Annotated in this window: 53 protein-coding genes and 2 pseudogenes (2 of these 55 only partly in view); 17 read left to right on the forward strand and 38 right to left on the reverse strand. The window is 59.8% G+C overall.

Going from position 1 to position 56,593, the window contains the following annotated elements; genetic code table 11:
* A protein-coding gene (locus IB245_RS04045) for an RHS repeat-associated core domain-containing protein (protein WP_318652953.1) crosses the window boundary here: on the forward strand, positions 1-1,229 show its final stretch. 1,648 nt of this gene lie to the left of the window's left edge; the window shows 1,229 of its 2,877 coding nt (coding positions 1,649-2,877); its start codon lies off the left edge, out of view; its stop codon occupies positions 1,227-1,229.
* A gap of 46 nt (positions 1,230-1,275) precedes the next feature.
* Here IB245_RS04045 and IB245_RS04050 read toward each other — a convergent pair whose 3' ends face one another.
* From IB245_RS04050 to IB245_RS04100, 11 genes are all read right to left on the reverse strand, one after another.
* Complete coding sequence (locus IB245_RS04050) at positions 1,276-1,920, reverse strand: methionine ABC transporter permease (protein ID WP_192226712.1); 645 nt, start codon at positions 1,918-1,920, stop codon at positions 1,276-1,278.
* Positions 1,910-3,031, reverse strand: a complete 1,122-nt coding sequence (locus IB245_RS04055) for a methionine ABC transporter ATP-binding protein (RefSeq protein WP_192226714.1) — start codon at positions 3,029-3,031, stop codon at positions 1,910-1,912. Before IB245_RS04055 ends, IB245_RS04050 begins: the two co-directional genes overlap by 11 nt.
* A 2-nt stretch (positions 3,032-3,033) precedes the next feature.
* Positions 3,034-3,843 (reverse strand): MetQ/NlpA family ABC transporter substrate-binding protein, encoded by an 810-nt coding sequence (locus IB245_RS04060; protein ID WP_192226716.1) that lies wholly within the window; start codon positions 3,841-3,843, stop codon positions 3,034-3,036.
* Between the two features lie 120 nt (positions 3,844-3,963).
* Complete coding sequence (locus IB245_RS04065) at positions 3,964-5,322, reverse strand: LLM class flavin-dependent oxidoreductase (protein ID WP_192226718.1); 1,359 nt, start codon at positions 5,320-5,322, stop codon at positions 3,964-3,966.
* Positions 5,322-6,515, reverse strand: coding sequence for an SfnB family sulfur acquisition oxidoreductase (locus IB245_RS04070; RefSeq protein ID WP_192226720.1), 1,194 nt, complete (start codon positions 6,513-6,515; stop codon positions 5,322-5,324). Before IB245_RS04070 ends, IB245_RS04065 begins: the two co-directional genes overlap by 1 nt.
* A 23-nt stretch (positions 6,516-6,538) precedes the next feature.
* A complete protein-coding gene (locus IB245_RS04075) occupies positions 6,539-7,780 on the reverse strand; it encodes an SfnB family sulfur acquisition oxidoreductase (protein WP_192226721.1) in 1,242 nt (413 codons plus the stop codon).
* A gap of 389 nt (positions 7,781-8,169) precedes the next feature.
* Complete coding sequence (locus IB245_RS04080; protein ID WP_192226723.1) at positions 8,170-8,934, reverse strand: hypothetical protein; 765 nt, start codon at positions 8,932-8,934, stop codon at positions 8,170-8,172.
* 475 nt (positions 8,935-9,409) lie between these two features.
* Positions 9,410-10,165: an L-cystine ABC transporter ATP-binding protein TcyN gene (tcyN, locus tag IB245_RS04085; protein WP_192226725.1), complete on the reverse strand. Its 756-nt coding sequence runs from the start codon at positions 10,163-10,165 to the stop codon at positions 9,410-9,412.
* Between the two features lie 4 nt (positions 10,166-10,169).
* Positions 10,170-10,835, reverse strand: coding sequence for a cystine ABC transporter permease (tcyL, locus tag IB245_RS04090; RefSeq protein ID WP_008032482.1), 666 nt, complete (start codon positions 10,833-10,835; stop codon positions 10,170-10,172).
* Positions 10,835-11,635 carry a cystine ABC transporter substrate-binding protein gene (gene tcyJ / locus IB245_RS04095; RefSeq protein WP_008040169.1) on the reverse strand — a complete coding sequence of 267 codons (801 nt, stop codon included), beginning with the start codon at positions 11,633-11,635 and terminating at the stop codon, positions 10,835-10,837. Before tcyJ ends, tcyL begins: the two co-directional genes overlap by 1 nt.
* Positions 11,636-11,948: 313 nt before the next feature.
* Entirely contained in the window at positions 11,949-12,941 is a 993-nt protein-coding gene (locus tag IB245_RS04100; protein ID WP_192226727.1) for a D-cysteine desulfhydrase, read from the reverse strand.
* A 192-nt stretch (positions 12,942-13,133) separates the two neighbouring features.
* Here IB245_RS04100 and epsC point away from each other — a divergent pair, with 192 nt between their 5' ends.
* Together epsC and betT are read left to right on the forward strand one after the other, a co-directional pair.
* Positions 13,134-14,060, forward strand: a complete 927-nt coding sequence (gene epsC, locus IB245_RS04105) for a serine O-acetyltransferase EpsC (RefSeq protein ID WP_008032476.1) — start codon at positions 13,134-13,136, stop codon at positions 14,058-14,060.
* Positions 14,061-14,487: 427 nt separating this feature from the next.
* Entirely contained in the window at positions 14,488-16,443 is a 1,956-nt protein-coding gene (gene betT / locus IB245_RS04110) for a choline transporter BetT (protein WP_192227008.1), read from the forward strand.
* Between the two features lie 2 nt (positions 16,444-16,445).
* On the opposite strand, the gene IB245_RS04115 is transcribed toward betT, so the two are convergent.
* Both IB245_RS04115 and IB245_RS04120 read right to left on the reverse strand, forming a co-directional pair.
* Positions 16,446-16,706 (reverse strand): hypothetical protein, encoded by a 261-nt coding sequence (locus IB245_RS04115; protein ID WP_008032471.1) that lies wholly within the window; start codon positions 16,704-16,706, stop codon positions 16,446-16,448.
* A 149-nt stretch (positions 16,707-16,855) separates the two neighbouring features.
* Entirely contained in the window at positions 16,856-17,596 is a 741-nt protein-coding gene (locus IB245_RS04120) for an SDR family oxidoreductase (RefSeq protein ID WP_192226729.1), read from the reverse strand.
* Positions 17,597-17,723: 127 nt separating this feature from the next.
* Between IB245_RS04120 and IB245_RS04125 the strand changes: the two genes are divergently transcribed.
* Together IB245_RS04125 and mgrA are read left to right on the forward strand one after the other, a co-directional pair.
* On the forward strand, positions 17,724-18,614 hold the full coding sequence (locus tag IB245_RS04125) for a LysR family transcriptional regulator (protein ID WP_192226731.1): 891 nt from the start codon (positions 17,724-17,726) through the stop codon (positions 18,612-18,614).
* A gap of 134 nt (positions 18,615-18,748) precedes the next feature.
* A complete protein-coding gene (gene mgrA / locus IB245_RS04130) occupies positions 18,749-19,786 on the forward strand; it encodes an L-glyceraldehyde 3-phosphate reductase (RefSeq protein ID WP_192226733.1) in 1,038 nt (345 codons plus the stop codon).
* A 134-nt stretch (positions 19,787-19,920) separates the two neighbouring features.
* Here mgrA and tauD read toward each other — a convergent pair whose 3' ends face one another.
* The 7 genes from tauD to IB245_RS04165 form a co-directional block, all read right to left on the reverse strand.
* Complete coding sequence (tauD, locus tag IB245_RS04135) at positions 19,921-20,763, reverse strand: taurine dioxygenase (protein WP_192226735.1); 843 nt, start codon at positions 20,761-20,763, stop codon at positions 19,921-19,923.
* Between the two features lie 132 nt (positions 20,764-20,895).
* Positions 20,896-21,729, reverse strand: a complete 834-nt coding sequence (gene tauC / locus IB245_RS04140) for a taurine ABC transporter permease TauC (protein WP_008032267.1) — start codon at positions 21,727-21,729, stop codon at positions 20,896-20,898.
* The gene (gene tauB, locus IB245_RS04145) at positions 21,726-22,520 is read right to left on the reverse strand and encodes a taurine ABC transporter ATP-binding subunit (protein WP_008040159.1); all 795 of its coding nucleotides are present in this window, start codon (positions 22,518-22,520) and stop codon (positions 21,726-21,728) included. Before tauB ends, tauC begins: the two co-directional genes overlap by 4 nt.
* 16 nt (positions 22,521-22,536) lie before the next feature.
* Positions 22,537-23,514, reverse strand: a complete 978-nt coding sequence (tauA, locus tag IB245_RS04150; protein WP_008032265.1) for a taurine ABC transporter substrate-binding protein — start codon at positions 23,512-23,514, stop codon at positions 22,537-22,539.
* 245 nt (positions 23,515-23,759) lie between these two features.
* Positions 23,760-25,343 carry a glutamate--cysteine ligase gene (gene gshA / locus IB245_RS04155; protein WP_192226737.1) on the reverse strand — a complete coding sequence of 528 codons (1,584 nt, stop codon included), beginning with the start codon at positions 25,341-25,343 and terminating at the stop codon, positions 23,760-23,762.
* 281 nt (positions 25,344-25,624) lie between these two features.
* A complete protein-coding gene (locus IB245_RS04160) occupies positions 25,625-26,008 on the reverse strand; it encodes a PaaI family thioesterase (RefSeq protein WP_008019061.1) in 384 nt (127 codons plus the stop codon).
* Positions 26,008-28,332 (reverse strand): Tex family protein, encoded by a 2,325-nt coding sequence (locus tag IB245_RS04165; protein ID WP_008040150.1) that lies wholly within the window; start codon positions 28,330-28,332, stop codon positions 26,008-26,010. The genes IB245_RS04160 and IB245_RS04165 overlap by 1 nt, the downstream gene beginning before the upstream one ends.
* A 360-nt stretch (positions 28,333-28,692) precedes the next feature.
* Between IB245_RS04165 and ompR the strand changes: the two genes are divergently transcribed.
* Positions 28,693-29,433, forward strand: a complete 741-nt coding sequence (gene ompR / locus IB245_RS04170) for a two-component system response regulator OmpR (protein WP_008032260.1) — start codon at positions 28,693-28,695, stop codon at positions 29,431-29,433.
* Between the two features lie 103 nt (positions 29,434-29,536).
* Positions 29,537-30,850, forward strand: coding sequence for an ATP-binding protein (locus tag IB245_RS04175; RefSeq protein WP_192226739.1), 1,314 nt, complete (start codon positions 29,537-29,539; stop codon positions 30,848-30,850).
* Between the two features lie 142 nt (positions 30,851-30,992).
* On the opposite strand, the gene rimK is transcribed toward IB245_RS04175, so the two are convergent.
* Both rimK and IB245_RS04185 read right to left on the reverse strand, forming a co-directional pair.
* Entirely contained in the window at positions 30,993-31,898 is a 906-nt protein-coding gene (rimK, locus tag IB245_RS04180) for a 30S ribosomal protein S6--L-glutamate ligase (RefSeq protein ID WP_007949201.1), read from the reverse strand.
* Positions 31,895-32,341, reverse strand: coding sequence for an ATP-dependent zinc protease (locus IB245_RS04185; protein ID WP_177318178.1), 447 nt, complete (start codon positions 32,339-32,341; stop codon positions 31,895-31,897). Before IB245_RS04185 ends, rimK begins: the two co-directional genes overlap by 4 nt.
* Before the next feature lie 247 nt (positions 32,342-32,588).
* On the opposite strand from IB245_RS04185, the gene IB245_RS04190 reads away from it, so the two are divergent.
* Positions 32,589-32,996, forward strand: a complete 408-nt coding sequence (locus IB245_RS04190) for an RNA-binding S4 domain-containing protein (protein ID WP_008025063.1) — start codon at positions 32,589-32,591, stop codon at positions 32,994-32,996.
* Positions 32,997-33,157: 161 nt separating this feature from the next.
* On the opposite strand, the pseudogene IB245_RS29010 reads toward IB245_RS04190, so the two are convergent.
* Positions 33,158-33,398: pseudogene (locus IB245_RS29010) on the reverse strand (phosphoesterase); the annotation flags it as partial.
* Positions 33,399-33,501: 103 nt separating this feature from the next.
* On the opposite strand from IB245_RS29010, the gene hslO reads away from it, so the two are divergent.
* Positions 33,502-34,404 carry an Hsp33 family molecular chaperone HslO gene (gene hslO / locus IB245_RS04195; protein WP_192226741.1) on the forward strand — a complete coding sequence of 301 codons (903 nt, stop codon included), beginning with the start codon at positions 33,502-33,504 and terminating at the stop codon, positions 34,402-34,404.
* A 179-nt stretch (positions 34,405-34,583) separates the two neighbouring features.
* Positions 34,584-36,125, forward strand: a complete 1,542-nt coding sequence (locus IB245_RS04200; protein ID WP_008025058.1) for a phosphoenolpyruvate carboxykinase — start codon at positions 34,584-34,586, stop codon at positions 36,123-36,125.
* A 236-nt stretch (positions 36,126-36,361) separates the two neighbouring features.
* Here IB245_RS04200 and IB245_RS04205 read toward each other — a convergent pair whose 3' ends face one another.
* The 7 genes and pseudogenes from IB245_RS04205 to IB245_RS04235 form a co-directional block, all read right to left on the reverse strand.
* Entirely contained in the window at positions 36,362-37,216 is an 855-nt protein-coding gene (locus IB245_RS04205) for an EamA family transporter (protein WP_192227009.1), read from the reverse strand.
* A 95-nt stretch (positions 37,217-37,311) separates the two neighbouring features.
* The gene (locus tag IB245_RS04210) at positions 37,312-38,583 is read right to left on the reverse strand and encodes a type II toxin-antitoxin system HipA family toxin (RefSeq protein ID WP_192226743.1); all 1,272 of its coding nucleotides are present in this window, start codon (positions 38,581-38,583) and stop codon (positions 37,312-37,314) included.
* A complete protein-coding gene (locus IB245_RS04215; RefSeq protein ID WP_192226745.1) occupies positions 38,580-39,074 on the reverse strand; it encodes a helix-turn-helix domain-containing protein in 495 nt (164 codons plus the stop codon). The genes IB245_RS04210 and IB245_RS04215 overlap by 4 nt, the downstream gene beginning before the upstream one ends.
* Positions 39,075-39,278: 204 nt before the next feature.
* Positions 39,279-39,632 (reverse strand): DUF1493 family protein, encoded by a 354-nt coding sequence (locus IB245_RS04220; RefSeq protein ID WP_192226747.1) that lies wholly within the window; start codon positions 39,630-39,632, stop codon positions 39,279-39,281.
* A gap of 17 nt (positions 39,633-39,649) precedes the next feature.
* Positions 39,650-39,793 (reverse strand): annotated as a pseudogene (locus IB245_RS04225) (transcriptional regulator); the annotation flags it as partial.
* Positions 39,794-39,877: 84 nt separating this feature from the next.
* Positions 39,878-40,177 (reverse strand): hypothetical protein, encoded by a 300-nt coding sequence (locus tag IB245_RS04230; protein WP_412548035.1) that lies wholly within the window; start codon positions 40,175-40,177, stop codon positions 39,878-39,880.
* Between the two features lie 422 nt (positions 40,178-40,599).
* Positions 40,600-40,875 carry a hypothetical protein gene (locus IB245_RS04235; protein ID WP_008025051.1) on the reverse strand — a complete coding sequence of 92 codons (276 nt, stop codon included), beginning with the start codon at positions 40,873-40,875 and terminating at the stop codon, positions 40,600-40,602.
* A gap of 297 nt (positions 40,876-41,172) precedes the next feature.
* On the opposite strand from IB245_RS04235, the gene IB245_RS04240 reads away from it, so the two are divergent.
* The 4 genes from IB245_RS04240 to IB245_RS04255 all read left to right on the forward strand — a co-directional run bounded on the left by IB245_RS04240 (position 41,173) and on the right by IB245_RS04255 (position 46,001).
* Entirely contained in the window at positions 41,173-41,676 is a 504-nt protein-coding gene (locus IB245_RS04240; protein WP_008040133.1) for a hypothetical protein, read from the forward strand.
* Between the two features lie 313 nt (positions 41,677-41,989).
* Complete coding sequence (locus IB245_RS04245) at positions 41,990-43,924, forward strand: ATP-dependent DNA helicase RecQ (RefSeq protein ID WP_192226751.1); 1,935 nt, start codon at positions 41,990-41,992, stop codon at positions 43,922-43,924.
* Positions 43,925-44,162: 238 nt separating this feature from the next.
* Positions 44,163-45,389 (forward strand): 3-hydroxyacyl-CoA dehydrogenase, encoded by a 1,227-nt coding sequence (locus tag IB245_RS04250; RefSeq protein ID WP_192226753.1) that lies wholly within the window; start codon positions 44,163-44,165, stop codon positions 45,387-45,389.
* A 180-nt stretch (positions 45,390-45,569) separates the two neighbouring features.
* Positions 45,570-46,001 carry an acyl-CoA thioesterase gene (locus IB245_RS04255; RefSeq protein ID WP_192226755.1) on the forward strand — a complete coding sequence of 144 codons (432 nt, stop codon included), beginning with the start codon at positions 45,570-45,572 and terminating at the stop codon, positions 45,999-46,001.
* A 70-nt stretch (positions 46,002-46,071) separates the two neighbouring features.
* On the opposite strand, the gene IB245_RS04260 is transcribed toward IB245_RS04255, so the two are convergent.
* From IB245_RS04260 to IB245_RS04275, 4 genes are all read right to left on the reverse strand, one after another.
* Positions 46,072-46,557 carry a glycine zipper domain-containing protein gene (locus IB245_RS04260; RefSeq protein WP_008025043.1) on the reverse strand — a complete coding sequence of 162 codons (486 nt, stop codon included), beginning with the start codon at positions 46,555-46,557 and terminating at the stop codon, positions 46,072-46,074.
* A gap of 351 nt (positions 46,558-46,908) precedes the next feature.
* Complete coding sequence (locus tag IB245_RS04265; RefSeq protein ID WP_008025041.1) at positions 46,909-49,257, reverse strand: FdhF/YdeP family oxidoreductase; 2,349 nt, start codon at positions 49,255-49,257, stop codon at positions 46,909-46,911.
* Complete coding sequence (fdhD, locus tag IB245_RS04270; RefSeq protein WP_192226757.1) at positions 49,254-50,093, reverse strand: formate dehydrogenase accessory sulfurtransferase FdhD; 840 nt, start codon at positions 50,091-50,093, stop codon at positions 49,254-49,256. The genes IB245_RS04265 and fdhD overlap by 4 nt, the downstream gene beginning before the upstream one ends.
* 95 nt (positions 50,094-50,188) lie before the next feature.
* Positions 50,189-51,076, reverse strand: a complete 888-nt coding sequence (locus IB245_RS04275) for a LysR family transcriptional regulator (protein ID WP_008025038.1) — start codon at positions 51,074-51,076, stop codon at positions 50,189-50,191.
* 135 nt (positions 51,077-51,211) lie between these two features.
* Between IB245_RS04275 and lysM the strand changes: the two genes are divergently transcribed.
* Entirely contained in the window at positions 51,212-51,652 is a 441-nt protein-coding gene (gene lysM, locus IB245_RS04280) for a peptidoglycan-binding protein LysM (protein ID WP_192226759.1), read from the forward strand.
* 149 nt (positions 51,653-51,801) lie between these two features.
* Here lysM and yrfG read toward each other — a convergent pair whose 3' ends face one another.
* On the reverse strand, positions 51,802-52,464 hold the full coding sequence (yrfG, locus tag IB245_RS04285) for a GMP/IMP nucleotidase (RefSeq protein ID WP_008040118.1): 663 nt from the start codon (positions 52,462-52,464) through the stop codon (positions 51,802-51,804).
* Positions 52,465-52,554: 90 nt separating this feature from the next.
* Here yrfG and nudE point away from each other — a divergent pair, with 90 nt between their 5' ends.
* Both nudE and cysQ read left to right on the forward strand, forming a co-directional pair.
* A complete protein-coding gene (nudE, locus tag IB245_RS04290; RefSeq protein WP_008040117.1) occupies positions 52,555-53,121 on the forward strand; it encodes an ADP compounds hydrolase NudE in 567 nt (188 codons plus the stop codon).
* Positions 53,118-53,945 carry a 3'(2'),5'-bisphosphate nucleotidase CysQ gene (gene cysQ / locus IB245_RS04295; RefSeq protein WP_008040116.1) on the forward strand — a complete coding sequence of 276 codons (828 nt, stop codon included), beginning with the start codon at positions 53,118-53,120 and terminating at the stop codon, positions 53,943-53,945. The genes nudE and cysQ overlap by 4 nt, the downstream gene beginning before the upstream one ends.
* 119 nt (positions 53,946-54,064) lie before the next feature.
* Here the strand turns inward: cysQ and IB245_RS04300 are convergent, their stop codons facing one another.
* The 3 genes in view from IB245_RS04300 to IB245_RS04310 are tightly spaced (at most 31 nt apart) and all read right to left on the reverse strand, a layout consistent with a single transcriptional unit that may run on beyond the window.
* Positions 54,065-54,520 carry a thioesterase domain-containing protein gene (locus tag IB245_RS04300; RefSeq protein ID WP_192226761.1) on the reverse strand — a complete coding sequence of 152 codons (456 nt, stop codon included), beginning with the start codon at positions 54,518-54,520 and terminating at the stop codon, positions 54,065-54,067.
* A gap of 31 nt (positions 54,521-54,551) precedes the next feature.
* Positions 54,552-55,946 carry a sigma-54-dependent transcriptional regulator gene (locus tag IB245_RS04305; protein WP_192226763.1) on the reverse strand — a complete coding sequence of 465 codons (1,395 nt, stop codon included), beginning with the start codon at positions 55,944-55,946 and terminating at the stop codon, positions 54,552-54,554.
* Positions 55,943-56,593, reverse strand: the final stretch of a protein-coding gene (locus IB245_RS04310; RefSeq protein WP_192226765.1) for a sensor histidine kinase. 1,158 nt of this gene lie beyond the right edge of the window; only the last 651 of its 1,809 coding nucleotides appear in the window; its start codon lies off the right edge, out of view; the stop codon is at positions 55,943-55,945. The genes IB245_RS04305 and IB245_RS04310 overlap by 4 nt, the downstream gene beginning before the upstream one ends.

Consider the following 56,593-nt stretch of genomic DNA (forward strand, 5'->3'; position numbering starts at 1 on the left):
GCAACCACCTCGGTTCCAGCACGTTGGAGTTGGATCACGAAGCCGGCATGCTGACCCAGGAACACTATTATCCCTTCGGCGGCACCGCATGCTGGGCTGGTAAAAATACGTTGGTGGCGAAGTACAAAACGATTCGCTATTCCGGCAAAGAGCGGGATGCAACGGGGCTTTATTGCTACGGCTATCGATATTACGCGCCGTGGTTACAGCGGTGGACAAGTCCAGATCCCGCAGGTCATCTGGATGGGCCTAATCGTTACGCAATGGTGGGTAACAACCCGATCAACTTCATTGATAGATTCGGGTTGGAGGGAGAGCAGGTTCAGGGCACTCAAATGTTGGGAGGCGTCATCATTATGGTCTTGTTCGCCCTGATCGGAGCAGGATTGGGTGGGATAGACGGGAATGCTCAAATGGGGTCGTCAGTTGGAGCCTTGGTGGGCGGTGCGCTGTTTGCAATCATGCGTTGGCACGAACATCAGCAATCAAGACCGGAGGCTAGCGCTATAAAAGAAGAGGAGAAGGAGAGAAATTCAGGTGAAAGGTTTAGACGTTCCGTACGCGAGCTCGCAAAGAACGCAAATTTGACGGCGGGCGAAACCGGCAGGTTTGTGGATTTCGCATACGGGCGGCGAAATGTTTCAAACGACTTTAGTCTCATGCTTTTCGATAATCGTGCAGGGAAAATTTATGGATATGCAGGTCCCACAGCAACGGCTGATCAGGCTGATCAGGTCCTGAGATCGGATAACAATCCCGAACGTGGGTTAAGGAAAATTGGCCACAGCACGGTGTTACTTCGAGATAAGTCGAGAGAAAGCTCGTCAACCACATCGGCCCTTACCGACCCGAACCAATTTGATTCAGGCAGTTTTGTACCTGTTTCCGGTCGACGAAAGGGGCGCAGCACTTCGCAGTCTGGTTCAGGATTGGCCCAACTTCCAAATGCGGCGTCCGCACCCGACCAGCGATGGATAATTGATACAAAAGAGGTAGATAGGATCCTGAATGACGCATCTGATTCTGACAGGGAAATCGTCGAGTCGGCGATCAGTGATTTGCACGCAGGTCGTACGAAAGCGCTCCACTGGCACCGCCATCGCGGTGGTTTATGGTCTGCAGACTTGAGTGGATATCACGGCAGTAGGGGGCGTGGAGTCTACAGATTGATGCTCAGCCATCAGGGAGGTCCTAACTATAGAGTCGAGCGCGTGCAGAATCCTCACTAGGTTCATTGCGGTGATCAGGAAGTCGGCTTCCTTGCCTGGTCCCTGCTCAGCGCTTATTCAACCCCCGAGCCAACCGATCCCCACCCAACTGAATCACCGCCACCAACACCACCAGCAACACAATCACCGTCAACATGATCTGGCTATCAAACCGCTGATACCCATACCGATAAGCAATGTCCCCCAACCCACCCGCACCAATCGCCCCGGCCATGGCCGACGAGTTGATCATGGTCACCAAGGTGATCGTGAAACCACCGACAATCCCCGGCAGCGCTTCCGGCAACAACACATGCCAAACGATGTGCCAACGCCGGCACCCCATCGCCTGCGCAGCTTCGATCAAACCGTAATCCACCTCACGCAAACTGACTTCGGCGATACGCGCAAAGAACGGCGTGGCCGCAATCGTCAGCGGCACTACAGCGGCCCAGACACCGTAAGTGGTACCAACGATCAACCGCGTGAACGGAATCAACGCCACCATCAAAATCAAAAACGGAATCGAGCGGAACAGGTTCACGAACGCACCCAAGGCGCGGTTCAGCGCCGGTGCTTCATAGATCCCGCCCTTGGAGCTGGTGACCAGAATCACCGCCAGCGGAATCCCCGCCAGCAGCGCGATCAACGACGACACGCCAACCATCAAAAACGTGTCGATGAAGCCTTGCAGCAACCGATCAAACCACATAACCCAGCACCTCCACCTGTTGTGCCCAGTTGCCGGCGCGCTGGCGCAGTTCCTCTGCGCCGAGCGGCGAGCCGGTCACCGCCAGCAGCAATTGCCCCAGCGCATGGCCCTGAATCCGTTCCACGCCACCTTGCAGCAAACGCACGCGACCGCCGAGGACTGCAAACAACGCGGCCAGATCCGGTTCGTCGGTGGCGCTGCCGGTGAATTGCAAACGCAGGACTACGGCGGCGTCGGACGACTGTGGTTGCGTCTGGAGACGACTTTGCAGCTCCTGCGGCAACGCGTGTTGCAACGGCGCCAGTAAGGTTTTGCTGACCTCATGCTGCGGGTTGCCGAAGACTTCCCACACCGGGCCTTGCTCGACGATGCGGCCATGCTCCAACACCACGACGCGTTCGCAGATGTCGCGGATCACCGCCATCTCGTGAGTAATCAGCACGATGGTCAGGCCCAGACGCTGATTGATCTCGCGCAGCAGGCCGAGGATCGATTGCGTGGTCTCCGGGTCCAGCGCCGAGGTGGCCTCGTCGCACAACAGAATCTCCGGGTCGTGCACCAGCGCGCGGGCGATGCCGACGCGCTGTTTCTGCCCGCCGGAAAGCTGCGCCGGGTAGGCCTTGTGCTTCTCTTGCAGGCCGACCAGTTCCAACAGCTCACGAACTTTCTGCTCGCGTTTCTCCTTGGGCACGCCGGCGACTTTCAGCGGCAACTCGACGTTCTGCCAAACGGTCTTGGCCGACATCAGGTTGAAGTGCTGGAAGATCATGCCGATGCGCCGACGCAGCGCCACCAGGCGGTCTTCATCGAACTCGCCGATGTCCACCTGATCGATCAGCACGCGCCCGGTGCTCGGTTGTTCGAGACGGTTGATGGTGCGGATCAGTGACGACTTGCCGGCACCGCTGCGGCCGATGATGCCGAACACTTCACCGCGCTGGATGGCCAGGTCGATGCCGTGCAGCGCCGCCACCGGACCTTGCTGGCCGTTGTAGGTTTTACCCAGGCCGATGAAGCGTACGTGAGCACGATTCAGGTCCGGGTGCAGTTCGGTCTGTTTAGCTTGCTGAGGCTCTGGAATATCCAGTCGCCGTTGGATCGCGGCCGTCATTCTCAGCTTTCCCAACCGGCTTGATAGAGTTTGCCGTGGGCCTTATCCAGCGCTGCGCGAACGGCTGGCGAATGCTGGTAGATGTCGACGAATTTGATCAGGCGCGGGTCGGCTTTGTTTTTCGGCTGGATCACGAACTGGATCACGTATTCCTTGTGATCGAGGCCGTCGAACAGCAGCGCGGAACCTGCATCGAAGGTCTTCGCCAGGCGGATGTAGGCCGGGTAGCCCTGGACCAGATCGGCGTCGTCATAGGCGCGTACCAGTTGCACGGCTTCAACTTGCAGGATTTTGATTTTTTTCGGGTTGGCGATGATGTCTTCTTCGGTAGCCTTGTAGCCGACACCCGGCTTGAGCGTGATCAGGCCGGCCTTGGCCAGCAGTTGCAGGCCGCGACCGCTGTTGATCGGGTCGTTGGCGATGGCGACGCTGGCGCCTTCCGGCAGTTCGTCGAAGCTTTTGTATTTTTTCGAGTAGAGGCCGACGTTGTTGATGATGCCCGGCGCGAACGGCACCAGGTCAAAACCGGCGGCAGCCTTGGCGTTTTCCAGGAACGGCACGTGCTGGAAGTAGTTCACGTCGATGTCACCGGCGGCGAGGCTGACGTTGGGCGCGATCCAGTCGGTGAACTCGACGAGTTCGACTTTCAGGCCTTGTTTATTGGCTTCTTCGACGGCGGCTTCCAGCGGGATGGCGAAGGCGGCGGTGGTGCCGACTTTCAGCGGTGCGTCGGCGGCGAAGGTGATGGAGCTGAAGAGGCCGAGGGCCAGGGCCAGTGCTTTGACTGGGTGAGAGAAGTAGTTCTTGGTCATGATGTTTTTTCCAGTCAGTGCATAAATTTGGGGTGTTTGGTCGGGCCTCTTCGCGGGCAAGCCTCGCTCCTACAAAGGCACTGCGATCCCCTGTAGGAGCGAAGCTTGCTCGCGAAGCTTTTAACGGCGGAACGCGGAGCCGGTGTGTTGCTCAGGTAAATGCGCCTCTGCGTGAAACAGCTTCTCCCGCAGGCTGCCGTCGTCATAAGCGGTCTTGTACGACCCACGCCGCTGCAACTCGGGAATCACCAGTTCGATGAAATCCACATAGCTTTCCGGCGTGACAATTCGTGTCAGGTTGAAGCCATCCAGCCCGGTTTCGGCGATCCAGGATTCCAGCTCATCGGCCACTTGCTCAGGTGAACCGACCACCGTGATGTAGCGGCCACCGAGCGCGTGTTGCTCAAGCAATTTGCGCCGGGTCCAGTCGTTGTTTTGCAGGTTTTTGGTTGCCGATTGAATCGCGTTGCTCTTCACGTACTGGATCGGTTCGTCGATGGCGTACTCGGAAAAATCGATCCCGGTCGATGCCGAGAAATGCGCCACGCCGGCCTCGGCACTGGCGTAGCTCAGGTATTCGGCGTGCTTGGCCCAGGCCAGCTCTTCGGTGGCGCCGACGATCACGTTCAGCCCCATGAACACCTTGATGTCCTCAGGATTGCGCCCCGCTTCAACGGCGCTGGCGCGCACCTTGTCCACCTGAACCCTGGTCGACGGTTTGTTCTGGCCGCTGATGAACACACACTCGGCATGGCGCCCGGCGAACAGCAAACCGCGATCCGAACTGCCGGCCTGGAACAGCACCGGCGTGCGTTGCGGCGAAGGTTCGCAGAGGTGATAACCCTCGACCTGATAGAACTCGCCCTTGTGTTCGACCTTGTGCACTTTGTCGGGCTGCGCATAGATCCGTTGCTGCGGATCATTGAGCACCGCACCGTTTTCCCAACTGCCTTCCCAGAGTTTGTAGAGCACTTCGAGGTATTCGTCGGCCTGGTCGTAACGACGGTCGTGCTCGACTTGTTCGCTCAGGCCCATGGCTTTGGCGGCGCTGTCGAGGTAGCCGGTGACGATGTTCCAGCCGACCCGGCCGCGACTCAGGTGATCGAGCGTCGACATGCGTCGGGCGAACAGGTACGGCGGTTCATACGTCAGGTTGGCGGTCAGGCCGAAACCGAGGTTTTTCGTCACCGCCGCCATCGCCGAGACCAGCAGCAACGGATCGTTGACCGGCAGCTGGATCGATTCTTTCAGCGGCACGTCCACCGAGTTCTGGTAGACGTCGTACACGCCGACGATGTCGGCGATGAACAAGCCGTCGAACAATCCGCGCTCCAGCAATTGCGCCAGTTCAGTCCAATACTCGATGGTCTTGTATTGAGTCGAAGTGTCCCGTGGGTGCGTCCACAAGCCATGGTTGATGTGCCCGATGCAGTTCATGTTGAACGCGTTGAGCAGGATCTTTTTTTTCTCACCGGCCATCAGATGGTCCCTCGCAACGGAGGGTTTTCATCGTTGAGGTAGTAGTTGCCCACGGCGTGATACTTCCAGCGCACCGGGTCGTGCAGCGTGTGCACCCGAGCGTTGCGCCAATGGCGATCCAGTCCGTGTTCGATCAGGGTCGCCTGGCTGCCGGCCAGTTCAAACAGCGTGCTGCCGGCGGCAAGGGAGATTTCAGTGCTGATGGCGCGGGCTTCGGCGACGGCAATCGACGCGGCGGCAACGGTCTGTGCGTTGGTCTCGGCTTGAGCCTTGTCGAGGAATTCACCGGAGCGTTCCAGCAGGGCTTCGGCGGCGTGCAGACGAATGCTCAGGTGGCCGAAGCTCTTGATGGTCAACGGGTCGTCGATGGCTTTTTCGTGTGTGGCGTCGATCCATGGACGGGTTTTGGTCCGCACAAAATGCAGCGCGTCTTCATAGGCAGCGCGGGCGATGCCGGTGTCGATGGCGGCGTGAAGAATCTGCGCCAACGGGCCGACCGGAGTCGGGCGTTCGAAGGCGCTTTGAAACGGGATCACGTCTTCGGCGGCCACAAAGACGTCTTCGAACACCACCGAACCGCTGCCGGTGGTGCGCTGGCCGAAACCGCTCCAGTCGTCGATGACCGTCAGCCCTTTGCTGTCGCGCGGAACGAACGCCAGTTGCTGCACACCGTTTTCATCCACCACCGAGGTCGGGATGCGTTGCGCGTAGATCGCGCCCGTTGCGTAGAACTTGCGGCCGTTGATGCGATAGCCGTCACCGTCGCGGGTCAGACTGGTGACGCGGTCGTGGGCGGTTTTGGTGCCGAGTTCGGCGAGTGCATTGCCGAAACGCTGGCCGGCCAGCACTTCTGCATAGAGACGTTTTTTCTGCTCGGTGCTGCCGTTCACGCGCAGCACTTCGAGGGCGTAAAAATGGTTCTGCGGAATTTGTCCGAGGGAGCCGTCAGCCTGGGCGATCAAGGCGATCACCTTGGCCAGCGTGACGTTGGAAACCCCGGCGCCGCCGTACTCTTTTGGCACGCTGATGCCCCATAGGCCCGAGCGGGAAAACACTTCCAGTTCGGGGTGCGGCAAACGGCGTTCACGGTCGCGCAGGGCGCTGTCGCGTTTGAAGTCTTCGGCCAGGTCACTGGCGACGATCAGGGCTTGCTCATCGCTGGTTATGACCGCGACGTGGTGAGAAATTGTCATGTGTTTCTCCAGGTGTCTGGTCGTTAAATCCAGGAGTGGCGAGCGGGGAGCGTGCCGTTGAGGTGATAGGCGCCGACGGCGTGATACTTCCAGCGCACCGGATCGTGCAGCGTGTGCACACGGGCGTTGCGCCAGTGGCGGTCGAGGTTGAATTCGGCGAGGGTGGCGCGGCTGCCTGCCAGTTCGAAGAGCTTTTCGCTGGCCTGCAGCGAGATCTCGGTGGTCAGCACCTTGGCTTCGGCCACGGCAATCGAGGCACGGGCGGCGGACTCGGCAGTGAGCGGCGCGGCGTTGACCTGATCGAGTACCTGCCCGGCTTTGCGCAGCAGCGCTTCAGCGGCGTGCAGTTCGATTTTCAGTTTGCCGATGTCGGCGATCACATAAAGATCATCGCTGGCGCGTTCGACCTTGGCGTCGATCCATGGGCGGGCGCGGGTTTTCACGAACTCGATGGCGTCGTCGATGGCGCCGCGAGCGATGCCGGCGTCGATGGCCGCTTGAATCAGCTGCGAGACGGCGCCCTGGATGTTCGGCTTGTCGTTGATCTTCCAGTTATCCACCACCAGCTCGGCGTCGACCCGCACGTTGTTGAGCAAAATGGTGCCGCTGGCGGTAGTGCGCTGGCCGAAACCGGACCAGTCATCAACGATTCGCAAACCCGGTGTGCCGCGACGGACGAAGGCCAGCACTTGCTTGCCGTCGTCGTTCAGCGCCTTGACTGCCACCCAGTGGGCGAACAGGGCGCCGGTGGAGTAGAACTTCTGCCCGCTGATGACAAATCCGTCACCGTCGGCGGTGATCCGTGCCTTGAGTTCCAGGGTGTTTTTGGTGCCGCGCTCCGGCCCGGCATTACCGATGCGCCAACCTTCGAGCACGCTTTTGAACAGCTGTTTTTTCTGCGCTTCGGTCGCGCTGTCGAGCACCAGGTTGAGAATGCCGAACTGGTTCTGCGGGATCTGTCCCAATGCCGGGTCGGCTGCGGAAATGATCGCAAAAACATCGGCCAGGGTGACGAACGAAACCTGCGGGCCGCCGTATTCACGCGGGATGGCAATGCTGCCCAGGCCGCTGCGGGTGAACTGTTCGATTTCCGACCAGGGCAGCTTGCGCTGACGGTCGCGTTTAGCCGCTTGTTGGCGGGCGACCTGCGCCAGCTCATGGGCGGCCTTGATGGCTTGTGCGTCGTTGCGCAAAACCTGAGCGGGCAACAACAACGGGGCGATGTCCAGATCACTCTGGACGATTGCATCTGCCAGACTGGACATCAGTGCCGCTCCTTGGCTGCTGCACGCAATGCCCTGGCGATCTGCACTGGGGTGATTGTGTTCCGGACCATACCTACCTCACATCTCATGGAACGCCGCGATGGATGCGGCGAAGTAAAAACAAGAATGTCCGGTGGTCCGGTTTATATACCCTAAGCGTGTATAAAAATTAAATAAACTAACTTTTAGGAATATGGATAGAAGTGTGTCGTGAGCAACTGTACGCAGGGCAACACTTTGTTCTTGTAGCAACAGAAACACCCAGCGGTCGGCTTTTGTAGGAGCGAACGGTGCGGCGATCCGACTTGCTCGCGAAGGCGTCAGTTCTGACACGACGCGTTATCGTTTTTCGCGAGCAAGCTTCGCTCCTACAGGGGATGGTATGGATCTCAATTTTTTCGGGGTTCGGCGGCCATGAGCACTTCCCTCTGCGGGATTTTGAGATACGGATTGGCACAACCAATCTTCAACGTACGCGCCGGCGCCCAGCGAGAGTTATTACCCACGCGGTCGAGGATGCAGTAGGTCACTTCCAGCCGCAGGTCTTCGCCGGCTTCAAGAATGATCGCCGGCGGCACCCAGACCTGAATCGGCTGGCCCACATCGCCGGCCTTGAGCCGTGGCAGGTCCATGCGCACATCGCCCCAGCGCAGGGTGATTTCATCGTCGATGGCCATGTTCAGGTACGGCTCGATGGTCAAGGGAACGCCGCGCTTGATCTGGTTCGGGTTGACGCCCTGACGGCGGATGGTTTCGGGAATGCTCACCGGCGCCAGGCTCTGGATTTCATCGCCGTACAGGGCAGAGGGCTGGCCTCCCGGGCAGTCGAGCTTGACCTGCACGCAGGTTGTCGGTGACAGCGCTGGCCCATGGCCGACCTGCATCAGCCGGTAGTGAATGCGAGAGGAGCCGTTGGCGATGAAGCTTTGCGGCACGCGCAGGCTGACGGATTTGCCGACGTCCAGGGTGTTCAGCACTCTGGAGGCCACGTAGCAGTTGTCCCAGAACAGTTCGATCAAGTCGCCTTCGTCCATGCCGGGATAAGGCGCGACGGCGATCAGCAGGTGAGAAGCCGAGGTGATGTTGATGCCGCTCCGGTGGGATTGCTCCACGGTCGGTGCCGCAAGTTCGGGTTTTTTCGAAATATGTTTCATGGGTTTCTCCTTGAAGTCTTGCAGCGAAGTCCGTTTCTGAAAGAACTGATTGGCCGAGCCACAAACGACTCATTACTTGCGTATGAACAACGATTGAACGTGATGAGTTCGTTTGCCGGAGACTAGATAAGAGTGCGCTGGAATAAGTGTCAATAGAGTTGGTTAGTTAAGTAACGAATCTTTCGTTATTCAGAAAGTTCCTACGCTTTCAGGTCCGGAAGCCCCATCGACTTGTCGAACATACCCACCGAATCAGCGGTTTTTTGAGGCGGGAGGCGCCGGTTGTTCGTGTGGCAATGCGCAAGTGTTTTGTGGATTTTAGGCGAGGATAATCTGTCGCAGGACATATATATGTACCGCACGCGATTATTGAAAGAGGGATAAATTGTAAGAGTGGTTTGAGTGGCGGTTGAAGGGGGTATGAAGTTTCGATGTAACTTCCATCCGTGGAAGTTTATGTCGCTGTTATGGCTGCTCAGTGTTGAGCGTTGTTCAGGAACTTGCTGAGAAACTGTTTTGTCCGTTCTTCTTTCGGATGGGCAAACAATTCTTTTGCTTCGCCTTGCTCGACGATCACACCCTTGTCGAAAAACACCACGCGGTTGGCCACGTCGCGGGCAAAGCCCATTTCGTGGGTCACGATGACCATGGTGCGCTTCTCCTCGGCGAGGCTGCGGATGGTCGCCAGCACTTCACCCACCAGCTCCGGATCGAGTGCCGAGGTGGGTTCGTCGAACAGAATCACTTCCGGTTCCATCGCCAGCGCACGGGCAATCGCCACACGCTGTTGCTGTCCACCGGAAAGACGTCGCGGGTACGCGTCTTCCTTGCCTGCCAGGCCAACCCTGGCCAGCAGCTTTTTACCCAGGGCAACGGCTTCGGCGTGCGCGATCTTCTTGACGATGATCGGGCCTTCGATGACGTTTTCCAGGGCGGTGCGATGCGGGAACAGGTTGAAGTTCTGGAACACGAAGCCGACGTGCTGACGCAAGCGCCGCACCAGGCCCTGCTGCTGGTTCAACGGGCGGCTGCCATCGATCTCGATGTCACCGACCTTGATCCGGCCGCTGGAGGGTTCTTCGAGAAAGTTCAGGCAACGCAGGAACGTGGTTTTCCCCGAGCCGCTCGGCCCGATGATTGCCACTACCTCGCCTTCCTTCACTTCCAGATCAATGCCGTTAAGCACTACTTGACCCTTGAACTGCTTTGTCAGTTTTTCCACGACAATCATGGGGTCAGGACTCCTGGTCGTGCCGATTGACCCGCTCTTCCAGCTTGTTCTGCAGGTGCGAGAGCACCGTGGCCAGAACCCAGTAGATCAGCGCGGCGGCAAGATACATGGTGAAAATTTCGAAAGTCCGGGCGGTAATCAGCTGCGCCTGACGGAACAGTTCCGGCACCTGAATGGTGGCGGCCAGCGCCGTGTCCTTGACCAGCGAGATGAAGCTGTTGCCCAGCGGCGGCAATGCCGTGCGCATCGCTTGCGGCAGGATGGCCCGGCGCAATGTCTGCGCGCGGGTCATGCCGATACTCGCGGCGGCTTCCCACTGGCCACGCTCGATGGAGCTGATCGCGGCACGCAGGATTTCGCAGGCGTAGGCGGCCATGTTCAGCGAGAAGCCGATCAGGGCCGCCGGCAGCGGATCAAGTTCGATACCCAGTTGCGGCAAGCCGTAATAGATCACGAACAGTTGCACCAGCAACGGCGTGCCGCGAAAGAACGACACGTAGATGCGGGCCAGCCAGCTCACCAGTTTGAAGCGCGACAGGCGCATCAACGCCAGGCCGAACCCCATCACCAGGCCGAAAAACATCCCGCCCAGGCTGAGGATTACCGTGTAGTACGCGCCCTTCAGCAGGAAGGGCGCGGAGTCCAGCGCAAGTTGGAAAGCTTCTCCCATTATTTGGTGACGTCAGCGCTGAAGTATTTTTCCGAAAGCTTTTTCAGCGTACCGTCGGCACGCAGCTTGTCGATGGCCTTGTTCACTGCTGCCAGCAACTCAGGCTCGCCTTTGCGCAGGGCAATACCGGCTTCCTGACGGGAGAACGCTTCGCCGGCGGCGGAAGTGTCCTTGGCCTTCTTGGCGTATTCCAGTGCGGCGAGGCGGTCGATCAGGATGGCGTCGGTGCGGCCGTTACGCAGGTCTGCGAACTTGCTCGGATCATCTTCGTAGGTGCGCACGTCAGCGGTCGGCACGTTGGCTTTAACCCACTGCTCGTAGTTGGTGCCCAGGCCTACGCCGACTTTCTTGCCAGCCAGGTCGGCGGCAGACTTGATGTTCAGCTCCGCAGCCTTTTTGGTCAGCACCAGCGCCTGAATCCCGGAAACGGTGTACGGCTCGGAGAAGTCATACTTCTTCTTGCGCTCTTCGGAGATGGTCACCTGGTTGACCACTGCGTCCAGACGCTTGGATTCCAGCGCCGCGAGGATGCCGTCCCATTTGGTCGGTTGCAGTTTGACCTTCACGCCCAGCTCTTTGGCCAGGGCTTCGGAGAACTCGACTTCGAAGCCGGTCAGTTTGCCGTCGGCGTCAACGAAGCTGAACGGTGGGTAAGTGCCTTCCAGGCCGACGTTGATCACGCCAGCGTCCTTGATTTTTTGCAGCTGCTCACCGGCAACCGCTTGCCCCAGCAGACCGGCGCTTAGCGCCAGGCCCAGCGAACCCACCAGCAGATTTCGACGTAGTGCGGAAAAATTCATGACAAGCCCCTGTGATTTCTTATGAAGACGCTTTTAGGAATGTTGGCAAAATCGGGATTTGGACGACTGCGATATCCTGCCCTAAAGCAGCGTATGCGTCTCGCTGCAAATTCGCCTGCGGCGTGACTATATGACGGTGCTTATAGATAGGAAAATAATAAATATTGCGTTTGTTATTCTTTAAAGGAATATGCGTCAGGTAGACCGCTATCGCCAGCAAGCCGGCTCCTACAGGGTTTGTGTCGGACTATAAATTTCTTAACGACACGAACTTGTAGGAGCCGGCTTGCTGGCGATAGAGCGCAAAGCGCTCTTAAAAAGCCGAATCGTAGGCAAACAACGCCGGCGCCCCACCGGTGTGCAGGAAAATGATCGGCCCCTCATCAAAACGCTGACGCCCAATCCCGTCCAGCAACCCCGCCATCGCCTTGCCGGTATACACCGGGTCCAGCAACAAGCCTTCCTGGCTCGCGACCAGTTTTACCGCCGACAACGTCCCGGCATTCGGCTCGCCATAGCGCGGGCCGAAATATTCGTCCCACAACTCAACTTTGAAGCTCGCTGGCAGGCTGACGCCCAACAGTGCTGCGGTACGCTCGGCGAGGCCTTGAACCTTCGGCCGCTGATCTTCTTCGCTGCGCGAAACCGTCACGCCAATCACTGGCAAATCCGGCAGTGCTTCGCTCAACGCGAGCGCCAGGCCGCTGTGGGTCCCGGCGCTGCCCGATGCCAACACGACGGCGGCGAAAGTCAGGCCGGTGTCCTTGATCTGTTCGGCCAATTCCAGCCCGGCGCGAACATAACCCAAGGCGCCCAACGCATTGGAGCCTCCAATCGGCACCAGATATGGCTTTTTGCCGTTGCTGCGCAGGCGTGCGGCCAATGCTTCCAGTTGCTCGTCAGCGTTGTCGAGGTTGTCCACCAACTCGACCTTGGCATCGAACAGGTCAAGCAGCAGCCGATTGCCGTTGCCGACATAGTTGGCGTCTTCGGTGCCCAGAGGATTTTCCAGCAACGCTACGCATCCCAGGCCCAGTTTGGCGGCGAGGGCGGCGGTCTGGCGCACGTGGTTGGATTGCAGCGCGCCGGCGGTGATCAGCGTGTCCGTGCCCTGGGCCAGCGCATCGGCGCCCAGGTATTCGAGTTTGCGCAGCTTGTTGCCGCCCATCGCCAGCGGCGTCAGGTCATCGCGTTTGACGTACACGTCGCGGCCCAGCCAGGCTGACAGGCGTTCGAGTTTTTCCAGAGGGGTCGGGTGGCCGAGCAGATCGAGGCGGTCAAAACGGGCGAGCTGTTGTTTGATCATGGGTCCGTACTGGCGGTGAGAGATGTCAGGACTATAGGCACGCCCAAATGCATGGGCAACCGGCAAGATTACTTATAGCCAAAAGTGCTGAGCACAGCACAATCAGTTCTTAATTCGGTTTCCAGACCTTGCCGTAAAGTAATCGCCGTCAGTGCGGCCAGACAGTCCGGCCGCCCGTGTGGAGTTTTTACCGTGAGCGAGCGTTCCAGCCATTGGCAATTGCAGACCATCGTCAGCCAACTGCGCACGGCGCGTGACGAGTGGCGTGCACAAAACGGCCGCGCCAGCGGCGAGCAGGGTGGCCGCGAGTTGCCTTCCCGAGCGGCCATGGCGGAGATTCTTGAAGCGTTGTGCGGGGCGTTGTTCCCGATGCGCCTGGGGCCGGTCGACCTGCGTGAAGAGAGTGAAGATTTCTACGTCGGTCACACGCTGGACGTCGCGTTGAATGCATTGCTGGGGCAGGCACGGCTCGAACTGCGTTACGCCGCTCGCCACAGTGCCTCGGCCGACACTGAAGTCGAAGCCAAAACGATCCAGATCATCCAGGACTTCGCACTCGCCCTGCCGGGCCTGCGCAGCCTGTTGGACACCGATGTGCTGGCGGCCTATCACGGTGACCCGGCGGCCCGCAGCGTCGATGAAGTGCTGCTGTGCTATCCGGGGATTCTGGCGGTGATTCACCATCGCCTCGCCCACCATTTGTACCGTGCCGGGCTGCCGCTGCTGGCGCGGATCAGTGCAGAAATCGCGCACTCGGCGACCGGTATCGACATTCACCCGGGCGCGCAGATTGGCCGCAGTTTCTTCATCGATCACGGGACGGGCGTGGTGATCGGCGAGACCGCGATCATCGGCGAGCGTGTGCGGATTTATCAGGCCGTGACCCTGGGCGCCAAACGCTTCCCGGCGGATGAAGACGGCCAGTTGCAGAAGGGCCATCCGCGACATCCGATTGTTGAAGACGATGTGGTGATTTATGCCGGTGCGACCATTCTGGGGCGGATCACCATCGGCAAGGGCTCGACTATTGGCGGCAACGTTTGGCTGACGCGTAGCGTTCCGGCAGGGGCCAACCTGACACAGGCGAATTTGCAGCATGATGATGGGACGCAGAAGTAAGGCCCGAAAGCTTTAGCGGCCTTCCAGACGCCTTCGCGGGCAAGCCTCGCTCCTACAGGTTTTGTGTCGAACAATAGATCTATGAACAACACAAAACCTGTAGGAGCGAGGCTTGCCCGCGAATGGTTTCAAGCCGATCCGAGACAATGGCATCCACCCAATTCCCCCCTGAACAAATCCCCCAAAACCCCGCGTCATACCCATCCTTGAGCTAGCGTACGAACACGACCGCCGAGCCCTGCGATTAGTCCTTAGCCCCCTATCCATGTTTAACTTGAACGCTCATTCAAGTTAAACCGTCGGTTTGCTGCCCGCTCACAACAGGAGGCTTGCCCTTGCCGAGTCCGTTATTGATTGCCCGGTTTCACCCCCTCGAGGTGCACCTTTCATGAGTGCATCGTCCACCCCCGCCAGCGGCCAGATCCGCATGAATCCGCCGGTGTTTTACTTCTCGGCGACGTTTATTTTTCTGTTCGGTATCGTCGTTATTGCCATGCCTGAACAAGCCGGCGCCTGGTTGCTGCAAGCGCAAAACTGGGCGGCCAATACGGTCGGCTGGTATTACATGCTCGCGATGACGCTGTATCTGGTCTTCGTGGTGGTCACCGCCTTGTCTGGCTACGGCAAGATCAAGCTCGGTGCCGACCACGACGAGCCCGAATTCAGTTACCTGTCCTGGGCCGGCATGCTGTTCGCCGCCGGGATCAGCATCACGCTGTTCTTCTTTTGCGTGTCCGAACCACTGACCCATCTGTTGCAACCGCCGCAAGGCGAGGCCGGGACAGCGGACGCGGCGCGCCAGGCGATGCAGATTCTGTTTCTGCACTGGGGCCTGCACGGCTGGGGCGTGTTTGCCTTCGTCGGCATGGCGCTGGCCTACTTCGCTTACCGCCATAACCTGCCGCTGGCCTTGCGTTCGGCGCTCTATCCGCTGATCGGCAAACGCATCAACGGCCCGATCGGTTATGCGGTGGATGGCTTCGGCATCATCGCCACGGTGTTCGGCCTCGGTGCCGACATGGGCTTCGGCGTGTTGCACCTCAACTCGGGTCTGGACTACCTGTTCGGCATCGCTCACACCCAGTGGATTCAGGTCGGCCTGATCACGCTGATGATGGGCGCGGCGATCATCGTCGCAGTGGCCGGCGTCGATAAAGGCGTGCGGGTGATGTCCGACATCAACATGCTGCTGGCCTGTGCGCTGCTGCTGTTCGTGTTGTTCGCCGGCCCTACGCAGCACCTGCTCAACACCTTGATCCAGAACCTCGGCGACTACCTCGGCGCCTTGCCGATGAAAAGTTTCGACCTCTACGCCTACGACAAACCCAGCGACTGGCTGGGCGGCTGGACGGTGTTCTACTGGGCGTGGTGGATCGCGTGGTCGCCGTTCGTGGGCCTGTTCATCGCACGGATTTCCCGTGGCCGGACCATCCGCGAATTCGTCTTCGGCGTACTGTTGATCCCGCTCGGTTTCACCCTGGCGTGGATGTCGATTTTCGGCAACAGCGCCATCGACCAGGTGCTTAACCACGGCATGAGCGCGCTCGGCATGTCGGCCATCGACAACCCGTCGATGACGCTGTACCTGCTGTTGGAAACCTATCCGTGGAGCAAAACCGTGATTGCGGTCACGGTGTTCATCAGCTTCGTGTTCTTCGTCACCTCGGCCGATTCCGGCACCGTGGTGCTGTCGACACTCTCGGCCAAGGGCGGCAACCCGGATGAAGACGGGCCGAAATGGCTGCGGGTGTTCTGGGGCGCGATGACCGCGCTGGTCACCAGTGCGCTGCTGTTTTCGGGCAGCATCGATGCGCTGAAGTCAGCGGTGGTGCTGACTTCGTTGCCGTTCTCAATGATCTTGCTGCTGATGATGTGGGGCCTGCACAAAGCGTTTTACCTGGAGTCGCAGAAGCAGATCGCGCAGCTGCATTCCCTGGCGCCGGTGTCCGGATCGCGGCGCGGCGGTTGGCGTCAGCGTTTGAGTCAGGCGGTGCATTTCCCGTCGCGGGATGAGGTCTATCGCTTCCTCGACACGACGGTGCGCCCGGCGATTGAAGAGGTGTCGGCGGTGTTCGTCGAGAAGGGTTTGAACGTGATCACTCAACCCGATCCGGCGAACGACAGCGTCAGCCTGGAAATCGGTCACGGCGAGCAGCATCCGTTCATCTATCAGGTGCAGATGCGTGGCTACTTCACGCCGTCATTCGCCCGTGGCGGCATGGGTCCCAAGCAACTCAACAATCGCCGTTATTATCGGGCCGAAGTGCACCTGAGCGAGGGCAGTCAGGACTACGATCTGGTGGGTTACACCAAGGACCAGGTCATCAACGACATCCTCGATCAGTACGAGCGGCACCTGCAGTTTTTGCACCTGGTGCGTTGAGCTCAGGCCTCGCTGCTCATCACCATGAACAACACCAGCGCCGCCACCGGGATGCTGAACACGATGCTGCCGACCACCAGCTCCGTGGTCACGGACTGGCCGGCGGTGACCACGCCGATGGCGCCGTTGATCATCGTCAGGGCCAGCCACAACACGATGAAGCTGTAGGTCAGCGTCTGGCGGCTGAAGCCGATGTTCTCGCCGATGAACAGCATCAGCGCCAGGAGGACCAGGCCGAAGGTGATGATGATCGTGGTGTGCATGATGCGTTCCTCCCTTCAGAAGTGTGTTGCGTTTGAGGCTGCCTTCGCGGGCAAGTCGAATCGTCGCACCGCTCGCTCCTACAGGAGTGACACCAAACTGTAGGAGCGAGGCTTGCCCGCGAAGGCGTTAATCCTGCCTACATAGCAGCTTAAACCAACCCGCCATTCACCCGCAGAATCTGTCCATTGACCCACGCCGAATCCGGGCCGACCAGGAAAGACACAACGCGCGAAATGTCTTCCGGCTGCCCCAGGCGCTCCAGCGGCGGCATCTTGGCGAAGGTCTGGATCTGCTCCTCGCTCTTGCCGTGCAAAAACAGATCGGTCGCCACCGGGCCAGGCGCAACGGCGTTGACGGTGATGTTGCGACCGCGCATTTCCTTGGCGAACACCTGAGTCAGGGACTCCACCGCGGCTTTGCTGGCGATGTACACGGCGTAGCCCGGCAGGTTCATGCCGACGGTGCTGCTGGAGAAGTTGATGATCCGGCCGCCACTGTTCAAACGGGTCGCCGCTTCACGCAACGTATTGAAAGTGCCGCGAGCGTGAATGTTGAAGTTCTGGTCGAACAGTTCGTCCGTGTGCTGCGCCAGCGGCATCACTTTGAGGATGCCGGCGTTGTTGATCAGCACATCGACTTTGCCCAGTTGCGTTTCGGTTTCGTCGAACATCCGGCGTACATCGTCGGCATTGGCCACGTCTGCCTTGATCGCTATGGCTTGATGGCCGGCCTGACGCAGTTCAACGACCAGCTTTGAGGCTTCAGTGGCGCTGCTGGCGTAGTTGATGGCGACGGCGAAACCTTCGCTGGCCAGTTGTTTGGCGATCACGGCGCCGATGCCGCGGGAGGCGCCGGTCACGATCGCAACTTTCGAAGTTTGAGTAGTCATGGCGGTGAATCCTTTGAGGGGGTCCGTTTGGGGTGAAGCCAGACTCACATGTTTACTCAGGCTGATAAATGCACGAGAGTTGCCTTGACTGTTCAATAATCGCCAACAATCAAAGGTCGCGAACGCCATGGATCAAGTCAAAGCAATGAAGGTGTTCGTGCGGATCTACGAGCGCAGCAGCTTCACCCTGGCCGCCGAAGACCTGAACCTGCCACGGGCAACCCTGACCCACACGCTGAACCAGTTCGAAGCCTGGCTCGGTACGCGTTTACTGGAGCGCAGTACGCGTAAGGTGCGTCCTACGCTGGACGGCGAGGCGTACTACTTGCGCTGTGTGCAATTGCTGGCGGAACTGGAAGAAGCTGAACTGGCTTTTCGCAGCGTCGCGCCGAAGGGACGATTGCGGGTGGATTTGCACGGCACGCTGGCCAAGAGTTTTGTCATCCCCGCCTTGCCGCAATTCATGGAGCGCTATCCGGACATTGAACTGTCCATCAGCGAGGCCGACCGCTTTGTCGACCTGATCGCCGAAGGCGTCGACTGTGTGCTGCGCGCCGGCACCCTCGGCGACTCGGCGCTGATTGGCAAACGTGTCGCCAACCTGCGCCAGATCACCTGCGCCAGCCCGGCTTACCTGCGCAAATTCGGCGAGCCAAAATCCCTCGAAGACCTCAAACATCACCGCGCTGTGAACTACGTCTCGCGCACCACGGCGAAGTTGTTCCCGTTCGAATTCATGGTCGATGGCGAGTTGCAGGAAGTCGCCATCGAGGGCGCGATCTCGGTGTTCGGCGCAGAAATCTACGCCGCCTCGGCCATTGCCGGACTGGGCTTGATCCAGTGCCCGCATTACCGAATGGAAACGCAGATCGCCCAGGGCCTGGTGCAGGAAGTCCTGCTCGACACGCCGCCGCCACGGATGCCGGTTTCAGTGTTGTATCCGCACAACCGACACATGTCGCCACGGGTTCGGGTGTTTGTGGATTGGTTGGGGGAGGTGTTTGCGGGGGCGCGTTAGCCCCTCGAATCGAAAATATGTGAAACGTTTCAGCATTTCCTCAAGTCCGAGGTTTATCGACGTTTGTCTGGGCGTATGCTGGGCAACTTGCGAAGCAGTCGATACCAACTTCAAGACAGACAAGAGAGGATTCGATGACCTACACCGCTGCCGAAAACCGCTACGACTCCATCCCTTACCGCCGCGTCGGTCGCAGCGGTCTGGTATTGCCGGCGTTGTCCCTGGGCCTGTGGCACAACTTCGGCGACAGCACGCCGATCGACACCCAGCGCTCGTTGCTGCGCACGGCGTTCGATCTGGGGATCAACCATTTCGACCTCGCCAATAACTATGGCCCGCCGTACGGCAGCGCCGAGACCAACTTCGGGCGTTTGCTGCGTGAAGACTTCAAGCAGTATCGCGATGAGCTGATCATCTCGAGCAAGGCGGGTTGGGACATGTGGCCCGGTCCTTACGGTCAGGGCGGTGGTTCGCGTAAATACGTGCTGGCCAGCCTTGATCAGAGCCTGCAGCGTCTGGGCCTGGAATACGTGGATATTTTCTACTCCCACCGTTTCGACCCGGACACGCCGCTGGAAGAAACCGCCAGCGCACTGGCCACGGCGGTGCAGCAGGGTAAGGCGCTGTACATTGGCATCTCGTCGTATTCCGGGGTGAAAACCCGTGAGATGGCAGCGCTGTTGCAAGAGTGGAAAGTGCCGTTGCTGATTCACCAGCCGGCCTACAACCTGCTCAATCGCTGGGTGGAAAAGGATCTGCTGGATGTCACCGACGAGCTGGGCACCGGCGTGATTGCGTTCACGCCGTTGGCGCAGGGTCTGTTGACCGACAAATACCTCAACGGCATTCCGAAGGATGCGCGGGTCAATCGTCCGGGCGGCGGTTCGTTGCAGTCCTCGCACCTGTCGGAGGCCAACATCGCCCATGTGCGTGGGCTCAATGAGATTGCCAAGCGTCGCGGCCAGAGCCTGGCGCAACTGGCGTTGGCCTGGACGTTGCGCGACCCTCGGGTGACTTCGGCGCTGATCGGTGCGAGCCGACCGGAGCAGATTATCGAGAACGTCGGGGCGTTGAAGAATCTGAGCTTCAGTGCGCAAGAGTTGGCGGAGATAGACCGGTTTGCCCAAGAGGGCGGGATCAATCTTTGGGAGAAACCTTCGACTGCGGAGTAAGCGTTCGCGCCGGTTTATTTGGCGCCTGCTATATCGCCTTCGCGAGCAAGCCCGCTCCCACATTGAACGCGGTCTAATGTGGGAGCGGGCTTGCTCGCGAAGAGGTCATCAATGTCAATAAAGAACTCCGGGGCTCACCGAAAAAACGGCACATCCCCCAACACCGTCGCCCGCTGCATCACTCGCCGTGCCGGCCGGTAGTCATCCACCGCGTAATGCTGCGTCACGCGGTTGTCCCAGAACGCAATGTCGTCCTGCTGCCAGCGCCAGCGAATGGTGAATTCCGGCCGCGTGGAATGGGCGAACAGAAACTTCAGAATCGCCTCGCTCTCCGTCTCCGACAGTTCATTGATCTTCGACGTAAACCCTTCACTGACGAACAACGAACGGCGCCCGCTCACCGGATGCGTGCGAATGACCGGGTGCGATAGCGGTGGATTCTTGCGGCGAGCCTCTTCCCACTGAGCCAATGCTTCAGGCGTGTTGCCATAGCGCTCCAACGGAAACGAACGGGTGAAATCGTGCGTCGCCGTCAGCCCTTCCAGCAGACTTTTCATCGGCGCGGACAGCGCCTCATAAGCCGCAATGCCGCTGGCCCACAACGTGTCGCCGCCAAACTCCGGCAACAGTTTTGCGCTGAGCACCGCGCCCATCGCCGGGGTCGGCAGGAAGGTCACGTCGGTGTGCCAGATCGCGTTGTCGCGCACGTCGGTGACGGCGGTGTCGAGGATCAGTACTTCCGGCTGTTCGGGCACATTCGGGTAGATCGGGTGAATGTGCAGGTCGCCGAAGTTGGCGGCGAAACGCGCCTGTTGCTGCGGCGTGATCGGCTGGTCGCGAAAGAACAAAACCTGATGCTTGAGCAGTGCCTGCTCGATGGCATCGCGCTGTTCCAGGTTCAATGGCTGACTGATGTCGATGCCGCTGATGTGCGCGCCGAGGGCGGAGCTGAGGGGGACGATTGTCAGGTTGCTCATGGTGGTTCTCTACTGAATTCGGGGTACCGACTGTGAGCGAGACCGGCTTGCCGGCGAAAGCGGTGTGTCAGTTACAGCAATTTCGCATGGCACACCGCATCGCGAGCAGGCTCGCTCCCACATGGGAAATTGTTAATGAGCCTGGCCGTGCCACGGCACCAGTTTGCGTTGCAGCGCACGCAAGCCCATCTCCATGGCGAAGGCGATCAGCGCAATCACCAGAATCCCCAGCACCACCACATCGGTGACCAGGAACTGTGCGGCCGACTGCACCATGAAGCCCAGGCCGCTGGTGGCGGCGATCAGTTCGGCGGCGACCAGCGTTGACCAGCCCACGCCCAGACCGATGCGCACGCCCGTCAAAATGTCCGGCAACGCACTCGGCAAAATCACATGGCGAATCAACTGCGCCCGGGTCGCGCCCAAGGACTGCGCGGCGCGCAATTTGGCCGGGTCGACGGTGCGCACGCCAGTCGCGGTGGCGATGGCGATCGGGGCGAAAATCGCCAGGTAAATCAGCAGGACTTTCGACAATTCACCAATGCCGCACCAGATGACAATCAACGGCAGATAGGCCAGCGGTGGAATCGGGCGGTAGAACTCGATCAGCGGATCGAGAATGCCGCGCGCAATACGGTTGTGACCGATGGCGATGCCGACCGGCACGGCGGTCAGCACGGCAAAACCAAGGCCCAGGCCGATGCGGCTGAGGCTCGCGCCCAAGTGCTGCCACAACGTCGAATCCATGTAGCCGGTGGTCACCAACAACCAGCCTTTTTGCAGCACGGCGGACGGTGGCGGCAGGAACAGCGGTTCGATCATTCCTGTGGCGGTAACGGCCCACCACAGGGCAACCAGCGCGACCAGAGTCAGCACGCTGATCCAGCGAGTACTGAGGCTGCGCCGAACAGGAATCACCGTCGAACCCGGTTTCACCGTCACGGCCGGAATTTCATAGCTGCTCATGCGCGCTCCTGCCGCGTGGCGGCGCTGCGTTGGGAGAACACTTTGGCGAGTACGTGTTCGCGGGTTTCGATAAAGCGCGGGTCGGATTTGATCGCCCGTGCGGACTCGCCGGCGGCGTAACGCTGACCGAAATCCAGGCTCAGGCGCTCGACGATTTGCCCGGGATTTGGCGCCAGCAGAATCAGGTCTGTGGCGAGAAATACCGCTTCTTCAATATCGTGGGTAATCAGGAATACGGGTTTGGCGGTGCGCTGCCAGACTTGCAGCAGCAGCTCCTGCATCTGTTCGCGGGTGAAGGCATCGAGGGCGCCGAAAGGTTCGTCCATCAGCAATACGCGAGGGTCGGCGGCGAGAGCACGGGCGAGACCGACACGCTGCTTCTGGCCACCGGACAGCTGCCAGATCCGCCGATTTTCGAAACCGGAAAGGTCCACCAGTGCAAGCATTTCCCGAGCGCGGATTTCTCGTTTGTCCCGGGAGACACCGGCCAGTTCCAGACCGAAACCGACGTTGGCCAACACGTCTTGCCAAGGCAGCAGCGCGTCGTCCTGAAACACCACGCCGCGTTCGGCGCTCGGGCCTTTGACCGGCACGCCATCGAGGGTGATGCGCCCGGCGCTGGGCTCGACGAAACCGGCAATCAGGTTCAACAGCGAAGTCTTGCCACTGCCGGACGGGCCGAGGGCGACCAGCAATTGCTGGGGCCCAAGGCTCAAGGAAATATCCGCCAATACCGGTTCCGGGCTGCCGGGGTACTGTGCGCTGATGCGCTCCAGCTGTAGCAAGGCCATCGCAATTAACTCCCGATCAGTTGGTGATGAACTTGGCGCTGACGTACGGCGCGTAGTCCGGCAGCACGGCCTCGACCTTGCCTTGTTCTTTCAGGAACACGGCGGTGTCGGTGATGGCTTTGGTGGTCGGCGCGCCGAGGGTGATCACCTGGTCAGCCGCCAGCGGGTAGACGTTGCCTTGCAGCAGCAGCGGAATGTCGCTGGCCTTGGCACCGGACAGCTTCACCAACTTGTCGACGTTGGATTGATTGGCGAGCCAGGCTTTAGGGTCTTTGCGGTAATCGGCGTAGGCGTCGAGGGTGACTTTGGCGAACGCGGTGACGATTTCCGGGTGCTTCTCGGCGAAGTCTTTACGCACGATCCAGGCATCGAACGTTGGTGCGCCGAACTTGGCCAGTTCGCCGGAGGTGATCAGCACTTTGCCGTTTTCCTTGGCCACGCCGAGCGCGGGGTCCCACACGTAGGTGGCGTCGATGTCACCGCGTTTCCATGCGGCGATGATGGCTGGCGGGGCGAGGTTGAGTACGGTGACTTTCGAAGGGTCGATGTTCCAGTGCTTCAACGCGGCGAGCAGGCTGTAGTGGCCGGTGGAAACGAACGGCACGGCGATTTTCTTGCCGATCAGGTCTTGCGGCGTCTTGATCCCGGAGCCGTCGCGGGCAACCAAGGCTTCAGCGGCACCGATCTGGGTGGCGATGAGGAAGGTTTCAACCGGGACTTTGCGGGTGATTGCAGCCGTCAGAGGGCTGGAACCGAGGTAGCCGATCTGCACGTCGCCGGAAGCGATGGCGGCGATGATGTCGGCACCGTTGTCGAATTTGCGCCAGTCGATTTTGGCGTTGGTGGCTTTTTCGTAGGCGCCGTCGGCCTGGGCGACTTTCGCCGGGTCCACGGTGGTCTGGTAGGCGACAGTCACGTCAGCCGCCTGGGCAAAGAAACTCGCCGCAGCCAAAGACGCGGCCGCCAGGAGGCGAAGAGGGAAATGCAGTTTCATTGGGAAGCTCCTTTTCAGGCGGACCGAGAGTCGGCGTGAAAAAGAGACTAAATGATATAAGAATCCGAAAATAAATAACTTTTTCGAATGAGCTTATGAGCGGAAAATTCTAAGCAAGACCGCGGCGCAGCCTTCGCGGGCAAGCCTCGCTCCTACAGGTTGGGGGTCGAGTCACAACTGGGTGATCGACACAAAACTGTAGGAGCGAGGCTTGCCCGCGAAAAGATTCGAAGGACCTTCAGAGGTTAGTTGCTGATTGCCAAAATGCTCGCCTGATACGAGCCGACAAACACATCGAAATCGCCGACTTCGTTCTGCTCCAGCTCCACTTGCTCAGCCAGCGAGGAGCGCGCGCGCTCTTCAAATGTTGCCTGGTCTTCGCTGCTCAAAGGCTCGCTGCGGAAATATTCCGCATGGGCCTGGCTCTGGCGCAGGGAGAACTGGCTGAAGCTTTCCTTGTGTTCGGCCATTGCCGCCAGCACTTGGGCCGATGGCGTCAGGGACGAATCCTTGACCTTGGCCAGTTGCGCGTCCAATGCCTTGCTGTGCGCATCACCGCCATGGCTCTGATCCAGCAACGCCGCCAGTGGCGCAATCTTCTCCAGCAACTCGCCCGCCCACTCTTTCAGGTCAACCGGTTGACCGTCGCGTTGCAGTTGCAGGCCCGGACGGCGACCCTCCTTGACCACGCTGAGGAAGTTCGATGTCGCGTTGCCGCACGAATTACTGGTCAACAGCGGGCTGTCGTTCAGCGCGCAATACAGCAGGAACGCATCGAGGAACCGCGACTCGGTGAGGTCGATACCCATCGGCAGGAACGGGTTGATGTCCAGGCAACGCACTTCGACGTACTGAATGCCACGGGCTACCAGCGCCTGGATCGGGCGCTCGCCGGTGTAGGTCACGCGTTTCGGGCGGATGTTGGAGTAGTACTCGTTTTCGATCTGCAGGATGTTGGTGTTGAGCTGAACCCACTCACCGTCCTGGTGCGTGCCGATTTCGACATACGGCGCATACGGTGTGGCCACCGCTTTGCGCAGGCTGTCGGTGTAGCTCGCCAGGTCGTTGTAGCACGGCGTCAGGCCGGCCTGGGCGTTGCTCTGGTAACCCAGATCGCTCATGCGCAGGCTGGTGGCGTACGGCAAATACAAGGTGTCCGGGTCCAGCTGTTCCAACTGATGCGTGCGACCGCGCAGGAAACCGGCATCCAGCGCTGGCGAAGCACCGAACAGGTACATCAGCAGCCAGCTGTAGCGGCGGAAATTACGGATCAGCGCGATGTAGGCCGACGACTGATAGTCTCGGTCAGTACCGACAAAACCTTCCGCCTGCTTGAGCAGCGGCCAGAGCTTCTCTGGCAGGGAGAAGTTGTAGTGAATCCCGGCGATGCACTGCATGGTCTTGCCGTAGCGCAGGGCCAGGCCCTTGCGGTAGACATACTTGAGCTTGCCGATGTTGGAGGTGCCGTAATAGGCGATCGGGATATCTTCCTCGGCCGGCAACGGGCACGGCATCGATGGACTCCACAGGTACTCGTTGCCGAGCTTGCTGTAGGCAAAACGGTGAATCCTGTCCAGGCTCGCCAGGGTGTCGGCCGGGTCGGGCAGGGCGGGCGTGATGAACTCCAGCAGCGACTCGGAATAGTCGGTGGTGATTTGTTCGTTGGTCAGCGCGGAACCCAATTCTTCCGGGTGCGGCGTTTGCGCCAGGCGACCTTCGCCGGTCACGCGCAGGCATTCACGTTCGATGCCGTGAAGGCACTGTTCGAGCAGAGAGAGGTTAGCGCGCTCGCCGAGCAGAGCCAGGCGGCGGTTGAGAAGTTCGCTCAAGTTGGATTCCTTCACGCGTCAGTCGCCCCAATATGGGGGTGGGCAGGACGGTCTACAAGGGTGAAGTTGAAACTGGCGTTTTCGCCTGGTTTTTGCAACCGCGCAAGCCATGCCGGTCAGTAAAGAACTGCACAATCCCTGTGGGAGCGAGACCGGCTTGCCGGCGATGGCGGATTGTCAGGCGACTCATATGTTGACTGACACATCGCCATCGCCGGCAAGCCGGTCTCGCTCCCACAGGTTTCTTTGCGCTGAAATTACCTCAAATCGATGACGGCTAGCTACAGGACAGCGAACGTGCCTTGTGCTTTTGCGACGAGTTTGTCGCCCTGCATCACGTCGGCTTCGACCACCAGCGTGCGGCGGCCCGGGTGGATCACCCGCGCCGTGCACATCACCTCACCGTCGGAAACGGCGCGGATGTAGTTGATCTTGCACTCGATGGTCGCGCTCTGCTGGTCAAAGCCGTGGGTGCTGGAACAGGCCAGCCCCATGGCAATGTCCACCAGGCTGAACAGGGCCCCGCCGTGCAACTTGCCGCCGCGATTGCGCAGTTCGGGTTCCAGCGCCAGGGCGACTTGCGCCACCCCGGTTTCCAGGCTGTGCAAGCGACAGCCCAGCAGCTTGAAAAACGCGCTTTCGGTCAGCCCGGCCGGGATTTCCATCAGCGTTTCTTCAACTGCTTGGCGTTAGCGAACAACGAAGCCATGGCGTTGTTGGACGGGGCCGCTGCCGTGGTTTCCTTGCGCGGTGCAGTGTTCTGGGACTGGCGCGGTGCCGACCCCGGACGCGCACCACGGGCACCGTCGATTTTCTCGCCCGGGGTGTCGCTCATGCGCATCGACAGGCCGACGCGTTTGCGCGGGATATCGACTTCCATGACCTTCACTTTCACCACGTCGCCGGCCTTCACCGCTTCGCGCGGATCCTTGATGAACTTCTCCGAAAGCGCAGAGATGTGCACCAAACCGTCCTGATGCACGCCGATATCGACGAATGCACCGAAGTTGGTCACGTTGGTCACGACGCCTTCGAGGATCATGCCCAGTTGCAGGTCCTTGAGGTCTTCGACGCCTTCCTGGAACTCGGCGGTCTTGAACTCAGGACGCGGGTCGCGGCCAGGTTTTTCCAGCTCTTGCAGGATGTCGGTGACCGTCGGCAGACCGAAGGTTTCGTCGGTGTACTTCTTCGGATCAAGACGCTTGAGGAAGCTCGCGTCGCCGATCAGCGAGCGAATATCCCGATCGGTTTCAGCAGCGATGCGTTGCACCAGCGGATAGGCTTCCGGGTGAACCGCAGACGAATCCAGCGGGTTGTCGCCGTTCATCACGCGTAGGAACCCGGCCGCCTGTTCGAAGGTTTTTTCACCCAGACGCGCCACTTTCTTCAACGCTGCGCGAGTTTTGAACGCACCGTGCTCGTCACGGTGGCTGACGATGTTCTGCGCCAGGGTCGCGTTGAGGCCGGAGATACGGGCCAGCAGCGCCACGGAAGCGGTGTTCACGTCGACGCCGACGGCGTTCACGCAGTCCTCGACCACAGCGTCCAGGCCGCGCGCCAGTTTCAGCTGCGACACGTCGTGCTGGTACTGGCCGACACCGATGGATTTCGGATCGATTTTAACCAGCTCGGCCAGCGGATCCTGCAAGCGACGGGCGATGGACACCGCGCCACGGATCGACACGTCGAGGTCCGGGAATTCCTTGGAGGCCAGTTCCGACGCCGAGTAAACCGATGCACCGGCTTCGGAGACCATGACTTTGGTCATCTTCATGGCTGGGTATTTTTTGATCAGTTCAGCAGCCAGCTTGTCGGTTTCGCGGCTGGCGGTGCCGTTGCCGATGGCGATCAGGTCCACCGAGTGCTTGGCGCACAGGGCGGCGAGAATCGCCAGGGTCTGGTCCCACTTGTTGTGCGGCACGTGCGGGTAAACCGTGGCGTGATCCAGCAGCTTGCCGGTGGCGTCGACCACGGCGACCTTGCAACCGGTGCGCAGGCCCGGGTCGAGGCCCAGGGTGGCACGCGGGCCGGCCGGAGCCGACAGCAGCAGGTCGTGCAGGTTGTGCGCGAACACGTTGATCGCTTCGGTTTCCGCGCCATCGCGCAGTTCACCCAGCAGGTCGGTTTCGAGGTGGGTGTAGAGCTTGACCTTCCACGTCCAGCGCACCACTTCGCCCAGCCATTTGTCGGCGGCGCGGTTCTGGTTCTGGATACCGAACTGCTGACCGATCATGCCTTCGCACGGGTGCATGGTGCCCGGCAGCTCGTCGCCGACTTTCAGCGCGGAGCTGAGAATGCCTTCGTTGCGGCCACGGAAAATCGCCAGCGCGCGGTGCGACGGCATACTTTTCAGCGGTTCGTCGTGTTCGAAATAGTCGCGGAACTTGGCGCCTTCCTCTTCCTTGCCGGCGATCACGCGGGCACTGAGGGTGGCTTCTTGCTTCAAGTAGTTGCGCAGCTTGTCCAGCAGGCCGGCGTCTTCGGCGAAGCGCTCCATGAGGATGTACTTGGCGCCTTCGAGGGCCGCCTTCACATCGGCCACGCCTTTTTCGGCGTTGATGAAGCGTGCGGCTTCGGTGTCCGGGGTCAGCGAGGGATCGTTGAACAGGCCGTCGGCCAGCTCGCCGAGGCCGGCTTCCAGGGCGATCTGGCCCTTGGTGCGGCGCTTCTGCTTGTACGGCAGGTACAAGTCTTCGAGGCGGGTCTTGGTGTCGGCGAGCTTGATGTCGCGTTCAAGTTGCGGGGTCAGCTTGCCTTGCTCTTCGATGCTGGCGAGGATGCTGATGCGCCGTTCGTCGAGTTCTCGCAGGTAGCGCAGACGCTCTTCCAGATGACGCAACTGGATGTCATCGAGGCTGCCGGTCACTTCTTTCCGGTAACGGGCGATGAAGGGAACGGTAGAGCCTTCATCGAGTAGCGCGACGGCCGCTTCGACCTGTTGTGGGCGTACGCCGAGTTCCTCGGCGATGCGGCTGTTGATGCTGTCCATAAAACCACCTGACAAATTGTGAAAGCAGGCTCGCGGGCGCGGGGATAAAGGCTCGGCGAGTCTGGTTGAGCGGCCTGGCCTGCGCCGCTACCTGGATCAACAGGCATCCCGTTGACCCGTGAAATCGAACAATTACTGCCGTGGCGATGAAAATAAAAAGCCGCCACAACGGTAACGATCAGACGTTGCCTGACACAAAAGGCCGCGCATTATAACCAGCGTTCTGTCATTCGGGGGCATCACAGGCTGTAGGCACAATGCCCGGATTTCTGGCGGTGAAGGAAAAATCTGCTAACAATGCACACGGTGCGTATAACGGCAGCTACGCCATAATGCGCGCCGAGATCAAAGGAGCATCCAATGAGCAGCACTGCAAACATTGCTGAAGGCGAAAAAATTCTTATCGTTGACGACGATCCGGGGCTCAGTAGCCTGCTGGAACGCTTTTTCGTCAGCAAGGGCTACCGCGCCCGCGCCGTACCGAACACCGAACAAATGGACCGCCTGCTGGCGCGTGAAGTGTTCAACCTGGTCGTCCTCGACCTGATGCTGCCCGGCGAAGACGGTCTGACCGCCTGCCGCCGTCTGCGCGGCGCGAACAATCAGATTCCGATCATCATGCTCACCGCCAAGGGCGACGAGCTGAGCCGCATCAAGGGCCTGGAACTGGGCGCCGACGATTACCTGGCCAAACCATTCAACCCGGATGAGCTGATGGCTCGCGTCAAAGCGGTCCTGCGCCGTCAGTCGGCGCCGGTGCCGGGTGCGCCGGGCAGCGAAGACGAAAGCGTGACCTTCGGTGACTACGAACTGTCGCTGGCGACCCGCGAACTGAAACGCGGTGACGAAGTGCACATGCTCACCACCGGTGAGTTTGCGGTGCTCAAGGCATTGGTCATGAACGCGCGTCAGCCACTGACTCGCGACAAGCTGATGAACCTGGCCCGTGGCCGCGAGTGGGATGCCCTGGAGCGTTCCATCGACGTGCAGATTTCCCGTCTGCGCCGGATGATCGAGCCTGATCCGTCCAAGCCGCGTTACATCCAGACTGTCTGGGGCGTGGGCTACGTGTTCGTTCCGGATGGCGCCGCCACCAAGTGATCGGCGATTTGTAGGAGCGGGTCGTGCGGATGATGTTGTCCGCAGACTCGCGATCCGCAATATGCGAGCATCGCTCGCTCCTGCAAGTGTGTAGCGGTTATTCATGAAAACCCCGGTTTGGTTCCCCCAGAGTTTCTTCTCCCGCACCCTGTGGCTGGTGCTGATTGTCGTCCTGTTTTCCAAGGCGCTGACCCTGGTTTATCTGTTGATGAACGAAGACGTGCTGGTGGACCGTCAATACAGCCACGGCGTCGCCCTGACGCTGCGCGCCTATTGGGCGGCCGATGAAAACAACCGCGACAAGATTGCCGAAGCCGCGACCCTGATCCGGGTGGTGGGCACCGGTGTGCCGGAAGGCGAGCAACACTGGCCCTACAGCGAGATCTATCAGCGGCAGATGCAGGCCGAACTCGGTGCCGACACCGAGGTGCGATTGCGCATGCACTCGCCGCCGGCGCTGTGGGTCCGGGCGCCGAGCCTGGGCGATGGCTGGCTGAAAGTGCCGCTGTATCCGCATCCTTTGCGCGGCCAGAAAATCTGGAACGTGCTCGGCTGGTTCCTTGCCATTGGCTTGCTGTCCACCGCCTCGGCGTGGATCTTCGTCAGTCAGCTCAATCAACCGTTGAAGCGCCTGGTCTATGCCGCCCGCCAACTTGGCCAGGGCCGCAGCGTGCGCCTGCCGATCAGCGACACGCCGAGCGAGATGACCGAGGTGTACCGCGCGTTCAACCAGATGGCCGAAGACGTCGAACAGGCTGGCCGCGAGCGCGAGCTGATGCTGGCCGGGGTGTCCCATGACCTGCGAACACCGCTGACTCGTTTGCGCTTGTCACTGGAACTGATGGGTGACCACAGCGACCTGACGGACGACATGGTCCGCGACATCGAGGACATGGACGCGATTCTCGACCAGTTCCTCGCGTTCATCCGCGATGGCCGTGATGAATCGGTGGAAGAGGTGGACTTGAGCGATCTGGTCCGCGAAGTCGCCGCGCCGTTTAACCAGAATGAAGAGAAAGTACGCTTGCGTCTGGAGCCGATTCAGCCGTTTCCGCTGCGTCGCGTGTCCATGAAACGGTTGCTGAACAACCTGATCGGCAATGCGCTGCATCACGCTGGCAGCGGTGTTGAGGTGGCGGCTTATGTGTCCGGGGATGTCAGCGCCCCGTATGTGGTGCTGAGCGTCATGGACCGTGGGGCGGGGATTGATCCGTCGGAGCTGGAGGCGATCTTCAACCCGTTTACCCGTGGGGATCGTGCTCGCGGTGGCAAAGGAACCGGGTTGGGGTTGGCGATCGTGAAGCGGATTGCTTCGATGCATGGTGGGAATGTTGAGTTGCGCAATCGTACTGGCGGTGGGCTGGAAGCGCGGGTGCGGTTGCCGCTTGGATTGATGTTGCCTCGGGATGCGGTTTAACAACTGAAATCTTCAGTGGGGCTGATGGCCCTTTCGCGGGCAAGTCGAATCGTCGCACCGCTCGCTCCTACAGTGATCACAAATCCATGTAGGAGCGAGGCTTGCCCGCGAAGGCGGCATCACTGCCGCCACATATTCAGAATCAGCCCTTACCTTTGGTCCGAGTCATATTCGGCCCACCATTCTTCTCAAGATGCTCAATGATGATCCCCGCCACATTCTTCCCGGTGGTGGTTTCAATCCCCTCCAGCCCCGGCGATGAATTCACTTCCATCACCAACGGCCCGTGATTCGAACGCAGAATATCCACACCCGCCACCGCCAGTCCCATCACCTTCGCAGCGCGTAATGCAGTCATGCGTTCTTCCGGCGTGATCTTGATCAGGCTGGCGCTGCCACCGCGATGCAGGTTGGAGCGAAACTCCCCAGGCTTGGCCTGACGCTTCATCGCCGCAATCACCTTGTCGCCGACCACGAAGCAGCGAATGTCCGCACCGCCGGCTTCCTTGATGTATTCCTGAACCATGATGTTCTGCTTGAGGCCCATGAACGCCTCGATCACCGATTCCGCCGCCGTTGCGGTTTCGCACAGCACCACGCCGATGCCCTGGGTGCCTTCCAGCACTTTGATCACCAGCGGCGCGCCGTTGACCATGTCGATCAGGTCGGGAATGTCATCCGGGGAGTGGGCAAACCCGGTGACCGGCAAACCGATCCCTCGGCGCGAGAGCAATTGCAGCGAACGCAGTTTGTCCCGCGAGCGGGCAATGGCCACCGATTCGTTAAGCGGGAACACCCCCATCATTTCAAACTGACGCAGTACCGCGCAGCCATAGAACGTTACCGATGCACCGATCCTCGGGATCACCGCGTCGAAACCTTCCAGCGGCTTGCCGCGGTAGTGGATCTGCGGTTTGTGGCTGGCAATGTTCATGTAGGCGCGCAGGGTGTCGATCACCACCATTTCATGGCCACGCTCGGTACCGGCTTCGACCAGACGACGAGTGGAATACAGACGCGGGTTCCGCGACAGCACAGCGATCTTCATGCAACACCTGTGGAGGAGGTAGATACCGGGAACACCGGCTTGTCTTGTACATACTTAATGCCCGGATTGACCACCAGTTGGCCGTCGATCAGGGCTTTGGAACCGAGTAGCAGGCGATAACGCATGGACTTGCGGCAGGCGAGGGTGAACTCGACGGGCCAGACCCGATCACCGAGGGCCAGGGTGGTGCTGACCACGTAACGCTTCTGCGCCTGGCCGTTGGAGCTCTTGATGGATTTCATCGTCACCAGCGGTGCTTCACAGCGTCGGTGTCGCAACTGCACTACCGTGCCCAGGTGCGCGGTGAAGCGCACCCACTGTTCGCCGTCGCGCTCGAACGGCTCGATGTCAGTGGCATGCAGGCTGGAGGTGCTGGCACCGGTGTCGATTTTTGCCCGCAGGCCCGCAACTCCCAAACCCGGGAGCGCCACCCACTCGCGCAGACCGACAACGGTCAAATGGTCAAATGTCTTCAAAGGTACTCAACCGGTGGATACCGCTGGGGCCGCACGCGGCCGGATTCGCGGTATTCACGCAGAATAATGGTTAAAAGGCGACAGATATCTACAGCCCGGAATTCCACCCCTGCAAGCGAGGTGTGGCGTGCGCATTGTAGTACGGGTCGGTGGAAATCCTGGCACGACAGAAACGGTAGTACAGTTCACCAATATTTCAGAATGAGGAAATTCCATGGCACAAAAAAGCGAAGAGGACGACAAGGTCCGTCTCGATAAGTGGTTGTGGGCCGCGCGTTTTTATAAAACACGTGCCTTGGCGAAAGCGGCGATTGAAAGTGGCAAGGTGCATTGCCGGGGTGAGCGTTGCAAGCCGGGCAAAGAGCCGCGGATCGGCGACGAGTTTCAGATTCGCGCAGGGTTCGAGGAGCGTACGGTGGTGGTCCAGGCGTTATCGATCGTGCGCCGTGGTGCGCCGGAAGCTCAGACGTTGTACGCCGAAACTGAAGCCAGCATCGCCAAGCGCGAAGCGGCTGCGGCGATGCGCAAGGCGGGCTCGCTGGGCGTGAGCACCGACGGCAAGCCGAGCAAGAAGCAGCGGCGGGATCTGTTTAAATTTCGTGGGAGCAGCAACGACGAGTGAGGCTGTTGTTTCTGCGTTGTCTGGGCTGACGTCTTCGCGGGCAAGCCTCGCTCCCACAAGGAATACGCATTTCAATGTGGGAGCGAGCCTGCTCGCGATCGAGTGCGCAGCACTCGCCAGCCATCCCCGGATTCAGGCGCTACGCACCACACTTATCCGACCAGCAGTATCCCCCAGACCACCGCATCGAACGAACGCAGACTTGCAATTACCCGAATGCGCAGCCATATCGGGAGAATCGCCACCGGCGAATCGAGTGGATGGAAAGCCACTCGTCGAAAATCACACACAGCCTCTGACCTGTAGGCCATAACCAGAAGGCCAGCAGCACCCGCGGCACGAAATTGCACAGCGCCACCGGCAGACGTTCCACCTTGCTTGGAACAAAACCGGATTGTTCATAAAATGCCTCCCTTGGCTGAACAGTGCGCACCAAAACGGTGCTACAGAGGCGCGATTTTCTCGTTTGTAACCTTTTTATCATTTACTTCAGATACCCAAACCTATGACCGATCTACCGGATACCGACTACACCCAACGCTTCATCTTCGATGACAGCGACACCCGCGGCGAGCTGGTTTCGTTGGAGCGCAGCTACGCCGAGGTCCTTGCCAAACACCCGTATCCGGAGCCGGTCGCGCAACTGCTTGGCGAACTGATGGCCGCCGCGTCGTTGCTGGTCGGCACCTTGAAGTTTGATGGTCTGCTGATTCTTCAGGCGCGGTCCGACGGCCCGATCCCGTTGCTGATGATCGAATGCTCCAGCGAACGTGACATCCGTGGTCTGGCCCGTTACGAGGCCGACCAGATCGCCCCCGACGCCACCCTCGCCGACCTGATGCCCAACGGCGTATTGGCGCTGACCGTCGACCCGACCGTGGGCCAGCGTTATCAGGGCATCGTCGACCTGGATGGCGAAACCCTGTCGGAGTGCTTCACTAACTACTTCGTGATGTCGCAACAGGTGGGCACACGTTTCTGGCTGTACGCCGATGGCCGTCGCGCCCGTGGCCTGTTGCTGCAGCAACTGCCCGCCGACCGCCTGAAAGACGAAGAAGAACGCGCCGCCAGTTGGCAGCACATCACCGCGATGGCCAGCACCCTGAACGCCGATGAATTGCTCGGTCTGGACAACGAAACCGTGCTCCATCGCCTCTACCACGAAGAGCAGGTCCGGCTGTTCGATGTGCAGAAATTGCGCTTCCGTTGCAGCTGCTCGCGCGAACGTTCTGCCAATGCTCTGGTCAGTTTGGGTCTGGAAGATGCGCAGAGCCTGGTCGTCGAACACGGTGGCAACATCGAGGTCGACTGTCAGTTCTGCAATGAACGTTACCTGTTCGACGCCGCCGATATCGTTCAATTATTCGCCGGTGCGGGCGTCGAGACGCCGTCAGATACCCGTCACTAAAACGGTTCAGCGCAGGTAAATTCACTGGAAAGTGCCGGAATAACGCCGTTACGACGGGAGGGCCCTACTTTTTTTGGGCGTTTCTGGCATAATCCGGCCCACTTTTTTCGCGGTAGTAGTGCACGACTTTCTACTACAAAACGTTTGGAGCACTCGGCCACTGGCCGACGGGGAACCTCATGACGCAAGCCAATAACGCCGTGTACACCGATCTGAGTGTTGATGATCTGGTTAAAGAAGCCCTGAATCGCGGTGAAGGCGAGCTTGCCGATACCGGCGCGCTGGTTGTTCGCACCGGTCACCGTACCGGTCGCTCGCCAGTCGATCGTTTCATCGTTGAAGAGCCGACCACCCAGGCCGCTATCGCCTGGGGCCCGATCAACCGCAAGTTCCCGGCCGACAAGTTCGATGCCCTGTGGGCTCGCGTCGAGGCCTTCAACAACGCGCAAGATCATTTCGTTTCCCACGTGCATGTAGGCGCGGCCGAAGATCACTACCTGGCCGTGAAGATGACCACCCAGACTGCCTGGCAGAACCTGTTCGGTCGTTGCCTGTTCATCAACCCGGCCCAGTACAACCCGGCGGGTCGTGCTGAGTGGCAAGTGCTCAACGTTGCCAACTTCGAGTGCGTGCCAGAGCGTGACGGCACCAACTCCGACGGTTGCGTGATCATCAACTTCGCACAGAAAAAAGTGCTGATCGCCGGCATGCGTTACGCCGGTGAAATGAAGAAAGCCATGTTCTCGGTGCAGAACTTCCTGCTGCCGGCCGCTGACGTACTGCCGATGCACTGCGCCGCCAACATCGGCGAAGCGGGCGACGTGACCCTGTTCTTCGGCCTGTCCGGCACCGGTAAAACCACCCTGTCGGCCGACGAAAGCCGTTACCTGATCGGTGACGACGAACACGGCTGGGGCGAAGGCGTTGTCTTCAACATCGAAGGCGGTTGCTATGCCAAGTGCATCGACCTGTCCGAGAAGAACGAGCCTGTCATCTGGAAAGCCATCAAGCACGGCGCAGTCCTGGAAAACGTCGTGATCGACGACGCCAAGCACGCCGACTACGCCGATGTCAGCCTGACCCAGAACAGCCGCGCCGCCTACCCGCTGGAGCACGTTGCCAAGCGTTCCGAGAAAAACCTCGGTGGCGAGCCAAACGCTGTGATCTTCCTGACCTGCGACCTGACCGGCGTTCTGCCACCAGTGTCGATCCTCAGCGAAGAACAAGCGGCCTACCACTTCCTGTCCGGCTACACCGCACTGGTGGGCTCGACCGAAATGGGTTCCGGCAGCGGCATCAAGTCGACCTTCTCCACCTGCTTCGGCGCACCGTTCTTCCCGCGTCCGGCCGGCGAATACGCAGAACTGCTGATCAAGCGCATCCGCGGCTTCGGGTCCAAGGTCTACCTGGTCAACACCGGCTGGACCGGCGGCGGCTACGGCGTCGGCAAACGCTTCAACATCCCGACCACTCGCGGCGTCATCGCAGCGATCCAGAGCGGCGCGTTGATCGGTGCTGAAACCGAACACCTCGACACCATCAACCTCGACGTGCCACTGGCCGTACCGGGCGTTGAGACTGGCCTGTTGAACCCACGTAACACCTGGGCTGACAAGGCTGCTTACGATGAAGCGGCTAAAGCACTGGCCGGGTTGTTTGTTGAGAACTTCAAGAAGTTCGAAGTGAGCGACGCGATCAAGGCTGCTGGGCCGAAGTTGTAAGATTGGTTTGATGTAATGAAAAAGCCGCCCTTTGGGGCGGCTTTTTTGTGGGTAACGAATATCACACGACCTGTAGGAGCCGGCTTGCTGGCGATGGTCGTTAACGATAACGCGTGCTGTCTGGATAAACGCAGCGTACTTGAGTTTATCGTCGGAACGCCGCCCGCAGACAAGCCGGCTCCTACAGGTCGTGCGTTATCCAGGATTCCGTAAGGTGCCTTTTTTGTGAGGGCGGCTCAGGTTTTCAGGTGCAAAACGAACGCGCCCACCAACACCAGAACCACGCCAAGCACCTGTAACTTTGCCAGCCTTTCCTTGAAAAATACGTATCCCAGAATCGCCGCGATTCCTCCGGACAGTGTGCTGATCACCGTTACCACCGAAACCGATCCTGCCACCGCGCCCCAGGCGAACGAAGAAAACCCACCCAGGTTCATCAAACTGGCACCGGTCAGCGTCATGCAGTTTTTCAGCGGTGGAATTTTCAGTCCGTCCTTGATCCTCAGAACGATAACCACCAGCACGATCAGACCAACCAAATAAGCGAGCCAAAGCATCGTTACCGGACCAAGGACCGGAAGCACGAAGTGGCCTTGCAGCCAGAAACTGGTGCCGTAAAAAACGGCGGCCAGCAGCGCATAGGCAATCGAGCTACTGGCTTGAGTGGTGTGTGGGATTTTCGAGTCGGAATGGATGCTGGAGAGAATCACCCCGATCACGCACAGAGCAATGCAAAGCAGCTGAATCAGGCTGATCTGCTCACCTCCGGCCCAGGACAGCAACGTTGTTACAACGCCATAAGAAGTTACCAGAGGCGCAACGATGGACGCTTTGCCGAGGGCAAAGGCTTTGGACAACGCGAGGGCACCAGACACCGTCAGCACGGCGGCGACAATGCCAATCAGCCAGATATTGAGTGATGCCGACATCGACTTAAGGATGAACGCGGGGAAGGCGACCAACAGCAGGCTCATGATGCTGAACCCCAGCGCCTGACCGAAATACACGGCGCGCTTTACGCCCACTGCGCGGGCATTCAAACCCACCAGAAAATCCGTGCCGCCCCACAGTAAGGCGGCGAGTAAACCCATCAGTACGTCCACGCTATGTCCTTATAGGCTGCGGACGTTAGAGGTTTCCCAGCGTCCGAGTATCCGAGTGTTATGCCTTGCGCGACTTCAAAAAACTAAACTCCTGAAAGCCGGAATGCAGGCGCCATATTGTCCTGCTCACGCCTCGACAATCCCAGTGCATTGGCCAGAATTGACCATTGGCTAACTACCTCCTGGAAGCTCTCAATAATTTCTTCCGCATCTGCTCGACTTACCCGGAAGTACTCAGCCACTTCGCGAGCGAGCTCAAGATCCAGCGCGTTGTCGGCATCTGTGATGTTGAGTTTCAGCCCATCGGCGTGTGCCACAGGGTTCATATCGTAGGCATCAGAGAGGCGCCACCCCCGGCCGGGATCAAGGATAAAGCCGTGGTTGCGCAGATGGTCGTCAGTATTGGAAACAAGGATGTTGAACACGATACGAGACCACAACTCGCGAAGGTCCGCATTGGTTTCCGAGCCGTGCTCCATGAGCACTTCTGCTAACTCAAGATAGCTGGCACCGACCGATGCATCGTCACCGTCAACGCGGTCGGTCATGGTCATGGCTGATGCAAAATGCAGTCGGCCACCCTGTTCTGTACGGTCGAAACGCTTGACCATGAAACAGTGGTGATCGCTCGCGAAGCGGCGTGCAGTGCCGGTCGCAACCCGCAAGCCACAATGACTTGCCAAGGCATTGACCACCATTTCCCAACCGCCGACGTCATAGTCGTCGCGAGTGCTCGGAAACTTGGCGATCCACAAATGACCACGCTCGTCGGCAACGCTGGCCTTGGGTCTGGCGCCCCCTAGTGAGCCACCGGGTGCTATCAGCATCCTCAGCCATTCGCGCCCATCCGGAGACGTGTTGTCCGGATCGCTTTCCAAGGCGCGGCTTGCTTCCTCCAATGCGCGTAATTCGACGAAAGGAGGGGCAGCCAAACCATCGCGATCATCCAGAAAGTTGCCTTCATCATTTAGCTTGTAGCGGATAGCTCCGACCCGATAGAGGTCATGGACGCCAAGAAGGAAATCCGATTCGTACAGTTTGGTGCCTTGAGGCGCAAACCCTTCACGGATGTCTCGCTCCAGGCGCCGCTTCATTAACAATTGGCCCCATCGATCAGGGCTTGAGTCGGCAAAAACGCCAAACCGGGTCTGATGCTGGCCGGGAAATTGTCGGCCTTCGAAGAGCCTGATGCGCGGATCCAGCGATGTGAAGTTCAATTCGGGATCGGCTAGTGCTGCGGTGTCGTACTCAAACTCGAATACGTTGCTGGAGCGAGCCTTTCTGGCATGGAGGAACCCAAGGCGCCTTGGGCCATTCAAGGACTCCCAATCGGCATACACCGCGATCCGTGTCATTTTTTACCCGTCGCAGGTTTAGGTTTTTTCTTGGTTAATAAACTGGATAAAGAGTGAGTGTTAAAAGGGAATTCAGCAGCAAGCTCCGATTTTGAGGTGGGACTATCTGATGCCCTCGTCTCCCTGTCGCGAATAGGTGGCGATGTCTTTGCGGGAGTCACACTGCGTACTCGTGGGTATTTATTGACTGTGATGTTTGCTCCTGGGATCAATTGAGCGTCTTGCAGTTGGCGGCCCAGCTCATCCACTGCGGCGAGCTTGCTCAAGTCTTTCTCCAGACCCAGCACCTGCATCACTGATAAATAGGCGCCTATCGTCACACCTGATCCACCTGATTCCAGAGAGCGCAGCGTCGTCAGGGACATGCCAGCCCTCTCGGCGACTTGCTTGGCTGTCAGCTTGCGGCGCAGCCGAGCGAGTTTCAGTCGTTCCCCAAACTCGGAGAGTAGCTTGGCTGCTGCGGGCAGTAGTGGCGCTGTTTTCTTTGCCATGTGCCATTATTCCTTCGTTTTTCAGGCTTAACTGCCAGAATAATAGCACTTGTTGGTTGTTGTGCTGGTCTTGCCTACAGGGACTTCTCTCGGTTGGCGCTATATGATTTGGATTTGCTCGTTCACCGTAACAAGCATTATTCCAGCTTAAATCTAGATAAACAGCCAGAATATTGCCACTTATGCTCGGTGATGACTTAGGTGCTACATGCTCTCTAGCGCCTGTGTATCCCATCGTTGCGTCTGAGTCGCTTGGTAAAGCATGCCAATGGTTAAAGGCACCTTGTCGCCACGGCCTTTGGCTCGGCGCTTGAGAAACACATCAAACCCTTCCGGCTGAAAGTAGCGATAGGCATCGTAGTCCACGAAGTCGACCCCGAACTGTTCTTCCAACGCTTCCATCAGATGCCGGGCGTCAGCGCCGTCGCAGCCTAGATCGAAGTTGATCGAGGTGGTGAGGCTGATGGTTTTGCGTTCGGGCAGGCCAATTTCTTCGTGCAGCAGCTGCATGAGCAGGTGCATGGTGTGGTTGTCGGGGAAGTTGGGGGCGAGGTTCATAGTGGTTGCCCCTTATTGGCCTGAGTCATACCGATATCCTTGGAATTTTCTTTGGCTTGCAACGCATCAATGTGGGATTCGCGGGAAGGCTGACGCTTACGCCGTAAGATCTCGTCCATCTGTTGCACGCTTTCCATCAGCTCATCAAAAAATTTGCTCATGGTTATCTCCGGTGTTCGATGGCGGCATTCAGCGCTGTTTGACCGTTCTCACGCAGAGCATGAGAACGATCTGTTCACTCGACGTCAGGCAGGGGCTTTCCAGCCCATCATGCGTTGTTGGGCGACTTTGAGCAGGTCGCAGCCGTCCTGGGTCAGAAGGTAGAGCGCGTGGGTGATGTGGGGGATGTCTTCTAGATCGCCTTGCTCGAAGGTTTGGCAATGCAGGGTTCGGAGCAACTCACTGGAGGCTCGGATGCGCTGGAGGGCGGCTTCGAGGATGTCTTGCGGGTTGGCTTCTGTGTCGATGATCAGGGGTGGGGAATCGGTGAGGTTGGTTTGGAGTGGGCGGTAGCGATCGGTGAGCGGGTTCCATGTGTTTTTCATTTTATTCATCCTCAAATGCATCATGCAAAACCGCCATCATCGTGACCAAGCGATGGGAGGCGGACTGTGTTCGGGTTGGTCAACCGGTGAGGATATACGCATAACCCGGCACGCCCGAAGGCGTCCCAAACACAGCCACCATATAGGGTGCAGACACAGAGGTGCCGGCAGCATACAACGGAGGCTGATGCGTTATCCATTCGGGTGACCAAGCCCGAGTCGCTGATTTGCAGCGACGGTCCGACTATAGGTGCGAGCCACCGGTTGGCGATAGGCGACAAGGTGTCTTGTGTTGTAGGACCGGGATGAAGCTTTGATAGGGCGTTGCCTACGGAGTTATCTCCAGCTGAAGTTTTTAGTCAGGTTCACCGCGTTATCGTTCTTCGCGGGCAAGCCTCGCTCCTACAGAGGGGCTGGGGGCATTAGCCGGCGGTGAGCTTTGGGAGGCGTTGGCGGGCGATGTCGAGGAGTTCGTTGCCGTCCTGGGTCAGCAGGTAGAGGGCGTTGACGATGTTGGGGATGTCGCTTGCATCTGCTTGTTTGAAGCACAGGCAATACAGGGTTTCGAGCAGGTCGCTGGCGGCGTGGATGCGTTGGCGGGCGGCGTCGAGGATTTCGTGTGGGTCGGCCTCGGTGTCGATGACCAGGACCGGGGTGTCGCTGTAGCTGCTTTTGAGGGGGCGGTAGCGGTCTTGCATCGGGGGCAGTCCTTTGGGAAGTCGAGCAGGCCGACACACTGTTTCAGCCGCGCCGAAAACTATGAAGGGGACGGCGGGCTGCGGCAATACAGCCGCAATCGACAGAATGTGTAGGGGATTTACTGGTCTTCGGGCATTGGCCCTACGTGATTCCCGAGGTTTTTTTCACCGAAACCCCTACTGGTGAAATTTCCTACGTGTTTATCAGGCGCGACGCAGTAAACCTCTGTATGGTGCGCGCCAGAATCTGTAGGGCATTTCGAAAATGCCTGGTTAGGCACTTAAAGGGAATTAGGTATGCAGTGGCTACGTATGGCCTCGGTTTTGTTGTTGTGGGCGGGTGTTTGTCGTTTGACGGGCGCGGCCGACGCTGGCAGTTCGATGATGCTGGCCAACATGGCCCGCACCGGTTGGCCGGATGCCCTCACCACGCAGGCGAACATGGACACCGCGTCCCGTGCGGAGGTGTTGATGTTCGGCAAGGCGTTGCTGGCCAGCGAATCGCTGGACGAACAGGGGCTGAAACAGCGTCTGGGCGTGCAGGCATTGAAGCTCAAGTCTGTGCGACAAGTGCGTGACGGGTTGTGGGATCGGTTGCTGACCACCTACCGCAACGCCAGTCAGAACTGCGACGGCGAACCGTTCTGCCCGCGTGTACGAAGCGTCGCTGATTTGCGTCAGTTGGCGGCGGCGTTCACCGGCGAAATCAGCCCGGCCCATGCGGTGTGGGCGAGCAAGAGCCAGGTGTTTCATGAGCAGATGTTGAATGAACAGCTGCGGGTGGCGGTGTTGGTGCCCTGAGCTCGTCAGTGTTTTTGTGGTGATCTTGCTGGCCTCTTCGTCGGAACGCCGCCCGGAGCAAGCCCGCTCCCACAGGGGACTTGGGTCGTACACAAAATCCGGGTTCACTGACGATCAACTGTGGGAGCGGCGGTGCGACGATTCGACTTGCTCGCGAAAGCGATCTGTCAGCCACTACAGTCCTCAAACCCAGCAATCCCCCTGCGCCATCCGCTGTATCATCCCGTATCGTTTTTGCCCCCGACCTTTTCTCGACTCGCTGCGATCACCGGCTAGGCTTTGGGCTTCGCAGCGGTCAACGGAGTGACAGCTTATGCACAACACCCTGGAACAGGTTTTCGGTTATCCACAGTTTCGACCCGGCCAGGAGGCGGTGGTCAGCGCGGTGATGGCCGGGCGCTCGGCGGCGGCGATTTTCCCCACGGGTTCAGGCAAGTCCCTGTGTTACCAGATGTCGGCGGTGTTGCTGCCGCACCTGACGCTGGTGGTCTCGCCGCTGCTCGCGTTGATGCAGGATCAATTGGCGTTTCTGCAGCGCCATGGCATTTCGGCAGGCAGTATCGATTCGGCTCAAAGCCGCGATGACGCCGGTGACGTGATGGCCCGCGCCAAGTCCGGCGAATTGAAGATTCTGATGATTTCCGTGGAGCGCCTGAAGAACGAGCGCTTCCGCAATTTCTTGCAGCAAGTGCCCATCTCGCTGCTGGTGGTGGACGAGGCGCATTGCATCTCGGAGTGGGGCCATAACTTCCGACCCGACTACCTCAAACTTCCGGATTACCAGCGTCAGTTCAACATTCCTCAAGCGTTGTTGCTGACCGCCACCGCGACCCCGAAAGTGATCGCGGACATGGAGGCGAAATTCGCCATTGCGCCGCAAGACGTGGTGACCACCGGTTTCTACCGGCCGAACCTCAACTTGTTGGTGGAACCGGTGCGCGGTCAGGACAAACGCCGACGCTTGGTCGAATGGATGAGCGAGCGTCCGGACCAGCCGAGCATCGTCTACGTCACGCTGCAGAAAACCGCTGAACACATCGCCGAACACTTGGATCGCAACGGTATTCAGGCCGAGGCCTATCACGCCGGTTTACCCCACGAACAACGCGAAGCCATTCAGAAACGATTCATGGGCGGCCAGTCCAATTGCATCGTCGCCACCATCGCCTTCGGCATGGGCATCGACAAGAGTGACATCCGCAACGTGGTGCATTTCGACCTGCCCAAATCCATCGAAAACTACAGCCAGGAAATCGGTCGCGCCGGGCGTGACGGGCAGCCATCGGACTGCCTGGTACTGGCCAACCGCGACAGCCTCAACGTGCTGGAAAATTTCGTCTACGGCGACACGCCGGAGCTGGAAGGCATCCGTCATGTGCTCGACGAATTGCAAGCCGCCGTGCCCGAGGGGCATTGGGAATTTCTGCTAGGGCCGTTGGCCGATCAGAGCAACATTCGCCAGTTGCCGCTCAAGACCTTGCTGGTGCAATTGGAGCTGCGCGGGATCATCGCCCCGCGTTACGCCTATTACGCTGAATATCGCTTCAAGTATTTGCTGGAGCCGGAAGACTTGCTCGCCCGCTTCGAGGGCGAGCGCAGGGATTTCGTCGCGGCCATCATCCAGACCTCCAACCGTGCGCGGACCTGGGCGACGGTGAACTTCGATGCGCTGTACGAGCAGCATCAAGCCGAGCGCAATCGGGTGGTCAAGGCGCTGGATTACTTCCAGGAAAAGGGTTGGGTCGAGCTGGAAAGCAAGCAGATGACCGAGGTCTACAGCCTGCTGCAAACGGAGTTCGATATTCAGGCGCTGAGTGCCGAACTGCATGATTGTTTCACCCGGCACGAACGCACCGAGATTGCGCGGATTCACGCCATGCTGGACCTGTTCGCCACTGACCACTGCCTGGGTAATCGCCTGGCCGAATACTTCGGTGACGAAAACTCGCCGCAGCAGTGCGGGCATTGTTCGGTGTGTCACGGGCACGTGGCGCGGCTGCCCGCACCGCCGGAGTTGCCGACGCTTGTGGATAAAAACTTCGAGGCCCTGTGTGGTGGTTTTATCCACAGGCACGAGCAGCACACCGGCAGCATTCCTCCCGCTGAGCGGGTGACACGGTTTCTGTGCGGGATCAGTGTGCCGCTGTTCACCAAGCTCAAGGCTCGGTCGATTCCGGGGTTTGCGGCGCTGGAAGAGTATCCGTATGGCGAAGTACGGACTTGGGTTGAGCAACACCTCTCAGGCTGACCCGTACCCCTGTAGGAGCCGGCTTGCTGGCGATTAGGCCATCAGCCATTGCGATGACCTTGAGGACGCCTTCGCGGGCAAGTCGAATCGTCGCACCGCTCGCTCCTACAGGGATGTCAGTGTCTGGCGGACGTGCATCCATCCGCTGAATGTCCCCCATCACAGGAATAAATTTCAAAAAAGCCGGGTGGCTGACTATGGTGGGGTCTGTCTTTGGATCGCCAATAAGAGAACAACCATGAGCCAGACACCGTTCAACATTCAGCGCGCTGCCGTCATCGGTGCGGGTACCATGGGCCGTGGCATTGTCATGTGCCTGGCGAATGCCGGGGTGCCGGTGCAGTGGGTCGATAACAATCCGCAGATGCTTGAGCAGGCACTGGCCACCGTGGCTGAGACCTACGCGCACAACGTGCGGCAGGGACGGATTGATCAGGCTGAAGCGGATGCGCGCATTGCACGGGTCACGGCGGCTGCCGATTACGCAGCGATCCGCGAGGTCGATCTGGTGATCGAGGCGGTTTACGAAAACCTCGAGCTCAAGCAGAGAATCTTCCGCGAGCTGGATGGCCTGCTCAAGCCCGAAGCCATATTGGCCAGCAACACGTCGGCGCTGGATATCGACGCCATTGCCGCCGCCACCCGCCGCCCGAAACAAGTCCTGGGCCTGCACTTCTTCAGCCCGGCGCACATCATGAAACTGCTGGAAATCGTTCGTGGCGCACAGACTTCACCGGCGGTGCTGGAAGCCGCGCTGGACCTGGGCAAGCGCATGGGCAAGGTCAGCGTGGTGTCGGGCAACTGCGAGGGCTTCATTGGCAACCGCATGCTCAAAACCTACGTGCTGGAAGCACGCAAGATGCTGCTTGAAGGCGCTTACCCCTATCAGGTGGATGCGGCGTTGCAGGGGTTCGGTTTCGCCATGGGGCCGTTCCGCATGTACGACGTGGTTGGTATCGACCTCGAATGGCGGGCGCGGGAGCTGGCGGGCAAGGGGCAGGATGCGCCACAGGTTCAAGTGGATAACCGTCTGTGCGAACTGGGCCGTTTCGGGCAGAAGAGTGGCAACGGCTATTACCACTACGAAGCGGGCAGTCGCCAGGCTGAGCACGATGTGCAGGTGGATGCGCTGGTGCTGAAGGTCAGCGAAGGATTGGGTTTCCAGCGTCGCGAGATCGGGCCTGAGGAGATTCTGGAGCGCTGCTTGCTGGCACTGGTCAACGAGGGGGCGAAGATTCTTCAGGAGGGGATTGCGGCGTCGGCGCATGACATCGATCTGGTGTACCTCAATGGTTATGGTTTTCCGGCGGACAAGGGCGGGCCGATGGCCTGGGCGGATCAGCAGGGGTTGGCGGATATTCATCAGCGGCTACTGCAGCTGGAAACCAAACAGGGTGACCACTGGCAGCCGGCGCGGTTGATTGGGGAGTTGGCGGCGGTAGGCAAGGGGTTTGGTGATAGGTGATTTATGTGGCGCCTGCAATGGCGCCTTCGCGAGCAGGCTCGCTCCCACAGTTTATTTTCTGTGAACACAGAGTTTGTGGACGACCGAGATCCCTTGTGGGAGCGAGACCGGCTTGCCGGCGATGAACGATAACGCGGTTTCCGCCTTAAACTCGCAATCCAACTCTAGGAATCGACCCTGATGTCCAACCCCATGCCCCAACGCACCGACTATCCGCACTTCCAGCCCATCACCACGCGCTGGCACGACAACGATGCCTACGGTCACGTCAACAACGTCACCTACTACAGCTTCTTCGACACGGCGGTGAACACCTACTTGATCGAAGTCGGCGGCCTGGATATTCATGACGGCGAAGTCGTGGGTTTTGTGGTGAGTTCGGCTTGCGATTATTTTGCTTCAATCGCTTTCCCCGACCGGATCGAGATCGGTTTGCGCGTGGGTAAGTTGGGCAACAGCTCGGTGCAATACGAATTGGCGGTGTTCAAGGCCGGTGAAGACGAAGCCTGCGCCGCGGGGCGTTTCGTGCATGTGTTTGTGGATCGGGTGTCGAATCAGCCCGTGGCGATTCCTGCCGGGTTGCGCGGTGCGCTGGAGCGATTGGTGGTTTGAGGGGCAAAAAAAATCGCAGCCCTTGGGCTGCGATTTTTTTGATCTACCGGTAAACGAGGCGATTCAAGCCTCAGTCGTGATAGCGATGTTTGTGCTTGCGGTGGCCATAAGCATGGCCGCGACCCGGATGGTCATCCCGGTAATAGCGACGATCACCATGACCGCGATAGGAACGACGATCATCGTCATCATCATCGCTTTTGTTGCCCATGTAGTTACCCAGCGCGCCACCGGCGCCGCCGCCTGCTGCGGAGCCGATCAGGCTGCCGGTGGTGCCGCCCATGCTGCGGCCGACCACGTTACCGCCTGCTGCGCCCAACGCACCGCCAATGGCCGCTTCGCCACGGCTGCGTTTGTCTGCGCCGACTGCGCTACCACCCGCGCCGCCCAGGGCTGCGCCAATGGTTGAACCTGTGTTGCCGCCTAGCGATTGACCGACGACCGAGCCCAAAACCCCGCCCAATGCGCCGCCCACACCTGCTTCGGTGGTGCCTCCGGCAGAAGCGAAGCCACTGACCAGGCCAAGGGACAACAAGAGAATCGAGGAGAACTTCATTTGAGGAACCTCAAGGGGATGACGGCGCGATCCTGAGGCTGTGTCGTAAGGCTGACAATCGAAATCCGACGAGTAACACGACTTCAGCACATTTCTATAAGTTACTGTTTTTTAGCTGGAACTTAAGTGTTTTTCGCCGGTCTTTAGTTACTTCGGAATGGCCGTTTTTGTGAAAAAACGGCCTTTTTTGTGGGCGATTGGAAAGTAATCGGGCGGTGCGGATACAGGTGTAGTCGTGTCGGATGCCTTCGCGGGCAAGCCTCGCTCCTACAGGTTTTGCAGTGACCGTGAGATCACTACTGATCTGTAGGAGCGAGGCTTGCCCGCGAAGAGGCCAGACCTGCTGCCGAGTTAAGCAGACTTCGCCAAAATCAACCCGATCTCACTCGCCGCTTCCAACCGGATCGCCACAAACTTCGACGTCGGCGTATGGCTGCCATCCCCAGTGCTCTCCAGCGGCACCAGCGGATTCACTTCCGGATAGTACGCCGCCGCTTGCCCCGCAGGAATATCAAACGCCAGCAGTGTGAAGCCTTTCACCCGACGCTCACGGCCATCGTCCCAGATCGAAACGATGTCAGCCTTCTGCCCCGGTTTGAACCCCAGTCGAATAATATCCGCCTCGTTCACAAACAACACATCGCGCTGACCTTTCACGCCGCGATAACGGTCGTCGAGGCCATAAATGGTGGTGTTGTACTGATCGTGGGAGCGCATCGACTGCATGATCAGGTCCGGCAACACGCCTGTGGAGCGCGTGCGCTCGTGCACCAGATCCTTGGGCAGGACGTTCGCACGGAAATTCGCCCGGCCCGACGCGGTGTTCCAGCGACGGGAACCGGCACTGTTGCCGAGGTAGAAGCCGCCCGGATTCTTGATCTTCTCGTTGAAGTCCTTGAAGCCCGGAATCGTATCGGCAATCAGGTCACGGATGCGCGAGTAATCGGCCACCAGCCAGTTCCAGTCCACCGGTTTGCTGCCCAGGGTCGCAGCGGCGATACCGGCGATGATCGCAGGCTCGGAGCGCATCTGGTTCGACAACGCCTGCAACTGGCCGTTGGAGGCGTGGACCATGCTGAACGAATCTTCCACGGTCACCGCTTGCGGGCCTTCGGTCTGGATATCGATGTCGGTGCGGCCCAGGCACGGCAGGATCAGTGCTTCCTTGCCGTGAGCCAAATGGCTGCGGTTGAGCTTGGTGCTGATCTGTACGGTCAGGTCGCAGTTGCTCAGAGCCTGGAAGGTGCGCGTGCTGTCCGGAGTGGCCTGGGCGAAGTTACCGCCCAGAGCGATGAACACTTTTGCACGACCTTCGGCCATGGCATGAATCGCCTCGACCACGTTATGACCGTTTTCGCGCGGCACCTTGAACTGGAAGCGACGTTCCAGGGAGTCGAGGAACGCCACCGGCGGACGCTCGTTGATGCCCATCGTGCGGTCGCCCTGCACGTTACTGTGGCCACGCACCGGGCACAGGCCGGCACCGGGGCGGCCAATGTTGCCGCGCAGCAGCATCAGGTTGGCGATTTCCTGGATGGTCGCAACCGAATGGCGATGTTGGGTGATACCCATCGCCCAGCACATGATCACGTTCTTGCCTTTGGCATACATGCGCGCTGCTTGCTCGATTTCCACGAGCGTCAGGCCGGACTGCTCGACGATCTGCTCCCACGGCGTATCGTCGACGGTGCCCAGGTACTCCAGCACGTTGACACTGTGTTCATTGAGGAAGTCGTGGTCGAACACGGCAGGCTCACCGGCTTTCTGCGCGTCGCGCTCCCATTGCAGCAGGAATTTCGCCATGCCGCGCAGTACCGCCATGTCGCCGCCCAAGGCCGGACGGAAATAGGCGGTGTTGGTCGGTTTGTCGCCGTTGGTGAGCATTTCGATCGGGTGTTGCGGGTGCTGGAAACGTTCCAGGCCGCGTTCTTTGAGCGGGTTGATGCACACCACCTGCGCGCCGCGCTTCACGGCTTCGCGCAGCGGTTCGAGCATCCGTGGGTGGTTGGTGCCGGGGTTCTGGCCCCAGACGAAAATCGCATCGGCGTGTTCGAAGTCGTCGAAGGTCACGGTGCCTTTACCGACGCCAACGCTCTGCGCCAACGCGACACCGCTGGCCTCGTGGCACATGTTCGAACAGTCGGGGAAATTATTGGTGCCATAGGCGCGCACGAACAATTGATAGAGGAAAGCCGCTTCGTTGCTGGCACGTCCCGAGGTGTAGAACTCGGCTTGGTCCGGGCTCGACAAACCGCGCAGATGTTTGGCGATCAGGGTGAAGGCCTCATCCCAGCTGATCGGTTGGTAGCGATCGGTTTCGGCGTTGTAGCGCATCGGCTCGGTCAGGCGCCCCTGATATTCAAGCCAGTAATCGCTTTGTTCCAGCAGCGAGGTGACGCTGTGTTTGGCGAAGAATGCCGGGTTGACGGCCCGTTTGGTCGCTTCCCAGTTCACCGCTTTGGCGCCGTTCTCGCAGAACATCACCATGCCCTTTTCCGGCGAATCGCCCCAGGCGCAACCCGGGCAGTCGAAGCCGCCGTTCTGGTTGGTCTTGAGCATGATGCGCAGGTTTTTCAGCGCGTTGTCGCTGGTCAACCAGGCCTGGGCGACGCTGATCAGTGCGCCCCAGCCACCGGCTGGGCCCTTGTAGGGCTTATAGCGGGGGACAGGTTTCTGGTCGGCTTGACGGTGTTGACTCACGCTTGATTCTCCAAAGCCGGGCTGTAGACCCGCGGCGCATTCTTCTGTGGCAGATGGATAAGGTTCAGGTTGTGACGACGGGCCCATTGCACGGCAAGGCCCGTGGGCGACGACAGGCTGACCAGGGTCTGGATGCCTGCGCGCAGTACTTTCTGGATCAATTCGAGGCTGCAACGACTGGTGACAATCGCCAGGCCGCCAGTGGTCGGGATCTTTTGCCGGATCAGCCCGCCAATCAGCTTGTCGAGCGCGTTGTGCCGGCCAATGTCCTCGCGGCCCAGCAGCAATTCGCCATGAGCGTTCATGAACACCGCCGCATGCACCGCGCCGCAATGCTGGCCGAGTGGCTGGAACGCGCCGATACGCTGGCGCAAACCGTCGAGCCATTCGGCGGGCGGCAGTGGCGCACCGGGTAACACCTTGAGGTCTGGCAGAGCCTGTTCGACCGCTTCCACGCCGCAGAGGCCGCAACCGCTGGTGCCGGCCAGTTGCCGACGCTGTTGCTTGAGGTTCCAGAAGGCGCGGTTGGCGATGGTCACTTGCGCGTACTGCGCCGACCCCGAACCGCTCAGTTGCAGGTCATAAATGTCGGAGGCGTCTTCGATGATGCCGCTGCCGAGGCTGAAACCGACGATGAAGTCTTCCAGGTCCGTCGGCGTCACCAGCATCACTGCCTGACTGATACCGTTATAGGCAATCGCCAACGCGACTTCCTCGGCGAGCGCGGTGCTGGCCGATTCGGTGTATTGAAAATCGCTGTAACTGTACGTTTGGCTGGCGGCGGGCGCGGGCGCTTCGAGGGCTGGCGCCGCGCAAACAGGACGCTTGGCGTTCATGGGGGCATCACCGACGGTTTAGTCAGCTTTAAGCCTATGCGCGACAAGTTGTCGCGTCTAATCGCTATTACTGATCTGCCGATAGATGGCGTCGATCAAGAGCTTGTCATTGATTGTTGATAGATCGCGAAACAGGCCTCCGCCAACGCCGAGCGCGGTGCGCTGCGCCGCATGATCAGCCCCAGCCGGCCGAGGGTCTGGGCGTTTTCGATCGGTTGCAGGCGCAGATGGTCTGTCAGGTTTTCCAGGCCGCCTTCGAGCGGCATCACGGCGCAACACAATCCACCATGAACAGCTTGTAACAGTTGATGCACGGCATCGGTTTGCAACAACGGCTGCGGAGTAAGGCCGCGGCTGTGGAAATTGTGGTCGATGGACTGGCGGAAATGCATGCCGCTGGTGAGCATGCCCAGCGGCAATTCGATCAGCGACTCCCAGCTCAGCGGCGCCTCGCCGAACGTGAAGAAGCGCTGGTCGTAGAGCAGGCCCATGCGCGTTTCGCTGAACGCCAGGGAATCGAAACGTTCGGCGTCCAGACGCTCCAGGTACGACACGCCAAGATCCAGGCGATTGTTCGCCAGTTGTTCGAGGATCTGTTCGGAGCTCAGCGCCGAGAGTTCGAAGCGCAGGTTCGGGTGTTCGCCGTGCAAGCGTTGCAGCAGCGGCAGCGGGTCGAAACTCGACAACGGCACCACGCCCAGCCGCAGCGTACCGACCAGGTTACCGCGACAGGCGGCGGCTTCGGCCTGCAAGCCGTCGTAGGCCGCGAGCACCGTGCGCGCCCACGCCAGCACCCGTTCGCCCGGCGCGGTGAAGCCTTCGAAGCGCTGGCCACGGTTGACCAACGGTAACTCGAGTTCTTCTTCAAGGCTGCGCAGGCGCATTGACAGGGTCGGCTGAGTGACGTGACAACGTGCAGCGGCCTGGCCGAAATGCCGGGTTTCGTCGAGGGCGATGAGGAATTTCAGCTGCTTGATGTCCATCTTCGCTCCAGGGCGCGGGTAGGCCGGGATTCTAGCGCCTGGGGGCAAGCGGCGTCATTGGTCGGGTAGGAACCGGGTGTTGCAACCTTGGTCTAGGCTTTTGCGTCTGGAACCAAAAACCAAGGAGAGTGCACCATGAGTATTTTTAGCTTTGTGAAGGAAGCAGGCGAAAAGCTTATCGATTTGCTGACGCCGGGTAACGCCAATGCCAGCGAGCAGTTGAAGGAACACATCAGCAAGGTCGGCCTGGGCAATCCGAATGTGCAGGCGACGGTAGAGGGCGACAAAGTCACGGTGACCGGTGAGGTGGCGACCCAGGAAGAGAAAGAAAAAATCCTGCTGGCCGTGGGCAATATCGCCGGGGTTGGTAGCGTGGATGATCAGATTACGGTGACCGGGCCTGTGGTCGTCGCCGCGAAATTTGTCACGGTTGTGAAGGGCGACACCCTCAGCGCGATTTCATTGCGCGTGTATGGCGATGCCAACAAGTATCAAAAAATCTTCGAAGCCAACAAGCCGATGCTCAAGGATGTGAACAAGATTTATCCGGGGCAGTCGTTGCGGATTCCTGAGTAGGGCGCAAGACCGCGTTATGGCCTTCGCGGGCAAGTCGAATCGTCGCACCGCTCGCTCCTACAGGTTAGGTGTCGTTCGTGAACGATGCGATAACCTGTAGGAGCGAGCGGTGCGACGATTCGACTTGCCCGCGAAAGGCGCGACTCGGTCTAAAGCCCCGCTATCAGCTCACGATAATCAACCACCGCCGCAAACTCCGCCGTGTCCTTCGGCCCCTTGCGGCTGTCCGGCTCCTTCACCGCCAACAAATGCGCCACGCCAAAATCCCGCGCACTGCGCAGGATCGACAACGTATCGTCGATAAACAGGCTGCGCGCCGGATCAAAACCGATATCCGCCTGCAATGCCTGCCAGAACTGCGGATTCTCTTTGGGAAAACCGTAATCATGCGAGCTGATCAATCGCTCGAAATACGGCGCCAGTTCAATTCGTTCCAGTTTCAGTGACAGCGAATCCCGGTGTGCATTGGTGATCATCACCACCCGCTTGCCGGCCTGCTTGATCGCCTCCAGAAACGTATCCGCGTCCGGGCGCAACGCGATCAGGTGTGCGGTTTCAAGTTTCAGCTCGCGCACCGGCAGCTTCAGTTCGGCGCTCCAGAAATCCAGGCAATACCACTGCAACTGACCGGCATGGCGTTCAAACAGCGGCTGCAATTCCATCTCGGCCATGGCCCGGCTCACCCCGTGCAATTCGGCGTAACGCTGGGGCAGGTGTTCCAGCCAGAAATGGTTGTCGAAGTGCAGGTCCAGCAGCGTGCCGTCCATATCGAGCAGAACGGTGTCGATGTCTCGCCAGGGCAGCAGGGACATAAAAAACTTCTCCAGCGGTAAAAGAGATATCCGAGGTCAACAATCAGGATAGGCCGGGTATAGTAACGCGTTCACGCCAAGGAGCTTTTCATGCGCCAGAAACCCACCATCCTCGCCCGCGAGATCGTCGCCACCAGCCGCTTGTTCTGCGTCGAAGAGCTGAAATTGCGCTTTTCCAATGGCGTGGAGCGCACCTATGAGCGGCTGGTCGGCAAAGGCGCCGGGTATGGCGCGGTGATGATTGTGGCGATGCTCGACGCAGATCACGCGGTGCTGGTCGAGGAATATTGCGGCGGCACCGATGAATACGAGATGTCGCTGCCCAAAGGCTTGATCGAGCCGGGTGAAGACGTGCTGGCGGCGGCCGAGCGTGAGCTCAAGGAAGAAGCCGGGTATGGCGCGCGACAACTGGAACACCTCACCGAGCTGTCCTTGTCGCCGGGTTACATGAGCCAGAAAATTCAGGTGGTGCTGGCCACCGATCTGTACGAAGAGCGGCTTGAAGGCGACGAGCCTGAACCGATGCGCGTGGACAAGATCAACCTGCGAGAGTTGTCGGCCCTGGCCCAGAACCCGAAATTCACCGAGGGCCGTGCCTTGGCGGCGCTGTACCTGACCCGAGATTTGCTGACCCAGCGCGGAGTGTTCCTGCCATGATTTTCCCTCATCCATTGATGGCGCCGGTGATTGAACTGGCATTGAAGGCTGGCGACGCGATCCTGCCGTTCTGGCGCACCGGCACGACCGTGACCGCCAAGGCCGACGATTCACCGGTCACCGCTGCCGACCTGGCCGCTCATCATCTGATTCTGGCCGGGCTGACCGCGCTGGACCCGAGCATCCCGGTGTTGTCTGAAGAAGACGCCAATATCCCGCAGAGCGTGCGTGCCGGCTGGCAGCGCTGGTGGTTGGTCGATCCGCTGGACGGCACCAAGGAATTCATCTCCGGCAGCGAAGAATTCACCGTCAACATTGCGTTGATCGAGCAGGGGCGAGTGGTGTTTGGCGTGGTGTCGATGCCGACCAATGGACGCTTCTACGTCGGTGGTGCCGGTCTGGGCGCTTGGCGTGGTGATAAGGACGCCGAGCCGCTGCCGATTCAGGTTCGCACCGTGCCCGCACCGGGCGAGGCCTTCACGGTCGTCGCCAGCCGTCGGCATTCGAGCCCTGAGCAAGAGCGCTTGCTCGCCGGATTGAGCGACAGCCTGGGTGAGCTGCAACTGGCCAACATCGGCAGTTCGCTGAAGTTTTGTTTGTTGGCGGAAGGGGCGGCGGATTGTTACCCGCGTCTGGCGCCGACTTCGCAGTGGGATACGGCGGCGGCCCAGGGTGTGCTGGAAGGGGCGGGCGGTGAAGTGCTGGAGTTGAGCGGCGTGCCGTTCAGCTATCCGGCGCGGGAGTCTTTGCGGAACGCGTTTTTCCTGGCGCTGCCTGCAAAGGCTGCCTGGCGTGAAAAGTTGCTGGAACTGGCACGCGGCTAAGACCTTTCTTTGTGGGAGCGAGCCTGCTCGCGATGGCGGCGGGTCAGGCAACTACGATGTTGGCTGGACGGCCGCCATCGCGAGCAGGCTCGCTCCCACAGGTTTTGTGGCGTTCCGATTTACCGGTGCAGGACGTACTGCCCGGCAAACCTCACGGCGTCATCATCGCTATCGGCATTCACAATCCGCGAATGCAGCGTCAACCGCGCTCTTCCATAGCGCTGATACATCGCCAAAAACTTCTTCCATACCGCCGCACTCGGCGCCTGGCAAATCGCGGTCGCGTCCATGGTCACCGGCAGTGGATAGCTGATTTGCCCTTCGTGAATCACGATGTGCCCGTCTTCAATGCCTTCTTCGCGCAAACGCAAATGCAGCCAGCCCCAACCCGCCAGTACCGCACCGCAGTACAGACTGCCGCCGAACATGGTGCTCTTGTGATTGACGTTGGCCTCCAGCGGCAAGTGCAGGCGCAGTTGCTGGTCGTGCCAGTCGAGCACTTTGATGCCCATGGCTTGCGTCAGGGGAATGTCGTGGTGGAGGACTGATTCCAGGTGACGACTGTCGCGGCTCATGCAGGGCCCCTTGTTTGAAGTGATGACGGATTCAATCGAGTTCGTCGGTGTGGCTACTGGCGCCGCTGTCGGCGAAGTTGAGGCCGTGCTTGCGCAGTTTGTCATGCAAGGTTTTGCGCGGAATGCCGAGGGCTTCGGCGAGACTGCGCACCGAGCTGTGAGAGCGCGCCAGTTCGGCGGCAATCAGCGTTTTCTCGAAGTTTTCCACCTGCTCGCTCAAGCCACCGCTGACCGCTTCAACCGTTGGGCCCGCCGTGCCATCCGGCGCGTTGTTGTCCAGCGCCAGTTCAAGGCCCAGGGCAAAACGCTCGGCGGCGTTTTGCAACTCCCGCACGTTGCCCGGCCAGGTGTGACGAAGCAGCAGCGCCCGTTGCCCCGGTTGCAGTTCGTGGGGCGGCAAGCCATGGCGAGCACTGGCTTCATCGGCAAAGTGCTGGAACAGCATCAGCGCATCTTCACCGCGTTCGCGCAGCGGCGGAATGCGCAGCGGGGCGACGTTCAGGCGGTAATACAAGTCGGCGCGGAAGCGGCCCTGATCGGCAGCCTGGCGCAGGTCTTCCTTGGTCGCGGCGATGATTCGGATGTCCAGCGGGATCAACTGATTGCCGCCCAGACGCTCGACTACACGTTCTTGCAGCAAGCGCAGCAATTTCACCTGCACGTCCAGGCTCATGCTTTCGATTTCATCGAGGAAAACCGTGCCGCCGCTGGCGAATTCGAACTTGCCGATACGGCGCTTCTGCGCACCGGTAAACGCGCCCGGCTCGTGACCGAACAACTCGCTTTCCACCACGGATTCGGCCAGGGCCCCGGCGTTGATCGCCACGAACGGGCCGTTACGCCGGTTCGACAAATCGTGCAGCGCCCGCGCCACGACTTCTTTGCCGGCGCCGGTTTCGCCGAGGATCAGCACATCGGCCTTGGTCGCCGCCAGTGCGCCGATCTGCTCGCGCAGACGCAGCATTGGTGCCGATTGCCCGACCAGTCTTGTGCTCAGTTCATTGCGGTCGCTGAGGGCCAGACGCAAGCTGCGGTTGTCCAGCACCAGTCGGCGCAGGGCCAGCGCGCGGCGCACGCTGTCGAGCAAGGCGTCGCTGGCGAAGGGTTTTTCCAGAAAGTCATAAGCCCCGGCACGCATGGCTTGCACCGCCAGCGGCACGTCGCCGTGACCGGTGATCAGCAGCACCGGCAGTTCCGGGTCCTGGGCGTGCAGTTCAGTCAGCAGTTCGAGACCGTCCATGCCGGGCATGCGGATATCGCTGACCACCACGCCCGGCCAGTCGCGCTCCAGTTGCCCGGCCAGGCCCTTGGCTTCGGCGAGCGGCAGGATTTTCAGGCCGGCCAGATCCAGCGTCTGGCTCAGGGCCTGGCGCAGATGGGGATCATCGTCGATCAGCACGACCTGGATGCGGTTGTCGATGGTCATGCACTTCGGTCCTCGGACGGTTGCAGGCTCACGCCCGGTGCGCCTGCGCGCAGTTTCAGGGTAATCAGGGCGCCGCCTTCCTTGTGGTTGGCGAACGACAGTTCACCGCCGAAGGCGCGCATCAGGGTTTCGCAAATCGCCAGCCCCAGACCGAGCCCCTGGGTGCGGGTCTTGGTGGTGTAGAAGGGCTCGCTGGCGCGGCCAAGGGCTTCCATGCAAAAGCCGGGGCCGTTGTCGCGAATGTACAGATTGACGCCGTCGGCGGTGGATTGGGCACTCAACCAGAGTTTACGCGGCGGGCCTTTTTCCGTCAGCGCGTCCAGTGCGTTGGCCAGCAGGTTGCCGAGCACCTGGCGCAGACGGGTTTCCCCGGCCTCGACCCACAGCGTGGCGGCGGGCAAATCGCGGATCAGCTCGACTTCCATGCTCCGCCGACGCTTGGCCAACAGCGCCAGCGCGTCGTCGAGTGCCGGTTGTAGCGCGACGCTTTCCGGCGCGTGGCGATCACGCCGGGCAAAGGCACGCAGGTGCGCGATGATCGAAGCCATGCGGCCGGTCAGTTCGCTGATCAGTTTGAGGTTGCCGCGCGCATCGTCGGTGCGCTGATGATCGAGCAGCACTTCGGCGTTTTCCGCGTAGCTGCGGAT

Origin of the sequence: Pseudomonas sp. PDM02, assembly GCF_014852285.1 — a bacterium.
Classification (GTDB): domain Bacteria; phylum Pseudomonadota; class Gammaproteobacteria; order Pseudomonadales; family Pseudomonadaceae; genus Aquipseudomonas; species Aquipseudomonas migulae.

Coding starts and splice junctions, on each gene's coding strand:
- IB245_RS04050 (WP_192226712.1), bottom strand. CDS start 1,920: ATGTGGTTTGATCGGTTGCTGCAAGGCTTCATCGACACGTTTTTGATG.
- IB245_RS04055 (WP_192226714.1), bottom strand. CDS start 3,031: ATGACGGCCGCGATCCAACGGCGACTGGATATTCCAGAGCCTCAGCAA.
- IB245_RS04060 (WP_192226716.1), bottom strand. CDS start 3,843: ATGACCAAGAACTACTTCTCTCACCCAGTCAAAGCACTGGCCCTGGCC.
- IB245_RS04065 (WP_192226718.1), bottom strand. CDS start 5,322: ATGGCCGGTGAGAAAAAAAAGATCCTGCTCAACGCGTTCAACATGAAC.
- IB245_RS04070 (WP_192226720.1), bottom strand. CDS start 6,515: ATGACAATTTCTCACCACGTCGCGGTCATAACCAGCGATGAGCAAGCC.
- IB245_RS04075 (WP_192226721.1), bottom strand. CDS start 7,780: ATGTCCAGTCTGGCAGATGCAATCGTCCAGAGTGATCTGGACATCGCC.
- IB245_RS04080 (WP_192226723.1), bottom strand. CDS start 8,934: ATGAAACATATTTCGAAAAAACCCGAACTTGCGGCACCGACCGTGGAG.
- tcyN (WP_192226725.1), bottom strand. CDS start 10,165: ATGATTGTCGTGGAAAAACTGACAAAGCAGTTCAAGGGTCAAGTAGTG.
- tcyL (WP_008032482.1), bottom strand. CDS start 10,835: ATGGGAGAAGCTTTCCAACTTGCGCTGGACTCCGCGCCCTTCCTGCTG.
- tcyJ (WP_008040169.1), bottom strand. CDS start 11,635: ATGAATTTTTCCGCACTACGTCGAAATCTGCTGGTGGGTTCGCTGGGC.
- IB245_RS04100 (WP_192226727.1), bottom strand. CDS start 12,941: ATGATCAAACAACAGCTCGCCCGTTTTGACCGCCTCGATCTGCTCGGC.
- betT (WP_192227008.1), top strand. CDS start 14,488: ATGAATCCGCCGGTGTTTTACTTCTCGGCGACGTTTATTTTTCTGTTC.
- IB245_RS04115 (WP_008032471.1), bottom strand. CDS start 16,706: ATGCACACCACGATCATCATCACCTTCGGCCTGGTCCTCCTGGCGCTG.
- IB245_RS04120 (WP_192226729.1), bottom strand. CDS start 17,596: ATGACTACTCAAACTTCGAAAGTTGCGATCGTGACCGGCGCCTCCCGC.
- IB245_RS04125 (WP_192226731.1), top strand. CDS start 17,724: ATGGATCAAGTCAAAGCAATGAAGGTGTTCGTGCGGATCTACGAGCGC.
- mgrA (WP_192226733.1), top strand. CDS start 18,749: ATGACCTACACCGCTGCCGAAAACCGCTACGACTCCATCCCTTACCGC.
- tauD (WP_192226735.1), bottom strand. CDS start 20,763: ATGAGCAACCTGACAATCGTCCCCCTCAGCTCCGCCCTCGGCGCGCAC.
- tauC (WP_008032267.1), bottom strand. CDS start 21,729: ATGAGCAGCTATGAAATTCCGGCCGTGACGGTGAAACCGGGTTCGACG.
- tauB (WP_008040159.1), bottom strand. CDS start 22,520: ATGGCCTTGCTACAGCTGGAGCGCATCAGCGCACAGTACCCCGGCAGC.
- tauA (WP_008032265.1), bottom strand. CDS start 23,514: ATGAAACTGCATTTCCCTCTTCGCCTCCTGGCGGCCGCGTCTTTGGCT.
- IB245_RS04160 (WP_008019061.1), bottom strand. CDS start 26,008: ATGGAAATCCCGGCCGGGCTGACCGAAAGCGCGTTTTTCAAGCTGCTG.
- IB245_RS04165 (WP_008040150.1), bottom strand. CDS start 28,332: ATGGACAGCATCAACAGCCGCATCGCCGAGGAACTCGGCGTACGCCCA.
- ompR (WP_008032260.1), top strand. CDS start 28,693: ATGAGCAGCACTGCAAACATTGCTGAAGGCGAAAAAATTCTTATCGTT.
- IB245_RS04175 (WP_192226739.1), top strand. CDS start 29,537: ATGAAAACCCCGGTTTGGTTCCCCCAGAGTTTCTTCTCCCGCACCCTG.
- rimK (WP_007949201.1), bottom strand. CDS start 31,898: ATGAAGATCGCTGTGCTGTCGCGGAACCCGCGTCTGTATTCCACTCGT.
- IB245_RS04190 (WP_008025063.1), top strand. CDS start 32,589: ATGGCACAAAAAAGCGAAGAGGACGACAAGGTCCGTCTCGATAAGTGG.
- hslO (WP_192226741.1), top strand. CDS start 33,502: ATGACCGATCTACCGGATACCGACTACACCCAACGCTTCATCTTCGAT.
- IB245_RS04200 (WP_008025058.1), top strand. CDS start 34,584: ATGACGCAAGCCAATAACGCCGTGTACACCGATCTGAGTGTTGATGAT.
- IB245_RS04205 (WP_192227009.1), bottom strand. CDS start 37,216: ATGGGTTTACTCGCCGCCTTACTGTGGGGCGGCACGGATTTTCTGGTG.
- IB245_RS04210 (WP_192226743.1), bottom strand. CDS start 38,583: ATGACACGGATCGCGGTGTATGCCGATTGGGAGTCCTTGAATGGCCCA.
- IB245_RS04215 (WP_192226745.1), bottom strand. CDS start 39,074: ATGGCAAAGAAAACAGCGCCACTACTGCCCGCAGCAGCCAAGCTACTC.
- IB245_RS04220 (WP_192226747.1), bottom strand. CDS start 39,632: ATGAACCTCGCCCCCAACTTCCCCGACAACCACACCATGCACCTGCTC.
- IB245_RS04230 (WP_412548035.1), bottom strand. CDS start 40,177: ATGAAAAACACATGGAACCCGCTCACCGATCGCTACCGCCCACTCCAA.
- IB245_RS04235 (WP_008025051.1), bottom strand. CDS start 40,875: ATGCAAGACCGCTACCGCCCCCTCAAAAGCAGCTACAGCGACACCCCG.
- IB245_RS04240 (WP_008040133.1), top strand. CDS start 41,173: ATGCAGTGGCTACGTATGGCCTCGGTTTTGTTGTTGTGGGCGGGTGTT.
- IB245_RS04245 (WP_192226751.1), top strand. CDS start 41,990: ATGCACAACACCCTGGAACAGGTTTTCGGTTATCCACAGTTTCGACCC.
- IB245_RS04250 (WP_192226753.1), top strand. CDS start 44,163: ATGAGCCAGACACCGTTCAACATTCAGCGCGCTGCCGTCATCGGTGCG.
- IB245_RS04255 (WP_192226755.1), top strand. CDS start 45,570: ATGTCCAACCCCATGCCCCAACGCACCGACTATCCGCACTTCCAGCCC.
- IB245_RS04260 (WP_008025043.1), bottom strand. CDS start 46,557: ATGAAGTTCTCCTCGATTCTCTTGTTGTCCCTTGGCCTGGTCAGTGGC.
- fdhD (WP_192226757.1), bottom strand. CDS start 50,093: ATGAACGCCAAGCGTCCTGTTTGCGCGGCGCCAGCCCTCGAAGCGCCC.
- IB245_RS04275 (WP_008025038.1), bottom strand. CDS start 51,076: ATGGACATCAAGCAGCTGAAATTCCTCATCGCCCTCGACGAAACCCGG.
- lysM (WP_192226759.1), top strand. CDS start 51,212: ATGAGTATTTTTAGCTTTGTGAAGGAAGCAGGCGAAAAGCTTATCGAT.
- yrfG (WP_008040118.1), bottom strand. CDS start 52,464: ATGTCCCTGCTGCCCTGGCGAGACATCGACACCGTTCTGCTCGATATG.
- nudE (WP_008040117.1), top strand. CDS start 52,555: ATGCGCCAGAAACCCACCATCCTCGCCCGCGAGATCGTCGCCACCAGC.
- cysQ (WP_008040116.1), top strand. CDS start 53,118: ATGATTTTCCCTCATCCATTGATGGCGCCGGTGATTGAACTGGCATTG.
- IB245_RS04300 (WP_192226761.1), bottom strand. CDS start 54,520: ATGAGCCGCGACAGTCGTCACCTGGAATCAGTCCTCCACCACGACATT.
- IB245_RS04305 (WP_192226763.1), bottom strand. CDS start 55,946: ATGACCATCGACAACCGCATCCAGGTCGTGCTGATCGACGATGATCCC.